We start from the raw sequence: 55,206 nt of genomic DNA, 5'->3' as shown, positions 1-55,206 counted from the left end.
GCCCCGGGCGCGCAGGGCGTGGGCGAGGCGGGTGACTCGCGTGTGCAGGGTGCGGTAGTCGGTCGGCTGCTCGCGGTGGATCAGGGCCGTGCGGTGCGGGGTCTTGCGCGCCCGGCGTGCGGGCCACGACCCCAGTCCCTCGTTGCGCATCTGGCACCCCTTACGGTTTCGTCAGCCCGAGCAGACGGGCCGCGTTCTCCTTGAGGATCTTCGGCTTGACCTCGTCCTTGATGGGCAGCTTCGCGAAGTCGGCCAGCCACCGGTCCGGGGTGAGCACCGGGAAGTCGGAGCCGAACAGCACCTTGTCCTTCAGCAGCGTGTTGGCGTACTGCACCAGCTGCGGCGGGAAGTACTTCGGTGACCATCCCGAGAGGTCGATGTGCACTCCGGGTTTGTGGGTCGCCACCGCCAGGGCCTCGTCCTGCCAGGGGAACGACGGATGCGCCAGGATGATCTTCAGATGGGGGAAGTCGGCTGCCACGTCGTCCACGTGGAGCGGGTTGGAGTACTTCAGGCGGATGCCGCCCCCGCCGGGGACGCCGGCGCCGATGCCGGTCTGGCCGGTGTGGAAGAGCGCGATGGTGCCGGTCTCCTCGATCACCTCGTACAGGCCGTACGCCACGGAGCGGTCGTTGGGGAAGAAGCCCTGGATGCTGGGGTGGAACTTGAAGCCCTGCACCCCATACTCCTCGACGAGCCGTCGGGCCTGCCGCACGCCCGCCTTCCCGCGGAAGGGGTCGATGGAGGCGAACGGGATCAGCACGTCGGGGTGTGCGGCCGCGGCCTCGGCGACCTCCTCGTTGGGGACCGGCGCGGTGCCGGTCGCGGACTCGGCGTCCACCGTGAAGACGACGGCCGCCATCCGCCGCTCGCGGTAGTAGGCCGCGGTCTCCTCCAGGGTGGGTTTCCGTTTGCCCTCGACCTTGAAGTAGGCGGAGGAGGCGTCGTGCAGGTCGTCGTCCAGGGAGGAGTGGCCCTTGGCGGACACCTCCGCGTGGGTGTGGACGTCGATCGCGACCAGTTCGTCCAGCCTCGGTGCGGATGCCATCACGCCTCCGGGATCCTCGGTGCGGGGATGCCGACGGTCTGCGGCTCGGCGCCGACCGAGGTGGGCCAGGCGTCTGCCAGGGACTCGGGCGTCCAGCCGCCCTCGGCGTAGGCGGTGCTGATCTCCTGCGGATGCGACCACAGCGCCACCTTGTCACCGCCGATGCCGATGCACTGGCCGGTGATGCCGCGGGCGGCCGCGGAGGCCAGGAAGGGGACGAGGGCCGCGCAGTCCTCGGGGGTGCCGAAGCCCTCCCCCTTGCGCAGGAACCCGGGCAGCGGTTCCCCGTGCCGCATGGCCTCGACATACGGGGCGAAGGCGGGGATGGTCTCGGTCATCGCGGTCGCGGCGACCGGCACGATCGCGTTGACGGTGATGTCGGCGCGGGCCAGTTCCATGGACCAGGTGCGGGCCATCGCGGCGATCCCGGCCTTGGCAGCGGCGTAGTTGGTCTGGCCGAAGTTGCCGCGCTGCCCGGCCGGGGAGCCGACGAGGACGAGCGTGCCGCCCTCGCCCTGCTCGCGCATGCGGACGGCGGCGGCGCGGGCGCAGGTGAAGGTGCCCCTGAGGTGGGTGGTGAGCACCGCGTCGAAGTCGTCGTCGGTCATCTTCCACAGCACCTTGTCGCGCAGGATGCCCGCGTTGGTGACCAGGATGTCGAGCCGGCCGAACTCCTCGACGGCACGGTTCACCAGCCGGTCGGCGGCCTCGGCCGTGCCGACCGGGACCACTTCGGCGACGGCGGTGCCGCCGGCCTCGGTGATGGACTTGACGGCCTGTTCGGCCACGGCTTCGTCGATGTCGTTGACGACCACGGACGCGCCGTGGGCGGCGAGGGCGTGCGCATAGGCGAGGCCGAGGCCCCGGCCGCTTCCGGTGACGACGGCGGCCTTGCCGGTCAGATCGATGGTGGGCACGAGCGGTCCCTTCGCATGGGGTGTGGTCGGGGAGATCGAAGCTAAGAGCAATAATTGTTGTCGTCAATAGTTGTTGCCGACCTTCGGGTGCGTCATGCTGGACTCCGCACGCCAGAAGCCCCCGGGGGGAGCCGAGACCGGCGCCCCCCGGGACCGAGACCAGGGAGCCCGCCATAGCCGGCCAGCACACCGACCACCCGACCCCCATCGACGCCGACGAGCCGTGGATGCGGGGGCTGCACGCGGACACGGGTTACCTGCTGTACCGCCTGGGCCTGCGCTCCGGTCAGGTGTTCAACACGTTCCTGCAGGAGTCGGGGCTACGGCTGCGGCACTACGCCGTGCTGCGCTTCCTCGCCACCTGCGAGGGCGCTCTCCAGCGCGAGCTCAGCGCCCGGCTCGGCTACGACCCGAGCGCGATCGTCGGCCTCGTGGACGACCTGGAGAAGCTGGGCTTCGCCGAGCGCCGGCCCGCCCCGGAGGACCGCCGCAGTCGCATCGTCGTCCTCACCGAGGGCGGTCGCGCATTCCTCCGCGACACGGACGATGCGGGCCGACGCGTGACCGACGAACTGCTCACCCCGCTCGGCCCCGCCGAACGGGAGACGCTGCACACCCTCCTGCTGCGCGTCGCCGGCAACGGGCTCACCTGACGCTTCGGTCGCCGCGTGCATGCAGGCGGAGGCGGCCTCGTAAGGTAGCCGCGTGACCGGTCCTGTCCCCCGCCCCCAGTCCCTCCTGCTCAGCTTCCTCGGTGACGAGGTGCTGGGCCGCGGGGTCTGCGTGTACACGGGGAGCGTCATCGAGGTGTTCCGGCGCGCCGGCGTCGGGGAGCAGGCCACCCGCTCCACCCTCACCCGTATGGTCGGCCGCGGTCTGCTGAGCCGCCGGCGCGAGGGCCGGCGGACCTATGTCGGCCTCACCGGCCGCTCGGAGGCGATCCTGCGCGACGGCGAGCGGCGCATCTGGAAGACGGGTGCGGTCAACCGGGACTGGGACGGCACCTGGACCCTGCTCGGCTTCTCGCTCCCGGAATCATGGCAGCGCCAACGGCACGATCTGCGTTCCCAGTTGACCTGGGCGGGCTTCGGTGCGCTGTTCAGCGGGCTGTGGATCGCACCCGGCGAGGTCGATGTCTCCGGGATCCTCGCCGAGTTGGGCCTGAAAGCGCATGTGAAGGTCTTCCGGGCGCATGCGGACGCCGGCATGGACATCGCCGAGATGATCGACGACACCTGGGACCTGGGCGAACTGGCCGGGCATTACCGGGACTTCGAGGCGTCCTGGCGGCCGTACGCGTCGGGTGGCCCTGACCTGGCCGCCGAGGACGCCCTCGCGCTGCGCCTCCGGCTGACCGCCGAGTGGCTCCAAGTCATCCGCGGCGACCCCCGGTTGCCCGTACGGCACCTGCCGGCGGACTGGCCGGCGGCCACGGCGGAGACGACGTTCCGCGTGGTCCACTCCCTGCTGGAAGCGCCCGCGCGGGACGCGGCGCGCCGGCTGATCGAGACGATTCCGGCGGCGTAGCCCCGTACACACCTGCCACACCTCCGCACGCTCTCCGCCCGAGCGATGTTGTGCAATCTCTTGACCGCCGCAAGAATTCGGCCCTACATTCCTCCACACCTTCGTTCAGTGCACTGAGCATCTGTCGATCTCCCAGGGCCTCCGCTCCGCAGCCGCCCACAAGGAGCCACCTCCATGCCTGCCAGCACCCGCCCCCGAACTCCCCGTACCCGTCTGCGCATCGCCCTGGCCGCCCTGGCCACGCTGGCGTCCGCGGCCCTCACCACCGTCCCGGCGCCGGCCGCCCAGGCGGACACGCCGGCCACCGGCCACCTCACCGGCACCCTCTCCGACGGCGCGACCTGGATCGCGGACGTTCCCGCCCAATGGAACGGCACCCTGCTGCTGTTCAGTCACGGCTTCGGCCCCACCGTCGCCAAGGACGCCCCCTCCGACGCCGTACGCACCGAGTTGCTCGCCGAGGGCTATGCGATGGCCGGGTCGTCGTACGACCCCCATGGCTCGATGTGGGCTCTGGACAGCGCGGAACGCGACCAGTTCACCACGCTCGACCCCGTCACCGCGAAGATCGGCACCCCGCGCCGCACCCTGGCCGTCGGCCAGTCCATGGGCGGGCTCGTCAACGCGCAGATCGCCCGCGACGGCGCCGGCCGCGTCGACGGCGCGCTCGGCCTGTGCGGCCTGGTCGCGGGCGGCACCGACCTGGACAACTACCAACTCGACGCCGAGTACACCCTCGCCCGGCTCCTCCTGCCCGGGCAGGACGTCGACCTGGTCCGCTTCGGCTCCGCCGGCGCCGCGGCCGCCACCGCCAAGAAGCTCACCGACGCCGTCACCGCCGCCCAGACCAGCCCAGCGGGCCGCGCCCGGATCGCACTCGCCGCGGCCTTCCTCAACCTGCCCGCCTGGGCGCCCGGACAGGACCGGCCGGCGCCGACCGACTGGGCGGGCCAGGAGGAGCAGCAGTACGCGTGGTTCGCGCAGGGCATCCTGTCGTTCGTGGAGGGCGGCCGGTACGCCCTCGAGCAGTCCGCCGGCGGCAACAACTCCTGGAACGCGGGCCTGGACTACGCCCGACTGCTCGCCGGATCCGAACACCCGCCGCAGGTACGCGCCCTGTACCGGGCGGCCGGCCTCGACCTGCGCGCCGACCTGGCGTCGCTGACCAGGGGCGCCGCGATCACCGCCGACCCCGCCGCGGTCCGTACCGCGCAGCGCACCTCCTCCGCCGGTCAGGGCCTCGGCGTACCGCTGCTGGACGTGCACACGATCGCCGACAACCTGGTCCCTGTCGAACAGGAGCGGCGGTTCGGCGATCGGGTACGTGCGGCCGGGGACGGAGCGCTGCTGCGGCAGGCCTACGTCGAGCGGCAGGGCCACTGCACGTTCACCACCGCCGAGACCGTGGCCGCCCTGCACGCGCTCGAACACCGCGTCTCGTCCGGCCACTGGGACGACGCGGCGACCCCGGCGGCACTCCAGCGGTCAGCCACCGCGCTCGGTCTGGACGGGGCGGCGTACGTCCCCTATCGCCCGGCACGCCTGACCGTCGGCCGGGACCGCCCGGCGCACCCCACCCACCACTGAGATCGGGACCCGCTCATGTCCGACGCATCCGCCACTCCGCGCACATCCCTCCCCCTCGGCACGCTCGTCGCCGGCTGTCTCGCCGTCTGCCTCGCCCAGATCGGCCTCGCGATACCGGCCACCCTCAACGGCCTGTTCCAGGAACACCTCCACCCCGTCGGCTCCCAACTCACCTGGATCTCCGACGCGTTCCTGCTGCCGGTCGCCGTGCTCGAACTCTCCTTCGGCGTGCTCGGCGACCTCTTCGGCCGCAAGCAGCTCCTCGTCGGCGGCGCCGCCGTGCTGTGCGCGGGAGAGGTCGTCGCCGCGAGCGCCTCCGGCATCCATCAGCTGTGGGTGGGGCAGGCCCTGGCGGGGCTCGGCGCCGCCGCGCTCTTCCCCACCTCGCTCGCCATGATCGCGGCCGGCGCGCACACCGGTCCGCAGCGCGCCCGCGCCATCGCCGTATGGGCCTCCAGCCTGTCCGCGGGCGGTTTCCTCGCCCCGCTGCTCGGCGGTGTCACCGGCACCTACGGCTCCTGGCGCTCGGCGTTCGTGGTGGTCGCCGCGGTGGCCGCGGTCAGCGCCCTGGTGAGCCTGTGGCTCGCCACCAACTCCCGGGCATCGGAGGGACGTTCACTCGACGTCGGCGGCCAGATCACCATCGGCGTCGGTCTGTTCGCCCTGCTGTACGCCGTCATCCAGGGGCCGACGGACGGCTGGGGATCGGCTCCGGTGGTCGTGGCGTTCGTGATCGCCGCGGTGTTCGTGGGCCTGTTCGTGGCCGCCGAGAGCCGGGCCCGCTCCCCGCTGCTGCGCCTGGACCTGTTCCGCAACCGTGCCTTCGCGATCGCGTCGGTCGTCGCGGTCGTGGGCATGTTCAGCTTCCTGGGCACAGCGTACGCGGCGAGCATCCGGCTCGGCCCCATCCAGCATCAGAGCCCGCTGCGCACCGCCTTCGCGTTCCTGCTGCTGAACGGCATCACCCCGGTCCTCACCCCGCTGACCTCCCGGCTGCTGCACCGGTTGCCCGCGCGGGGGCTGCTCACCGCCGGGCTGGCGCTGATCGCCGCGGGCGACTTCCTGGCCGCCGGGCTCGACGTCGGCGACCGGAACCTGGCCTCGCTGATCCTGCCGCTCGGGCTGGTCGGCATCGGCTTCGCCTTCACGGTGTCGTCCATCACCGCGACCGCCGTCAACACGGTGCCGCTGCCGCTGGCCGGCATGGCGAGCGCGGCGACCAACCTGCTGCGGGACTTCGGCTTCACCCTCGGCCCCGCGGTCATCGGCGCGGTCGCGCTGAGCCAGGCGGCTTCCAGGGTGACCGCCGCACTGGCGGGCTCGTCGTCCCTGAACACCGAATCGAAGGCCGCGGCGCACGAAGTGCTGCGGGAGGGCGGCCCCCTCGCCCTCAACTCGGTCCCCGTCACCTCCCCGCCGGGCGCGGCCCGCGCGTACGCCCTGGACTCCCTCGGCCACGGCTACGCGATCGGATTCGTGGTGTGCGGCTCGGCGGCGCTGTTCTCGGCGCTCCTGGTGGTGACGGCGCTGCGCGGCCGTACAGGGGAGGAGAGCGCGTCGCCGGCGGAGAACGGTGCGGAGCGGACCGCCCTGGCCACGGGATGACACCCGCTGGGCGCGCCCCGGGGCTCCTCGGCGCCCCGGGGCGCGCACGACGACGGGACGGGCGAGCCGGAGGTCCGTCCGCCGGCGGCGGGCAGGTTCTCCCGACTGCGCACCATGCTCCTTGCCGCCTGCGGCCGCACAGAGCAGGCGATCGAGGAAGCACGGGCTCGCCTCGACGCGGACAGCTGGTACGGGGCACAGAATCTCGCGGAACTCCTGGCCGGCGCCGGCCGCCCGCAGGAGGCCGTCGCGCGTCTGGACCCGGCCGTCCCGGCCAACCGAAGTGTGCTTGCCGCACTCCTCGTGGAACTCGGCCGCATCAAGGACGCCGTGGCCCTGCTCCGGCAGCCCGAGCGGGCGGTCCGGCCCCTCCCCTGGACCGGCGACGATCTCCCCTTCTGAGCGACGCCCCGACACCGGCCTCTAACGGCCTGTTTCGCCGACGTGCAAGGCCGGCGTGGGTCCGCTCGGGGATCGGGTCAGAAGCGGGGCGCCTGCGGTGTGTGCTGCGGCGCCCGGGCGATCGGCGGGTTCACTCCGGGACTGTGACGGCGGGACGGCTTGCAGGTGACATCGCGTGCCGGAAGCCTTCCGCTGTTCAGGTAGGCGTTGACGGCACGGTTGGCGCAGGCGCGCGGGTCGTCGGAGTAGACGCCGTGGCCCTCGCCGCCCTTGACGTACACCATGCGTGAGCCCTTCAGGGCGTGGTGCATGCCGAGTCCGCTGATCAGGGGCGTCTGGGAGTCCCACTGGTTCTGGACGGTGAGCACGCCGACGTTGTTGGCCACCGTGGTGACGGGCTCGGCCGGCTTGCCCCAGAACGCGCAGGGTGTGATGTTGGAGCCGAAGTCGCCGTAGAGGGGGTACTCGGCCTTGTCCCGGATCGCGTCACGCCGGTACTGCTCGGGGTCGCGTGGCCAGGCCGCGGTGTCGCCGCAGACCACGGCCCAGAAGACGGCGGAGCCGTTGTCGTCCGGCGGCTGTGCGGAGGGAGACCCGGGTCGGCGTGGTCCCTGCTGTTCCTCCGGTGCGAGGGAACGGCCGGAGGTCGCATGGCCGTCGGCGGCCTTCTCGAGGTTGACGACCGCCTCGGCCGCCACCTTGGGGCTGAAGAACTCGGGGCGCAGGGCGGCACGGATGTCGTCCCCGGTCAGCTTCTCGGTGCCGTCGTGGATGGGGGTGCGGTCGGCTCGGGCGATCAGGTCCCAGAACGTCTTCCTCACCCCGGCCGGGGTGGCGCCGAGCCGATAGGTGCGGTCGTGTTTCGCTGTCCACCTCGTCCAGCGGGTGAAGGCGGGCTCGGAGCCCTCCGCCCAGACCTGGATCATGCCGCGCCAGACTCGCGCGGGGTCGACCGCGCTGTCCAGCACGATGCGATCGGCGCGTTGGGGGAACATCTGCGTGAAGACGGCCCCGAGGTAGGTGCCGTAGGAGTAGCCCAGATAGGAGATCTTCCGCTCGCCCAGAGCGGCGCGGATGACGTCCATGTCGCGGGCGGTGTTGCGGGTGGTGTAGTACGTGAGTCCGTCGCCGTTCCTGGCACGGCACTTGTCGGCGACGGTCCGGGCCCACTTGACGTCACGGCTGAACGTCTCCGGCTTGTACGGGTGTTCAAAGGCCTGCTCCGTGGCCGTGAGACCACAGCTGAGCGGGCTGCTCCGGCCCACGCCGCGCGGGTCGAACCCGATGAGGTCGTACCGCTCGCGCACCTCCTTGGGCATCGTGTCCTTCATCATGACCGGCATGTCCAGGCCCTCGCCGCCCGGTCCGCCGGGGTTGAAGAGGATCGCGCCGTGCCGCTTGCCGGGGACACCGGTCTTGATCCGGGAGATGGCCAGCTTGATCGTCCTGGCGTCGGGCCGGCTGTAGTCGAGCGGGACGTCGATCGTCGCGCACTGGAACACGGCGGGCTGCGACGCGTCGCATCTGTGCCACGCGGGCTTCTGGTCCGTGAACCTCTTCAGCGGTTCCGCCGCGGATGCCTGCGCCGGGGCGAGGGCGGGGACCAGCGTTGCCGTGACCCCCACGGCGAGCAAGGGCGCCATGCGTCCTATCCGCACGATGGCCGTTCCTTTCGATCAACTTGCAGGACGGAACGACCATTTCGTGGGAGCACAGGTGCGCGAATCCCTCTACAGGCGGGTCTTGTTACGACTCCCGGCGGACACAGAAAGAGACGTGCGGAGGAGAACCCGAAGCGGCTGATGACCGTCCGCGCCGAGCGCGGGCACGGCTACGCCATGGCACGCATCCGCTGTGCGGACGTCCGGCGTGCGCGCATCCAGCAGAGCAGCACCACCGAGCACAGGGCGGCGCAAGCGCACCACGTGGAGACGAACTCCAGCCGCCACAGCACCCAGCACACCGTCGCGCCCGCGGCGACCAGCACGCCCAGCACGAGCAGCCGCCGGTCACCGGACAGCAGCAGAGACCCCACCGTGGCCAGCAAGTAGCCCATGACGAGCAGGGGTACGGGCGAAACGTGCAGGGCGTACCCGACGGTGCGGCCGCGGATCTCGGCCGTCACCGGTTCGCTGGCAAGGCTGTGGGCGAGCGATGCGGCGGTCATCGCTCCTGCGGTGAGCGGAAGGACCAGCCGAAGCCGGGCGTGGGGCGGGGCCACACACATCACTCCCGCCGGAACCCACACCGCCAGCAACGGCAGCGCCATGACGGCCCATGCGACGGTCGCGGGCCCGCCGCCCCCGCCCGAGTGCCACACCACCGACTCGACGATCTGGTGGGCGCCCAGCAGCAACGGCACTGCGGCCAGCGGGAGTTCACGGCCGCTGCGCACGAGCGTCACGCAAGCCACTCCCACCGCCGCGACAGCACTGCCTGCCACGAGATCCGCCGTCGCACTCCAGCACATCACGCCACCAAGGGTTCGCCGCCGAGCGTTCACCGCAGGCCTCCGCTGCTTCCGCCGACACGCGGCGTCCTTATGCTGCGGGGCCCGATGATGATTAGCTTGCCCCGGCCTTCGCGCCACCACCCGCCCCGGCAGTCAGGAGGACTCCGCACCATGAGCAGCGGCTACGCGTACGAGTACAAGGTCGTCACCTTCCGGGAGTCGCTGATCGGCGACGCGCTGGACAGCGACAAGCTGGAGAAGGTCCTGAACAAGCACGCCGAGGACGGCTGGGGCCTGAAGGCCATCACCTCCGCCGACGTCAAGGGCCGGATAGGGCCCGGAGCCGTGGAAGGACTGCTGCTCACCTTCGAGCGCCCGCGACAGTAACGCGCGCGGGACCGCTCGGCGGCATGATCCTCCGCGGCCCGCGCGCATGCCAGGGCGGTCGGCTCGAAGACACACCCTGGTCCGTGTGAGACTGTGGTGTCAGCACCCCCCCTCTGCGGATGCGGCCGACACGATGGATCTCAGGGATCTGGCCGACGAGCACGGGGGCGATCCGTTCGGCATCACATCTGCCGCCGTCGCCCTCGTGGACGCGCACGGCCTGATCCGCTACTGGAGCCGCAGGGCCGAAGACCTCCTCGGGTATCCGGCGCCCAGCGTGCTGGGCCGGCCCGCGACCTCCCTTCTCACCAGTGACCGCTCACCGGCCTCGCTGCTCGCCGCGGCGCAGCAGGCCGGGGAGGGCTGGGAGGGATTGATCACCGCGCATCACCGGGCGGGCCACCCGGTCGAGCTGGCCCTGCGAGTGTGCCCGCTGCACGCGGAGCAGGGTTCCGGCTGGCTCGCCGCGGCCTGTGCGGTGTCCGAATCGCGCCGCTGGGAACTCGATCAGGCCGTGGTGCGCGGCCTCCTGGAGGAGTCACCCATCGGCATCGCCGTTCTCGACAGCGAGCTGCGCTGCCAGTGGCTGAACCAGGCGCTGGCCGCCATGGAGGGCCTGCCGGCCGACCTCGCGGCCCCGCGCGCGGCTGCGCCCTCCGGACTGGATCAGGTGCCCTCGGCCGTGGACTGGCAGGCGCGCCAGGCGCTTGTCTCGGGCCGGGTCACGCCGGCGGTGGAGCATGTGGCGCCCCGGCACGGCATGTCCCGCCGGAACTCGCAGGGCCGGCTCAGGCTCCGCTCGTCGTTCCCGCTGAAGGACATCGACGGCAAGACGCTGGGGGTGTGTCACACCGCCGTCGACTTCACCGCCGAGGACCGGGCACGCGTGCGGCTCTCCCTGGTCAACGAGGCTGCTCAGCGCATAGGCACCACCCTGGACCTCGACCGCACGGTGCAGGAACTGGCCGAGGTCCTCGTGCCGCAGCTCGCCGACTTCGTGGCGATCGACCTCTTCCAGGGAGTCCTCGCGGCCAGGGACCTCAATCCCGGGCCGATCACCGGCGGCACGCTCCAGCGGGCGGTGCACCTGTCGATCCACGAGGAGGCGCCCGAGGCGATCGTCCCGATCGGGGAGTCCACCGGGTACCCGCCGAAGTCCCCGCAACGACGTTGTCTGGCCACGAGCCGGCCGATCCTCGATCCGGTGCTGGCCCCGACGACATGGTGGCTGGCCGAAGACCCGCAGCGCCTGGCCAAGATCGTCAGCCTCGGTGTGCACACCCATCTGGTGGTGCCGCTCCGGGCGCGGGGCGCGACCATGGGAGTGGTCACGCTGCTGCGCTGGGAGAACCCCAGCCCCTTCGACGAGGACGACCTGCTGCTCGTGGAGGAACTGGTGGCACGGGCCGCGGTGTGCGTGGACAACGCCCGGCGGTTCGTCCGCGAGCACAACGCGGCCCTCGCCCTCCAGACCAGTCTGCTGCCCCCGGACCTGCCCGATCACTGCGCCGTCGAGGTCGCCTACCGCTATCTGCCGGCCGACGCCGAGGCCGGCGTGGGCGGCGACTGGTTCGACGTCATCCCGCTCTCCGGCGCCCGGATCGCCCTGGTCGTGGGGGACGTGGTGGGCCACGGGATCCACGCCGCGGCCAGCATGGGCCGGCTGCGTGCTGCGGTACAGACACTGGCCGACATGGATCTGCCCCCCGAGGAGCTTCTCGCCCATGTCGACGATCTCGTCCTGCGCCTGGCCGATGAGGCGGAAGCGGCCGAGCACGGGCCGATGGTGATCGGCGCGACCTGCGTCTACGCGGTCTACGACCCGATCTCGCGCAAACTCAACGTGGCGCGCGCCGGACACCCCACCCCTGCCATCGCCCACCTCAGCGAGCCGGTCGAACTGCCCGACATCCCGGCCGGCCCCCCGCTGGGACTGGGCGGTCTGCCCTTCGAGTCGGCCGAGATCGAACTGGCGGAGGGCAGCGTCGTCGCCCTGTACACCGATGGGCTGATCGAGGCCTCTGACCGCGATGTCGACGTCGGCTTCGAGCGACTCTGCTTCGCCCTGGCCCACCCCGACCGACCGCTGGAGGAGATCTGCGACACAATGGTCCGCATTCTGCTGCCGGACCGTCCGCAGGACGACGTCGCCTTCCTCATCGCCCGCACGCGCGCCCTCCCCTCCGACCGGGTGGCCTCCTGGGAGGTTCCCGCCCATCCCCGGGCGGTGCACGAGGCGCGCGACAACACCGACCGCTGCCTGGCGGCGTGGGGGCTGGAGGACCTCGCCTTCAGCACCGAGCTGATCGTGAGCGAGCTGATCACCAACGCCATCACGCATGCCTACGGGCCGATCAACCTGCGTCTGATCCACGAACGGACCCTCGTCATCGAGGTGTCGGACGCCAGCAACACCTCCCCCCATATGCGCCGCGCCCGCACCACCGACGAGGGAGGGCGAGGCCTGTTCCTCGTCGCGCAGGTCGCCCAGCGCTGGGGCACGCGGTACACCGCCACGGGCAAGACCATCTGGGCGGAGCAGCAGCTGCCGTAGGACGTGCCCTGCTGACGGTGTTCCGGCGGCCCGTCCGAGCCGCGCGCACCCCGGGAACCATCCCGCAGGTCGGGTCGGTGCCCCGGCGCTACCGCGTCCGCTTCGCCTGCACGTAGGACAGCCGCGGCCGCAGGTCGCCCCGCCCGATCAGCTCGAAGCCCGCGTCCGTGACGAGGGTGTCCAGCAGATCCACCCGGTTGTGCGCCATGGCACGGCCGGTCCCGCCGTGCACCGGGTGCCGGCCGATCCGGCTCCTCGGCGGACGGAACTCCGCGACCAGCAGCCGCCCGCCGGGCCGCAGCACGCGGTACATCTCGCGCAGGGCCGTGGGCCGCAGCTCCTCCGGCAGATGGTGCAGCATCAAACTGGTGACGACCGTGTCGAAGCAGGCGTCCGGAAAGTCGAGAGCCTCGGCGACGCCCTCACGGTAGTCACAGGGGGCGCTGTCCGGGCGCCGGTTCCTGCCGCGGGCGTGGTCGAGGACCGGCGGCGAGGGATCCACTCCGGTGACCTCGCCGTCCGGACCGACGCGTGCGGCCATGTCGCGTCAGGTAGCCGGTGCCGCATCCCACGTGGGAGAAAGCAGGATTTGTGCGTTGCCAGGGAAGTCCCGATCGACCTGGCGCAGCGGGCAGATGACTGGAGCGCGCCACTAGCGCGCTCCAGTGATCCGTACTATGAAACGCCCCAAGGTCGTGTCAATAGGTTTGTCAGGACGTTCCAACAAAGACGCGTGGTCCCCCTCACGGCACTGACGGCACACCGGCCCACCGCAGCCATCGACGGACGCCAGGCCGCTCACGGCTTGCAAAGAGCATCAACTCACGCCGTATACCTTCGTTTCACACACACAAGGCCGTCACCTCGCGCCTATCAAAGGCCTCTGCTTTTTTCATTGACAGAGAAAAAGAACCTCTCTAAGTTTCCGGCCATGCGCTCGGCCCCCTCCCACCAGGCGGCCCCGGACATGACGCCGGCCGCTTCACTCGTGTTCACCACGCTGCTCTCCCACGGTCCGCTCACTCGGGCCGAGGTGGGGCGCCGGACCCAGCTCTCTCCGGCCGCCGTGACCAAGGCGGTGCGTCCGCTGATGGAACTCGGCTATCTGGTCGAGGGCGTGGACGAAGAGGCGCGTCCGGCGGTGGGGCGTCCGGCCAACCTGGTGTGGGTGGACGGGGGAAGGGCGCTGTTCGTCGGGATCAAGGTGACAGGCGACGAGATCATCGCCGTACTGGCCGACCTGTGTTGCCGTGTCCGGCTGTCCCGGCACGTCCGGCTCACGGGCCGCGAGCCGGAGGCGGTGCTCCCCGTCATCACCGCGCTGGTACAGGAGTTGCTCACGGAGGCCGACGGATTCGGTGTGCAGGTGCGGGGCCTGGGCATCGCGATCTCGGGAGACGTGGACCGCGCGGACGGTGTGGTCCGCTACTCGCCCTTCCTGGAGTGGCGGGACGTACCGCTCGCCGAGATCGCCGGGACCGCGACCGGGCTACCGGTCACGGTCGACAACGACGTGCGGGCGCTCACGGTCGCCGAGCACTGGTTCGGGGCCGGAGTCGGTCTCTCGGACTTCGCCCTGGTGACCGTGGGCGCGGGCATCGGATGCGGTCTGGTGGTCCATGGGCAGGTGGTGTCGGGCGCGCACGGCGTGGCCGGTGAGATCGGGCATCTGGCGCTCGATCCGACGGGCCCGCTCTGCCACTGCGGCAACCGGGGGTGCGTGGAGGCGATCGCGGCGGATCCGGCGATACTCCGCGCAGTCCACGCGGCCACGGGCGGGCAGGTGACCGATGCGGCCGAGGCGCTGGAGCTGGCCCACGGCGGGGACCCCGGTGTCAGAGCGGTCTATGCGCGAGCCGGTGAAGCGATCGGCAAGGCCATCGGCTTCCTGGTGAACATCCTCGGTCCCGAGCGGGTGGTCATCTCCGGAGAGGGTCTGGCCGCCTACGACCTGGTCGCCGAGGGCATCCGGGACGCGTTCGCCGCGTCCGCCTTCGGCACCGCTGCACAGTGCGACCTGGTGACACGGCCCCTGCCCTTCGAGGAGTGGGCGCGGGGGGCCGCTGCCGCCGCCATCCAGTCCTTCATGGGATCGGGCATGTGAGAAGGAGTAGCGATGACGCTGCAGAGCCGCAGCCGCCCGCACCATCCGACCTCTTCGCGGCAGGGGTTTTCATGACCGCGATCCCCGCGCTCCCGATGTGCTGCACCGTGCAGCGCCGGTTCATCAGCGGGCTCCCCATCGGCTCGGGCGAGGGCTGAACCGCCGGCCGGACACGTCGGCGGCCGCCCACCGCGGTCCGGCCGTCCGACCTCTTCGCTCAGGCATCGGGCCTCGTACCGCGGCCCTGCCCCCCGGAACAACGCCCGTCCCCCACCGGGTGCCACCGCACGTTCCCCCTCACCTCACCCCAGGAGGCGACCCATGCGGTCATCCCCGTACAGAGTCCTGCGCGGAGCCCTCCCCGGCCTTCCGCGCCGCACCGTCCGAGCAGCGCTGGTCCTGGCCGTCACGGCCGGACTCGCCACGGTCCCGGCCGCCGCCACCGGCGCCATGGCCTCCGACTCCACTAGCTCGGCCGTCGCCTCGGCCGCGACCACGGACGGCGCCTCCTCCGGCCTCGCGGCCAGGCCGTACATGGGCTGGTCCAGCTGGAGCATGCAGTCCTCCCAGTACCCGGGCCTGAACCCGGACGGCAACTACAGCTACCTCACCGAGGCGAACGTCCTGAAGCAGACGGACGCCCTCGCCGCCACCCTGAAGAAGTACGGCTACGACCATGTCGACATCGACGCCGGCTGGTGGATGGACAAGAACTGGACGTCCGAGTTCGACCAGTACGGCCGTCAGACACCCGACCCGGTCAGGTTCCCGAGCGGCATGAAGGCGGTCGCCGACCACATCCACTCCAAGGATCTCAAGGCCGGCATCTACCTCCCCGTGGGCCTGGAGAAGGGGGCGTACGGCGACGGCAAGGTGCCGATCCGGAACGCGCCCGGCTGCACCACGGCGGACATCGTCTACCCGGATCTGCGCACCACCAACGGCTGGGACAGCGCCTACAAGCTGGACTTCGACAACCCGTGCGCGCAGAAGTACATCGATTCGCAGGCGCAGATGCTCGCGGCCTGGGGCTACGACTTCCTCAAACTGGACGGGGTGGGCCCCGGCTCGTTCAAGTCCGGTGACAACTACAACAACGTCCCGGACGTGGCCGCCTGGCACCAGGCCATCGCCGGCACCGGGCGCCCGATCCATCTGGAGCTGTCCTGGTCGCTCGACATCGGGCACGCCGCCGACTGGAAGAAGTACTCCAACGGCTGGCGCATCGACACCGACGTGGAGTGCTACTGCAACACCCTGGTCACCTGGGAGAACTCGGTCAACGACCGGTGGAACGACGCTCCCGCGTGGAGCCACGAGGCAGGTCCGGGCGGCTGGAACGACCTTGACGCGATCGACGTCGGCAACGGCGCGATGGACGGTCTCACCAACGCCGAGCGGCAGAGCTACATGACGCTCTGGGCCATCAACAAGTCGCCCCTGTTCACCGGTGACGACCTCACCAAGCTGGACAGCTACGGCCTCTCCCTGCTGACCAACCAGGAGGTCATCGGCGTCGACCAGAGCGACTCGCCCGTCGCACGCCCCGTCACACCGCTGGGCGACCAGCAGGTCTGGGGCACCAGGAACGCCGACGGCACATACACCGTCGCCCTGTTCAACCTCGGCAGCTCGTCGGCCTCCGTCACCGCCGACTGGGCGTCCTTCGGCTTCACCGGCGCGGCCTCCGTGCGCGATCTGTGGAACCACCAGAACCTCGGCACGTACCGGAACAGGATCACCGCGACGCTGCCCGCGCACGGCTCACGGCTGTTCACCGTCAAGCCCGGCGGCACCCCGCTGGCCACCACCCGCTACGAGGCCGAGTCCGCGGACAACACCCTCACCGGCAACGCCTCCGTGGCCGGATGCGACTCCTGTTCCGGCGGCAAGAAGGTCGGCAACCTCTATCTCGACAGCAAGCTGCAGTTCAACGACATCACGGTGAAGAAGGACGGCATCTACACCGTCAACGTCGCCTATGTCAGCGGCGATCCCCGCTCGGTCACCGTCTACTCCAACAGCGGCCACGGCACCAGCCTGAGGTTCCCCTCCACGGGCGACTGGAGCACGGTCGACACCGTCAGCGTCCAGTTGGCGCTGAAGGCGGGCTCCAACACCATCACGTTCGACAGCGGCTGGGACTACTCCCCTGACATCGACAGGATCGACGTACCGAAGTCCGCCTGACCGTCCCTGCGGGGCCCGGGGCGGCACGTCCCCCGGGCCTCGCCCCGCCGCCTTCCGGCTCCGCGGCGACCGGGCACGCCCACGCCCAACTGCCCGTATCCGTCCCCCGCATGTGCCGTTTTCCCGACATGGAGTGCACCACGTGGACACCGAACACACCGAGCACACCGAATCGCGCGACAACCACCCGAGCCGCAGAGGCCTTCTCACTCTCGCCGCCACCGCCGGCGCGGCCGCCGCCCTCGGCGGTCTGCCCGCCTTCACCGCCTCGGCGGCCCCTCTCCGTCCCACCTCCTCGCCCCTGCTGTCCACGGCCGCCGCCGCGAGGAACCAGCTGTGGTGGCAGGCTCCCGGCTCCGCCAACTCGATGATCCGGCAGGGACTGCCGGTGGGAAACGGGCGGCTCGGAGCACTCGCGAGCAACGACCCCGCCACCGAACTGCTGACGATCAGCGACGCCACCTTGTGGACCGGCGGCCTCAACGACACCCTGCAGAGCGACGGCCAGTTCCCCTACGGCCGGGACGACTTCGGCTCCCTGACCCTGCTGGCCGAGCTCACCGTCGACATCCTCGGGCATGACCTGGGCTCGGTCGACAACTACCGCCGCTCCCTCGACCTGGCCCAGGGCCTCGTCAGCGCCTCCTACGACCTGTCCGGCGTCACCTACCAGCGGCAGATCTTCGCCAGCCGCCCCGACGACGTGATCGTCCTGTACTTCTCCCAGCAGGGCGGCGGCACCTACACCGGTACCGTGACCCTCACCGGCACTCACGGCGAGACGACCACCGCGCACCGCGCCGGGCACCACACCTCGTTCGGCGCTTCCTTCGCCAACGGGCTGAAGTACGGCGCCGCCGTCACGGCCCGCAGCAGCAGCGGCACGATCGCCGTCGACGGTACGTCGATCTCCTTCAGCGGCTGCAAGGACCTCACCGTCGTGGTCAGCGGCGGCACCAACTACGCGCCGGACGCGGCCGCGGGGTTCCGTGACCCTGCCCTGGTTCCGGAACTCCTGGCCCGGGGCAAGGTCCTGAACGCGGCCGGCAACTCCGCGAGCACACTGCTGCACACCCATGTCGCCGACTTCCGCCCGGTGTTCGAGCAGTTGGACATCGACCTCGGCACGTCGTCCGCCGCACAGCGCAGGCTGGACACCTGGCAACGGGTGCAGGCCCGCTACCGGGACGACGTCCCCGACCCCGAACTCGAGGCCACCTACCTGCAGTTCGCCCGCTACCTGATGATATCCGGGTCGCGCGGCACGCTGCCGATGGGCCTGCAGGGTCCGTGGCTGGACGGCAACGACCCGGACTGGATGGGCGACTACCACACCGACATAAACGTCCAGATGAACTACTGGATGGCCGACCGCGCGGGCCTGTCGGGCTGCTTCGACGCCTTCGCGGACTACTGCCTGGCGCAGCTGCCCTCCTGGACGGACTCCACACAGCGGCTGTTCAACAGCCCGACCAACAGATACCGCAACTCCAGCGGGAAGCTCGCCGGTTGGGCCGTCGCCATATCCACCAACCCGTACGGCGGTGGTGGCTGGTGGTGGCATCCGGCCGGCAACGCCTGGCTCTGCCAGAGCCTGTTCGAGCACTACGAGTACACCCAGGACCTCGCCTACCTCGAGAAGATCTACCCCCTCATCAAGGGTGCCGTGGAGTTCTGGGAGGCCCGCCTCATCACCACGACCGTCACCGACGCGTCCGGAGCCTCGCGCGAGGTCCTGATCGCCGACAGCGACTGGTCGCCCGAGCAGGGGCCGTTGGACGCCAAGGGCATAACCTACGCGCAGGAACTCGTGTGGAACCTCTTCGGCAACTACCACACCGCGACCCAGGTGCTCGGCAGGGACGCCTCCTACAGCGCGACCATCGACGGTCTGCGCGGGCGCCTGTACCTGCCCGAGGTCAGCCCCAGGACCGGCTGGCTGGAGGAGTGGATGTCGCCCGAGAACCTCGGCGAGACCACCCACCGGCACCTGTCCCCGCTCATCGGCCTCTTCCCCGGCGACCGGATCCGCCCGGACGACTCCACGCCGAAGGACATCCTCGCCGGCGCGACGGCCCTCCTGACCGCGCGCGGCATGAACAGCTACGGCTGGTCCAACGCCTGGCGCAGCCTGTGCTGGTCGCGGCTGAAGAACGCGGAGAACGCCTACCAGCTCGTCGTCAACAACCTCAAGCCGTCGGTGAACGGCAGCAACGGCACCGCGCCGAACCTCTTCGACATCATGGACATGGGACAAGGCCGCGGCATCTTCCAGATCGACGCGAACTTCGGCACCCCCTCCGCGATCATCGAGATGCTGCTCTACTCACGGCCGGGTCACGTCGAGTTGCTGCCCGCCCTGCCGTCCGCGTGGGCGGCATCGGGCTCGGCGTCCGGCGTCGGCGTCCGCGGCGGCTTCGTGGCCGACCTCAGATGGAAGAACGGCAAGGTCACGCAGGTGACGCTGAGGAGCGTCGGCGGCCGTGCCACGACCGTCTTCGCGGGCGGCACCTCGCGAAGGATCAGCCTCAGGCCCGGTGAGTCCGTCACGCTGGGCACCTTCGGCTGACGGTGCGGACCACGAGAAGAACGGAGAGAACGACCATGTCCCCGGAGAAGAGAGGCTCGGCGGTGGCTCGCCGACCACGTCGTAGAACCCTGCTGTCCGTGTTCGGAGCGCTGACCGGACTGGCCCTGACGGCAGTTCCGCTGAGCACCGCGCAGACGGCGAGCGCCGCCACGTCCGCGTCGCAGGCCAAGGGCACACGGGTCAGCGCCTGGTCGCCCAGCATGACGACCGGCGGCCCGTCCTTCACCGACCAGACCATCCGGATGGTGGTGCACAGCAGCGTCTCGGGCTCGGGCGCCCGCATCACCCTGTCCAACCGGTACAGCACCACCCCGCTCGACGTCAGCGCTGTCGACCTGGCCGTCCAGGCGAGCGGTGGTGAGGCGACGCGCGGCACCACGCGGAACATCACCTTCGGCGGATCCCGCCACCTCACGATCCCCGCCGGCGAAGAGGCGGTCAGCGACGTCGTACCGATCTCGGTCGGCGCCGGGGAGAACCTGCTCGTCAGCCTCTACGTGCCCGGTACGACGGGGATGTCGACCTGGCACTCCGACGCGTTCGACACCACCTACCTGGCCTCCGGCAACCACACCGGTGACGACAGCGCCGCCGCGTTCGGCACCACCACGACCTCCTGGTACTACCTGGCGGGGCTGGACGTCGTGGCATCGACCGCGCGGGGCACCGTCGTCGCCTTCGGTGACTCCATCACGGACGGCTACCACTCCTCGACCGGCACCTACAGCCGGTGGCCCGACTTCCTCGGGCGCCGGTTGGGCACCGGACCGGGTCCGCAGAGGCTCAGCGTCGTCGACGCCGGCATCGGCGGCAACCGGGTCCTCACGGACGTCCCGAACCTGTGGCAGGGCGTCAGCGCCCTCAAGCGGTTCGTGCATGACGCCCTGGGCCAACCCGGCGTCAAGGACGTGATCCTCTTCGAGGGCATCAACGACATCGGCAACAACGCGGGGCCCGACGGCCGGCCGCTGACCGCCCAGGACCTCATCGACGGCTATCGCACCTTGATCGACGAGGCGCATGCCGCCCACGTCGGCATCATCGGCGCGACCCTCATGCCGGACGAGGGCAACGGGTACTACACGCCCGCCGCCGAGGCGATCCGCCAGAGCGTCAACCAGTGGATCCGCACCGGCGGCGCCTTCGACGGCGTCATCGACTTCGACCGGACGATGCGTGACCCCGCGAACCCGGCCGCCCTCAACCCGGCGTACGACTCGGGCGACCACATCCACCCCGACGACGAGGGCATGAAGGCCATGGCCGACGCGATAGACCTACGACTCCTGCGCACCTGACACCCACCACCGGGCGCGCGGTCCAGGACGGTCACCGACGCCGCGGCACGCCCAGATCGATGAGGTAACGCTTGGTCACCCGGCCGCCGTACCGCTGGTCGATCAGAGCCGCGACGCAGTCCAGCAGTCCGGTTCCGCCGGCCTCCGGAAGAGCGCGGTGGCCGGAGTAGGTGCGCAGCGAGGTAGTCCTCCGTGGTGTAGCTGAGCTCGCGCTCGTGGCGGCGGAACACGGTGGGGCCGAACCGGCCGCTGCGCACCACCTCCTCCACATGGTCCGAGCCGTCGATGTCGGCGGCTTCGGGAGGCCGCAGCCCGGGCGGCGTCCCGGGGTCGAATCGCTCGTAGCAGCGCTGGACCTCCACGAAGAACTCCTCTGTTCCGCCCCGCACATGCTGGGCGCGCACCACGGCGAGCGCGCCACCGGCACGCAGCACGTCGGTGGCCTTGGCCATCCGGACCGCCGGGTCGATCCAGTGGAACGCCGTCGCCGAGACGACCGCGTCGAACGGCTGGTCGGGCAGCGGCCAGTTCTCCAACGCGACGCGGCAGTCCCCGGCGGCGCCGGTTCACCGGGCGCGGGACGTTCATCCGGCCGCCGCAGTGGCCGACCCACAGTCGTCACGGTGCATCTCCGTCCCAGTCGAAGTGGCGGGGGTCGCCGGGGCGTGGGGTGTACATCGCCCGGCCGCCGGCGCCGAACTGCCCCAGCTCGGTAGGGAGGGCCGCACGGGTGCCGAGCTCGGCCTGCGTCCAGCCGGTTATGTCGAGCAGGAGCCCGTCCAACGGGCCGCCGACCAGTTCGGCGTACCGGCGTCCCGGCCGCGGGCCCGGCTGGTCGTGGTCCTGACCGTAGACCCGGCCTCGAAGCAGTTGCTCATCGTTCCTGTCCATGTGGCCAGCCTTGCAGTCACCACTGACATCGCCATGGGCCGGACTCGGTGGGGGACGGACGCCGACGCGATGCCGGTGGCATTCCCACGGGCCGCGACCCGGGCCGGTGTCACCATCGCCATCCGCACGGGCAGTTGGCCTTCACCGTGCCGCTCGCGCCGCCCACCCCGCGCATCCCGTTCACCATCGACTCCTCCTCGACCGCCTGCTTCCACAACAGCGACGACGGACACCGCCGGCCGCCACCGCGCCCCGGCCCTGGCCGACATGGGAGACCGCCGGCGGCTGGGCGGGCCTGTACGAGGTCACGGCGGACCACAGCGCGCTGATCGGCCGCTCCGGTGAGCTGCCCGGCTTCCTGCAGGCGCCCGCGGTCGGCGAGGTCATCCGCGACGTCCCGAAGCGCAGGTGGTGTGACCAACGATGGCTCAGGTGATGTGATCGGCGATGCCTCACGTGGCACACGCATACCGACGGCTCACGTGGTGTGGACCCCGATCGAAAGGCCGAACCATGTCGACGATCAGTCAGTGGCAGCTGCGGGCGGCGTTCGCCGCGCGGCTGTCGCAGATGTACGGGCGGGAGGTGCCCGCCTACACCACGCTCGTGGACGTCTCGCGCGAGGTCAACGAGGACGTCCTGCGCGCGCGGGGAGCCGACGCCGAACGCCTCGGATCCATCGGCCGGGTGACCGCCGAGCGGCACGGCGCCATCCGGGTCGGCACACCGCGGGAACTGCAGCAGGTCGCCCGCGTCTTCGGCGCCCTCGGCATGCACCCGGTCGGCTTCTACGACCTGCGGGAGGCCGCCGCCAGCGCCGTCCCCGTCGTCTCCACCGCGTTCCGGCCCATCGACGACGAGGAGCTGGCACGTAACCCCTTCCGGGTGTTCACCTCGATGCTCACCCCCGCCGACCCCCGCTTCTTCGACGCCGACCTGCGCACCCGCCTGGAAAACTTCCTCGCAGGCCGCGAACTCTTTCCCTCCGAGCTGCTGACACTGGCCGACCGCGCCGCCGCCGAACGGGAACTGCCCGAGGACGAGGCCGAACGCTTCCTCCACCTGGCCGTGCGGGCGTTCGAGTTGTCCCCCGAGCCGGTCGACAAAGCCTGGTACGAGACCCTGGAGCGGATCTCCGCCGTCGCCGCGGACATCGGCGGCGTACGCAGCACGCACATCAACCACCTCACCCCGCGCGTCCTCGACATCGACGAGCTGTACCGGCGCATGACCGAGCGCGGCATCGAGATGATCGACACCATCCAGGGCCCGCCGGCCTGGAAGGGACCCGATGTGCTGCTGCGGCAGACCTCCTTCCGGGCCCTGGCCGAACCCCGCGCGATGCGCACCCCGGACGGCAGCATCATCCGCGGCGCCCTGCGGGTCCGCTTCGGCGAGGTCGAGGCCCGCGGCGTCGCCCTCACGCACAAAGGCCGCGCCCTGTACGACGAACTCCTCGGCTGCGTGGACGAGCAGGCGTCCGAGCACCCCTCGGAGCCCCGAGGCGACATCGCGCGCGCCGTGTGGGAGCGTTACATGCCCGGAAGCGAACGGGAACTCGCCATTGAGGGGCTGGCCTACTTCACGTACCGGCTCAGCCCCGACCACCCTCGCGACGGCAACCCGCCCGCGGACCTCGACGATCTCGTGCGGGAAGGATGGGTGCGCGCGGAGCCCATCGTCTACGAGGACTTCCTGCCCCGCTCCGCCGCGGGCATCTTCCAGTCCAACCTCAGCGGCGAGGGCACCCGCGACAACGACCGGCAGGGCACCGCCTACGACGCCGCCTGGCTCTCCGGCGCCATCGGCCGCGACGTCCTCGACCCCTTCGACCTCTACACGCGCCAGCAGGACCGCTCCCTCGCGCAGGTCGCCCACGACCTCGGCCTCACCGGCGCCCTCCACTGACAACGCCACGGTGCGCCCGGGCACGTCGGCGCCGATGTTCCGAGGGCGGCACGCGCGCGGGCGCGCAGGTGGTCCGTGGTGGGCAGTGCCGCGCCGCCGCCGAGAGCGGGGCACCCCGTGCTGTGCGCCGCAGGGCGCCCCGAGCCGGGTCCGGGCCCAGGGCGGGAAGATCCTGGCCGGCGGAAACCGGCGCCTTGCCGACGAGGGCCCGGAGGGCACCGTCCTCGCCGTCGACCTCGAAGCATGGGCCGCCGCACGATGGCCCGACGTCCCCTTTCCCCTGGGTGCCGGACGACGCGGAACGCATGGTGGAGTGGGAGGACAGCCGGTGGCGGGCACAATGGCGGCGTGGAACTGCTCACCGCGGCCGGCCGGCCCGGCCGCGTACCGCCTCGTCCGCAGCAGCCTCGTCCCGTGAAGCAACAAGCCGCCGGGCAGGGCAGTCTGCTGTGGGCCCAGGTTGTCGCGTCCACCGTGTCGTACTGGGCGAGGACCAGCCGGCGGTCGCGGAGCGGCGCGCCGTCCGCCGTGGCGGGCAGGCCCAGCCGGGAGCGGACCGTGGCCGCGAGGGCGTCCGGCAGCCGGTCGCGGTGCAGCCGGCCCCGGTCGAGCAGGTGCGTCTCGGACGGCGTGTGGGGCAGCGTCGTCGCAGGCAGCCGGTCTTCGTTCTCGTGCCGGTCCGTCCGTGGGCCCCGTGACCCGGCACCCCGTGGCCGAACACCTCTCGCTCGGGTCTCGGCCGACGGACTTGTGAACCGGCGATTCGGTGCGAGTCGTGCCAAGCTGGGACCCACCTGGCTACCGGGAGGCGTACCGCAGGATCTGGGGCAGATGAACCCGTGGTGCCGCAGAGGCCAGGGAGCCGGGAGACAATGGCCGCATGACGGACAAGCAGGCGGCGACGCTGTCACGCAAGACCTATGAGGCCGAACTGCTGCGGCTGCAGACCGAGTTGGTCAAGCTGCAGGAGTGGGTGCGAGCCGAGGGCGCCCGGCTGGTCGTCGTCTTCGAGGGGCGGGACGCGGCCGGAAAGGGCGGCGCCATCCAGCGCGTCACCCAGTATCTCAACCCCCGTGTCGCCCGGATCGTGGCGCTGCCCAAGCCGACGGAGCGCGAGCGCACCCAGTGGTACTTCCAGCGGTACGTCGAGCACCTCCCGGCCGCCGGGGAGATCGTGCTCTTCGACCGGTCCTGGTACAACCGGGCCGGTGTCGAGCGCGTGATGGGCTTCTGCACCAGGGAAGAGCACCAGCTGTTCCTGCGCCAGTGCCCGATCTTCGAGCGGATGCTGGTCGAGGACGGGATCCTGCTGCGCAAGTACTGGTTCTCGGTGAGCGACGCGGTGCAGCAGGAGCGCTTCCAGCGCCGCCTGCAGGATCCGCTGCGGCGCTGGAAACTGTCGCCGATGGACCTGGAGTCGATCACCCGTTGGGAGGCGTACTCCCGGGCGAAGGACGAGATGATGGTGCACACCGACATCGCCGAGGCGCCCTGGTACATCGTCGAGAGCGACGACAAGCGGCGCGCCCGGCTGAACATGATGGCGCACCTGCTGTCGTCCGTCCCGTACCACGAGGTGCCGCCACCGGTGCTGGAGCTGCCGGAGCGGCCGCCGTCCAGCGGCTACGAACGGCCGCCGCGTGCTCTGCAGACCTACGTCCCCGACCACGCGGCGCACCTGTGAACCCGCCCCCGCCACGGTCCGGGCGGGGGAATGCCGTGGTCCCGGCCCTGTTCAGCCGTCCCACGACCAGTCCGCCACCTCCGGCAGGTCCGTGCCGTGTTCCCGGATCCAGTCGTGGTGCCGCTGCCGGGCGTCCGCCATCCGCTGACGTACGGCGGCCGCCCGCACCGCCAGACCGGGGACGCGGTCGATGACGTCCATCACGAGGCGGTAGCGGTCGAGGTCGTTGCGGACCACCATGTCGAACGGCGTCGTGGTGGTGCCGATCTCCTTGTAGCCGCGCACGTGCAGGTGCTTGTGCCCGGTGCGCCGGTAGGCGAGGCGGTGGATCAGCCACGGATAGCCGTGATAGGCGAAGAGGACCGGCTTGTCTGCGGTGAAGAGGCCGTCGTACTCGAAGTCGCTCATCCCGTGCGGGTGTTCCTCGCTGGGCAACAGCCGGGCGATGTCGACGACGTTCACCACGCGCACCACCAGCTCGGGCAGCTCGCGGCGCAGCAACTGGGCCGCCGCCAGTACCTCCTGGGTGGGCACGTCGCCCGCGCAGCCCAGCACCACGTCCGGCTCGCGGGTACCGTCCTCGGTGCCGGCCCATTCCCAGATGCCGGCGCCGCGCGCGCAGTGGCTCTTCGCCTCTTCCATCGACAGCCAGTCGAAGCAGGGCTGCTTGCCGGCCACGACGACATTGACGTAGTCGCGGCTGCGCAGCACGTGGTCGGCCACGGACAGCAGGGTGTTGGCGTCCGGCGGGAAGTAGACCCGTACCGCCTCGGGGCTCTTGTTGAGGATGTGGTCGACGAAGCCGGGGTCCTGGTGGGAGAAGCCGTTGTGGTCCTGCCGCCACACGTGGGAGGTGAGCAGGTAGTTGAGGGAGGCGATGGGGGCACGCCAGGACAGGTGGCGCGTGGTGCGCAGCCATTTGATGTGCTGGTTGACCATCGAGTCGACGATGTGCACGAACGCCTCGTAGCAGGAGAACAGCCCGTGCCGCCCGGTGAGGAGGTAGCCCTCCAGCCAGCCCTGGCAGGTGTGTTCGGAGAGGATCTCCATGACCCGTCCGTGCCGGTCGAGGTGTTCGTCGACAGGAAGGGTCGCGGCCTGCCAGGCCTTGCCGCTGGCGCCGTAGACGGCCTGCAGCCGGTTGGAGGCGGTCTCGTCGGGGCCGAACAGGCGGAAGTCACGGCGGTCGGCGGTGGCCGCCATGACGTCCTGGAGCAGGTCGCCGAGGACACGGGTCGGTTCGTGCAGGGTGGAGCCGGGCTTGTCGACCGCCACGGCGTACCGCTCCAGCGGCGGCAGGGGCAGCTCGCGCACCAGGAGCCCGCCGTTGGCGTGCGGGGTGGACCCGAGCCTGCGGGCTCCCTCGGGGATGCACGCGAGTACGTCCGGGCGCGGGGCACCGTGCTCGTCGAAGAGTTCTTGGGGGCGGTACGACCGCAGCCATTGCTCCAGCTGCCGCAGGTGCTCGGGGTTGTCCCGGACCGCGGCGAGCGGCACCTGGTGGGCACGCCAGGTGCCCTCGACCGGCAGCCCGTCGACCACGGCCGGGCCGGTCCAGCCCTTCGGGGTGCGCAGCACGATCACCGGCCAGCGGGGCCGGTCCGTGGCCCCGCCGTCGCGGGCGGCCCGCTGCAGGGCGGTGATGCGGTCCACGGCGGTGTCCATGGCGGCGGCCATCGCGCGGTGTACGGCCGCAGGGTCGTCGCCGGTGACATGGATCGGGTCGTGGCCGTAGCCCCTGAGCAGGTCGTCGAGTTCGGTCTCGGGGAGCCGGGCCAGCACGGTCGGGTTGGCGATCTTGTAGCCGTTGAGGTGCAGGATCGGCAGCACGGCGCCGTCGTCGACCGGGTCGAGGAACTTGTTGGAGTGCCAGGCGGCGGCCAGCGGTCCGGTCTCCGCCTCGCCGTCGCCGATCACACAGGCGACCAGGAGGTCCGGATTGTCGAGGGCGGCGCCGTAGGCGTGTGCGAGGGAGTATCCCAGCTCGCCCCCTTCGTGGATCGAGCCCGGGGTCTCCGGGGCGACATGGCTGGGCACCCCGCCGGGAAAGGAGAACTGCTTGAACAGCCGGGCCATGCCCGGCGCGTCCCGGGTGATGTCCGGATAGGTCTCGGTGTACGACCCCTCCAGCCAGGAGTTGGCCAGCACGGCGGGGCCCCCGTGGCCCGGTCCCCAGATGCACAGGGCGTTCAGGCCGCGGGCCTTGATGAGGCGGTTGAGGTGGGTGTGCACGAGGTTGAGGCCCGGTGAGGTGCCCCAGTGGCCCAGCAGGCGAGGCTTGACGTGCTCCGGCCGCAGCGGTTCGGTCAGCAAGGGGTTGGCCATGAGGTAGATCTGGCCGACGGAGAGGTAGTTCGCGGCGCGCCAGTGGGCGTCCAACGTGGCGAGCTCCTCGTCCGTGAGCCCGGCGGGCGCCTGCTGCGTGTCGACGGACATCGGGATTCCTTCCGGATCGGACGGCGATCGGGGCGTGACGCATGCCCCGGCGGGCACAGCACCCACCCTCCGGCGGACCGCCGGGTGCCCGACAGGGCCGTTCGGTCCACGGCCGTCGGCAAGCCGGTCCCTTCGGACCGGCTCAGGGCTGAGGTTCCGACTGGAGGTGCACGAAGAATCTTGGGGACGGCGTCCGAAACACGGGCCGATACCTGACGGCCTCGACTTCTCAGCGCAGCGGCCGGCGCAGGGGTGCGCGGGGTGCCCGGCGGGGAGCCGGCCAGGCGGTGAGTTCGAGCAGCCGGACGACCCGGTAGCGGTGTGGCCTGAACGGCTCGTAGAACTCCTCGATCTCGTCGTCCGCCAGCGGCCGGCCGAGCAGGGCCATCCCGGTCATCCGCCCGAGGTGGTAGTCGCCCAGCGGCAGCGCATCGGCGTCGCCGAGCGCGCGGTGGCCGACCTGGGCGGCCGTCCAGGTACCGATGCCGGGCAGCCTCGCCATCAGCTCGTAGGCCCGGGCCGGGTCACCGGCGGCCTGGTCGAGCCGCACGGCGTGGCGGGCGGTCAGGATGACGGTGCGGGAGCGCTGCAGGTCGACGCCGGCCCGGCGCCATTCCCAGCTCGGCAGGGTCCGCCAGACCTCCGGCGAGGGCGGAACCCGCATGCCCACGGGTGCGGGACCGGGCGCCCGCTCCCCGTGGGCCCGGACCAGACGGCCGAAGGACGCGGCAGCGTCCGGGCCGATCACCCGCTGCTCGATGATGGCCGGGACGATCGCTTCGAAGAGCCGGCTGGTGCACGGCACACGCAGGCCCGGCATCCGCCGGCAGGCGGCCCGGAGGACCGGATGTCCGGGCCGGAACAGGTCCGGCCGGTCACCCGCGCCCAACTCGGTGCGGATGCGGTCGACGAGCTCGGCGGCCCCGGCTCCCCAGGCGTCGATCTGCAGGTCGTCCAGGCGCTGCTGCCGGATGCGGTACGTCACCGGTCCGGATGCCGTCAGCGCCGAGCGCCACAGCGTGCCGTCCGCCTCCACGCGGTGCGTGGGGTCGTCGCGTCCACGGCGCAGACTCTCCAGGGTGAGCCGCGCGTCCACGGCGAAGCGAGGCTGCCAGTGCAGGGACCGGTCGGGCGCCGGTGCGTGTCGTGCCTGCGTGCGTGAGCGTGAGCCGGTCACGAAGACCATCGTGACGCCACAGCCGCGACCGCTCGAATCGGGATCCCAGGGCAGGGACGATGCGGTGATCGCGCAACAGTGTGCAGGGTGTGAGAGCCGCGACACCGATCGGCTTCGGCGGCGGGCAGTCCGGTGTGGTGCTCGCTCAGCCGCTGGTCCCTCCGGTGGCAGGGCGGCCGTCGGGGTCGACGAGTTCGGCACAGTAGCCGTTGCCGAACCGCATGACCTCCCCGACCCGCAGGCCCCACCGGTCGGCGAAGCGTCCGGCGGCACGGTCCGCGTCGGCCGTGCCGCGGACGGGGCCCGTGCGGGAAACGGCGCCCGTCATCACCTCGGGACCCGGACGCCATGGCCCGGAACCGACGCCCATGAACCACACGAGCGAGGCGATGAGCGCGGTCACCGCCGCGACCAGCACCGCCAGGAAGAGCGATCGGCGCGTCAGCCCGGTCACCGGGGCCCCGGCTCGTGGGCGCGAGGCGTTGGCGCGCCTCGGTGTAGGTGTCCGCGTCGATCTCGCCGGTGGCGAAGCGCCGGTCGAGGATCTCCTCCGGCGTCTCTCTCGGTTGCGGAGCGCCGTGGGTGCCCTCGCCACGCGCTGTCGGGTGCTGGGCGAAGCGGATTCCCGCCCACACGGCCACAGCGATCAGCGCGATCCACAGCAACGGCATGAAGGCCATCGACGCCCGGCCGCCATCCCAGTACATCATCGCAGCTCACCTGCCCAGAGGGTCCTGCTCGCCACTCTTGCCGGGAGCAGCGGACAGCGGCAGGGATCCTTCGGCCTCATCGCAGGACCGTGGGGCACCTCTCCGCCCGGTGCGGGGGCATGACGCGGTTCACGTCGCCTCAGAAAATACCCCCCGGGGTAACCTGCTACCGTCGACATATACCCCGGGGGGTAATTTCACCGGAAGGGAGTCCCTGTGTTCTTCGTCGACACGATCGAGGTGGCCGGGCTCGGCAACCGCAGCTATCTGGCGGGTGGCGAGCGGACGGCCGTGGTGGTCGATCCGCCCCGTGACATCGACCGGGTGATCGGCGCCGCCGCACGGCGCGGGGTGCGGATATCCCACGTCGTCGAGACGCACCTGCACAACGACTACGTCACCGGCGGGCTGGAGCTGGCCCGGGTCACGGGCGCCGCCTACCTCGTCCCCGCCGCCGCCCGGGTCTCGTACGAGCGCGTACCGGTGCACGACGGCGACCACCACGAGATCGACTCCGGCGCCGCACTGGTGCTGCGCGCGATGGCGACGCCCGGCCACACCCCGCACCACACGTCGTACGCGCTGGAGGAGAACGGCACGGCCGTCGCCGTGTTCACCGGCGGCTCACTGCTGATCGGCAGCGTCGGCAGGCCCGACCTGGTCGAACCGCGGCTGACGGAAGACCTCGCCCGGGCCCAGCACGCCTCCGCGCACCGTCTGGCCACCGAACTGCCGGACAGCGCCGCCGTGCTGCCCACGCACGGCTTCGGCAGCTTCTGCTCGGCCGGCCGGGCGGAGGGGACGTCCACCACGATCGGCAAGGAGAAGGCGTCCAACACGGCCCTGACCCGGGATGTGGACAGCTTCGTCGCCGACCTGCTCGCCGGTCTGGACGACGTTCCCGCGTACTACGCCCACATGGGTCCGGCGAACGCCGTGGGGCCGGCGCCCCTCGACCTCACCACGCCCTTCCTCGCGGACGCCGACGAGATCGCCGGCCGGCTCGCCGCCGGGGAGTGGGTGATCGATCTGCGCAACCGGGTCGCCTTCGCCGAAGGGCATGTCGCCGGCTCGTTCAACTTCGAGGCCGAGGGACAGCTCGCCACCTACCTGGCCTGGCTGGTCCCCTGGGGCAAGCCGGTGACCCTGCTCGCCGAGTCCGCCGACCAACTCGCCTCCGCACAGAGGGAGTTGGCCCGCGTCGGCATCGACCGCCCGGCTGCTGCGGCCACCGGAGACCCGGCGCGCTGGGCACGGGAGGGCGAAGCTCTCGCCTCCTTCCCGCGGGCCACGTTCGCCGACCTCGCGCGGCACTCCGGGGACGGGATCGTCGTACTGGACGTCCGCCGGGACTCGGAACGGGCGTCGGGCCATGTGGCGGGATCGGTCCACATCCCCGTCCACGCCCTGCACCGCCGCCTCGACGAGGTCCCCGGCGGGCAGGTGTGGGTGCACTGCGCGGGCGGCATGCGCGCCGCCATCGCCGCCTCCCTGCTGGACGCCGTGGGCCGTGACGTCGTCGCGGTCGACGACCGCTTCGACTCGGCCGAGAAGGCCGGTCTCACCGTCCACACCCCCTGACGGCGTCCGCCGCAGAGCATCGCAGCCGAGAAGACGAACAGGAGCGAGGAACCACGATGAGCCTCTTCGGACGTGGCCGGGGCGGCCCGGCGCGGGTGACCGCGCGGAAGGCCGCCGCACGCACGGACTCCGCGCGGGCGGCCGGAAACAGCGGGGCCTCCGTGCTGCTCGACGTACGGGAAGCCGACGAGTGGCAGGCCGGCCACGCCCCCGGCGCGGTACACCTGCCCCTCACGGCGCTGGCCGCCGGTGCCCGGCTGCCCGCCGCGGCGCAGGCGCGGCCGGTCGTCGTGATCTGCCGTTCGGGCCGGCGCTCCCGGCGGGCCGTCGAACTGCTGCGGGCCAGGGGCGTCGAGGCCGTCGACGTCATCGGCGGCATGCAGGAATGGGCCGGGGCGGGACTGCCGGTCGTGGACGCGCAGGGCGGGAACGGGACCGTCGCGTGAGCGCTGTGATACTCGCGCTGACCGCCGGAGCCGTCATCGGCCTGGCGCTCGGCGCCCTGGGCGGCGGCGGCAGTGTGCTGGCCGTGCCCGCCCTGATCTACCTGCTCGGATTCACCCCGGTCGCGGCCACCACGGCCAGTCTGGTCATCGTCACCGTCACCTCCGCCACCGCCCTGTCCGCGCACGCCCGCGACGGGCGGGTCCGCTGGCGTACGGGGCTGCTGTTCGCGGCGGCCGGGATCGGCCCCGCCATGCTGGGCGGCGCGCTCGCCGGACGCCTGCCGGCGGCCGCGCTGACCGTGGCCTTCGCCGTGGTCGCGGCCGTGGCCGCGGTACGCATGCTCAGGCCCCGCTCCGACCCGGATGGCACCGTCCACGTACGGCCGGGGCGGGCGGCGGCCGCCGGCGCCGGACTGGGCGCCGTCACCGGCGTGCTCGGTGTGGGCGGCGGCTTCCTCGCGGTCCCCGCCCTGGTCAACGTCCTCGGCATGCGGATGCGGGCGGCCGTGGGCACCAGTCTGCTCGTCATCACCGTCAACTCACTGGCGGCGCTGGCGATGCGCGCCGGTACGGCCGACGGCCTGGACTGGTCGGTCATAGGACCGTTCGCCGGAGCGGCGATCCTGGGCGCCTGGGACGGCAAACGCCTGTCGGCGAAGCTGCCCGGGCACACCCTGCAGCGGGTCTTCGCTCTCGTCCTGCTGGTGGTGGCGGGCCTCATGCTGGTCGATGCGGCGGTGGGATGACCGCGCAACCGCGTTTCCCTACGCCAGCGACAGGAACAGCTTCTCCAGCCGCGCGCGCATCGCCTCGGTGTCCTCACCGTTCTTGCGGCCCGATTCGATGTCGGCCACGCACTGCTGCAGTCCGGTGGCGATGATCGCGAAACCGGCCCGGTCGAGTGCCCGCGAGGCGGCGGCCAACTGCGTGATGACGTCCTCGCAGTCCCGCCCCTCCTCGATCATCCGGATCACGCCGGAGATCTGGCCCTGCGCACGCCGCAGCCGGTTCAGCACGCCCCTCAGGGACGCGCCCTCAAGCTCCAGTTCCACGCTCACTCCTCGAAAAATACCCCTAGGGGTACTGTACGTCCCGGTTCGGGGCGACGGCGACCATGAAGGATCACATCTGCCATGACCACCACTCCCCACACCCTCGACACCGACCAGGCCCGCGCCCGGCTGGACGAACTCACCGTCATCGACGTGCGCACCCCCGGCGAGTACGCCTCCGGCCACCTCCCCGGCGCCCTCAACATCCCCCTGGACCGGATCCGGGGCGCCCTGCCCGAGATACGGCACGCCGCCGGTCGCGGCGACGTCCTCGTGGTGTGTGCCTCCGGCGCCCGCTCGCAGAGGGCGTGCGGGCTGCTGGCCGAGGAGGGCATTCCGACGGCCACCCTCACCGGCGGCACCAGCGCCTGGGCCGCCGATGGACACGACCTGCATCGGCCGGCCGTCTGCGAGACGCGGGCCGGCTGGAGCATGGAGCGTCAAGTGCGCTTCACCGCGGGCACGGTCGTACTTCTGGGCCTGCTCCTCGGCCTGCTGGTGCATCCGGCCTTCCAGCTCCTCTCGGCCGGTATAGCGGGCGGCCTCGTCTTCTCCGCGCTCACCGACACCTGCGGCATGGCCGTCGTACTGGGCAAGCTGCCGCACAACCGCCCCCACCCGGCGGACCTCGCGGCGACGCTCGCGGCACTGCGCCGCGGCTGAGCGCCGCCGCCCTCCGGGGAGTTGCGGCCCGGCCGGCTCTCTCGTCAGGCAGTACCGTTGCGCGGCCGGGCGTCGGCGGGCTGCTCGGCCGCGCCGACCCGCTGAAGAAGCAGGCGGGCCAGACCGCGTGCCTCGTCCGGGGTGAGGGCCGCCCAGACTCCCGGTTCACCACCCCGGTCCTCCCCCACGTCCAAGGCGATCCGGCTGACGGGCCGGTCCGGATGTCCGAGGAGCAGGCGGTGCACTTCGATCCTGCGTCCGCACCTGGTCACCAGAAGCGTCTCTTCGGCTCCGCTCTCGTCGTTCGAGCAGAGCCGGTCGTCCGCTGCCGTCGCCATCGGCCTCACGTCCCTCCGCCGTTCGGTTCCTCCCCCGGCGGCCTCTATACCCGCCGGGGTATCACCGACAGCGCTTCCCGAGGACGAGTTGTTCCCTCTTGCCCCTCAGCGCGGCTCTGTCAGCCGAACAGACTGCGCACCCTGATCGTCTCGACGTGCCGCCACGAGCCGCCGGGCAGCAGCAGCCAGTCGCCCTTCGTCGACGAGGCCCTGCGTACGACGGCGGTCCGCTCCGCCCTGCGCGTCGGCAGCCGGGAGCCACAGCTCTGCGCCTTGGCCCGCGGCCGGGCCCGCGCCCCCTTGCTCATGGCTCCTCCCGCGACATCGGGTGCGGTAGATCGTCCGCGTTCGTCTGCATGAGCACCCACTCCCCGAACATCATCGTCCTTTTCTCGGAGAACCGCCCTCGGACGGCACGCCGTGGTCAAGTCCCGTGACTGTCGACAACCCTCGTGATCGATACACCCGGGAACGCGTTGCCCTGGCGAGAACGCGGGACCACGTGCAGCGTGGAGACGAAGGTGGCCGATCGACGGGGCGGGAAAGCCGTAGGAGAGGTGGGACGCATGGACAGGGATACCTCCGAGCCCCGGGTGGTCGTCGGTGTCGACGGATCGCCGTCCTCGTACGAGGCCCTGCGCTGGGCCGTCCGGTACGCGGGCCTCGTCGGCGCCACCGTGGACGCGGTCGCGGTGTGGGAGCTGCCGGGGCTCCACGGCTGGTCGGCGCCCGCCGTGGACACGGATGTCGACGAGGAGGAGACACGGCAGCAGATGCGGAAGGAACTGACCGACGTGCTCGGCGCGGACGCGGCCGGCTCGGTCCGCAGTCATGTGGTGCACGGCAACGCCGCCGACGTGCTGCTGCGGGCCGCCGAGGGAGCCGAACTCCTGGTCGTCGGCAGTCGCGGCCGGGGCGGGTTCGCCGCCGCCCTGCTCGGCTCGGTCAGCCAGCATGTGTCGCAGCACGCGAGCTGCCCGGTCGTGATCGTGCGCGCTCAGGACCAGTGACCGTCTCCGGATCGGCTCATGGCAGGGCGCGCGCCAGGTCGGCGTAGCGGTGCAGGACACACGTACTTCCCATGACGGCCCTGGAACTCTGCTCGGGTGCGCGGACACCTTCGGATGCTCAAGTCCGCGTCGGTGGAACGACGAGGACCGGGCAGCGGGCGTAGTGCAGCACTCCCTGGCTGACCGAGCCCAGCAGCATCCCCGTGAAGCCACCGTGCCCTCGTGTGCCCACGACCAGGCCCAGAGCGTCGGCGGAGGCGTCGGTGAGGGCCTGTACCGGATGCCCGACGGCCAGCTCGTGCCGCAGGTCCACGTCGGGATAGCGGGCATGGCGGCCGGCCACGGTCTCCGAGAGCAGCCGCCGGGACTGCTGCTGGACCCCGTACTCGTCGAAGATCCGCAGCGGTCCGGGCTCCCAGACGTACAGTGCCCGCACCTGGGCACCGCGCAGCGAAGCCTCCTCGAACGCCAGGTCCAAGGCGGCGGTCGAGTGCTCGCTGCCGTCGACGCCGACGACGTAGAACCCGGGCTCCCCGGTGGCGTGCTCCGCTTCCGGGACGACCACCACGGGGCAGTGCGCCCGTGCCATCAGGGGCAGGGCGACCGCAGCGGAGCCGAACACCTCCTGCGCCCGGCTGAGGTGCTGCGAGCCCAGTACGACGGCCGTGGCGGTGCGGCTCTCCTCGCCCAGCACCCACACGGGGTCGCCTTCGGCGAGTACGGCGTCCACCTCGACCTCGGGATGCCGGTCCGCGACGAAGTCCACGGCCTCGGCGAGGACCTGTTTTCCGCTCCGGTGGAGCTCTTCGTTCCACCCCGCCCAGGACGGCGGGACCTCCGGCCTCCGTTGCCCCCTGGTCGGCACACCCTCGGCGCGGACCGGCCGCAGCGGCACTCGCCGGCGGGCCGCCTCGTCGGCCGCCCAGGCCAGCGCGGACTGTCGGGCGGGGTCCGTCTCCACACCGACCACGATCGGCCGGCGCTCACTCGACCTGGACATGATCGCCTCCAGGCGGGAAGTCGCTTCGCCGCGGTGGCGCGGACCTGCTGCGGTTCTCGCCTCCGCCGTCCGATCCCATGCAAGGCGCGCGCCGTACCAGGTGCCAGGGGCCGTTGGTCCCTGCTTCGGGCAGGTCGGCCCGCCCGTTCGCAGAGTCGGCAAAAGGGGCCTTGAGGACCCATGCCATGGGCTGTTCGGCCTCAGCACGGGAACGTCGGGCGCGGTGCACTGAAAGCAGGCGAAGACCGAGGAGGTACGGCCATGGGCGCACTCACCCGCAGGCAGCGGATCCCCTTCCCGGACATGCCGGAATGGTTCGAGACCATTCCGAGCAAGTTCGCGATGTCCTCCGTCCGGATCGAGGACTACACGGAGAACGACCGGTACGTCGTGCGTGCCGAGCTTCCGGGCATGTCCCCCGAGGACATCGACGTCGTCATCGGCGACGGGGTGCTCACGGTGAAGGCCGAGCGGACCGAACGGGACGTGGACAAGAACCACAGCGAGATCCGGTACGGCGCGCTGAGCCGCAGCGTGACGCTGCCGACCGGCGCTGACGAGGACGACGTGACGGCCGACTACACCGACGGCATGCTGACCGTCAGCGTGGGCCTGGGCGCCGAGAAGGCGGAGGCCAAGCACGTCGAGATCCGGCACGGCAGCTGACGCACCGTTCACTCACCGGCGGGCTCGATGCGGGCACGCCGGTGCGTCGCGCTCCGCGGGCAGCCGGGCCGGCCCGCGCGTCTCAGCGGTGCGCCTCTCAGTGGTGCGGGCGTTCCCCGTTGCCCTGGGGCTCCAGGTGGGAGGCGAGGACAGCCGCCTGGACCCGGCGCTGGACTCCCAGCTTCGCCAGCATCCGCGAAATGTGGTTCTTGACGGTCTTCTCCGACAGGTACAGCCGCTTGCCGATCTCCCGGTTGGTGAGACCTTCGCCGATCAGGGCGAGGATGTCCCGTTCGCGGGGGGACAGGCTCGCCAGCTCGGACGGCGGCGCCGGGGTCTGCGCCGGGTCGGTGCGCAGGGAGCGCATCAGGCGGGCCGTGGTCGCCGGGTCGAGCATCGACTGTCCCGAGGCGACGGTACGCACGGCGGAGACCAGGTCCGAGCCCTTGATCTGTTTCAGCACATAGCCGGAGGCTCCGGCCATGATGGCGTCCAGCAGGGCGTCCTCGTCGTCGAATGAAGTCAGCATCAGACAGGCCAGCTCCGGCATCCGGCTGCGCAGCTCCCGGCAGACGGAGATGCCGTCGCCGTCCGGGAGCCGCACGTCGAGCACGGCGACATGCGGGTGGAGCGCGGGCCCGCGAGCGAGTGCGTGCGCGGCGGTGTCCGCGTCACCGACCACGGAGATGTCCGGTTCGGCGTCGAGCAGGTCGGCCAGGCCGCGTCGTACGACCTCATGGTCGTCCAGCAGGAACACCCGGATCGGGTTCTGCTCCGTGAAGGTGCGTGTCTCGGTCATGGCGACCTCTTGTTCCCCGGGTAGGACGGGCCGCGGGCTGCCCACGTGGCCGATCGTCCGTCCGGCGGTGCCGTACGGGCTAGGGCCGATCGGTCCCTCCCTGGTCGTCGCGCGCGAGGTCGAACTGCACGTCCACCACGCCTTCCACGGCCCGCACCAGGCGTGCGGCCACCGGGACCAGGGCGGTGTCGCGGATCCGGCCCGTCAGCGTGACGACTCCGTCGTGCACGTCCACCTGGATCGCCGAGGCCGGCGGCGGGAGGAGGTACGCGACGGTCTCGCGCCGGACCTCCTCGGCGATGGCGTCGTCGTCGCGCAGGAAGACCTTGAGCAGGTCGGCGCGGCTGACGATGCCCGCCAGCAGTCCGGCCTCGTCCACCACCGGCAGCCTCTTGACCCCCTCGCGCGCCATGGTGCGCGCGGCTTCGGCGAGGGTGGCGTTCGCGCGGACCGTGACGGCGGGCGACGACATGAGGTCCGCTGCGGTGAGGGCGCCTGCCTTCGCCATGTCGACCGGCCGGCGAAGCCGGAGGTAGCCGGTCTCCGGGTTGTCCCGCAGTTCCTCGGTGGGCAGCAGGTCGGCCTCGGAGACCACGCCGACCACCCGGCCCTCGCCCTCGATCACGGGCAGGGCGCTGACCTGCCAGTCCTGCATCAGCCGGACGATCTCCTTGAAGGGGGCGTGCCGCCCCACGGCGGCGACCGTGAGGGTCATGACATCGCTGACGATGTGCGGGGTGCCGTACATGGTGACCTCCGTGAGCCGTGCCGGCCGGTCCGTTCTCAGCATGTGCCGGTGCCCGGGACCCGGCCAGGGGCCACCCGTCCCCCAGGCGGGCCGTTCGGCTCCGCGGAAGTACTCAGGCAGGAAGTACACAGGGAGGTGTGCCGGTCCTCGGGGCCGGTCGGCCCCCTGCGGGGACGTGCGGCCTCTCACCCCGCCGGCGTGGCGGCGTCACGCTGGAAACCGGATCCTCGTCCCAGGAGGTGTTATGCGATGCCGGGAACGGTCACGGTAGGTCTCGACGGGTCGCCCGAGAGCAGGGCCGCTGCCGAATGGGCGGCGCGCGAAGCAGCGCTGCGCGGTCTGCCGCTGAAGATCGTCCATGTCTGGGAGCCGGCGCCCGAACCCGTGGCCCCGGCCCCGCTGCTCGGCGGCGAGACCCAGCAGCAGTGGACCGAGGAGGTTTCCCGTGAGGCCGCCGAGGGGCTGCGGCTGCGCCATCCGGGTGTCGAGGTGATCACCGACCGGTTCACCGCGAATCCGGCCCATGCCCTCACCGAGGCGGCGGATGCCGCCGAGCTGATGGTACTGGGCTCGCGTGGCCTCGGCGGGCTCGCCGGTTTCATGGTCGGCTCGGTCAGCCTGGCCGTTCTCGCCCACGCCGAACGTCCTGTGGTGCTGGTCCGGGCCGGAGAACAGGCCGCCGACGAACACAAGCCGGACCCCGTGGGCGTACCGTCCGCCGCGACCCCCTTCCGGCCCGTCGTCCTCGGCCTCGACATCGCCACCCCCGACGAGAGGCTGCTCGGGTTCGCCTTCGACGCCGCCGCCCGCCGAGGCGCGTCCCTCCGGGTCGTGCACGGCTGGAGCGAGCCGCCCACCTCCTTCTACCGCTTCTACGGTGACGCCGAGCTCTACGACGAGCTCGCCCGGGGGCAGGCCAAGGCCCTGACCGAGGTGCTGCGGTCCTGGCGGCAGAAGTTCACGGACGTGGAAGTGATCGAGGCGAGCCGGTGCGGCGGCGCGGCGCAGGTTCTCGTCGACGCGTCCCGCGAGGCCTGCCTGGTCGTCGTGGGCCGGCGCGTCCGCACCAGCCCGCTGGGCGCCCATATCGGCCATGTCGCGCATGCCGTGCTGCATCACGTCGTGGCGCCGGTCGCCGTGGTTCCGCACGACTGATCCTCCGAGAGAGCGGTGAGCACGTTGGACCTTCCGATCGTCGTGGGCGTCGACGGTTCCGAGCCGAGCCTGCGGGCCGTCGACTGGGCGGCCGACGAGGCCGCCCTGCGCGGGGCCCCGCTCCGGCTGGTGTACGCCTCCCTGTGGGACCGCTACGAAGGCGCCCTGCTCGCGCAGGAACTCGACAAGCCGCTGGAGGAGGTGATGGCCCGGGATGTCGTCGGTGCCGCGGAGGAGCGCGCCCGACGCCGCGGGCCGCAGTTGAAGATCGCCACCGATGTGCTGCCCGAGGAGCCGGAGCACGGACTCGTACGGGAGAGCGACACCGCCCTCGCCATGATGGTGGGGTGTCGTGGCCGCAGCGGCATGGCCGAGGCGCTGCTGGGTTCCGTCAGCCTCGCGGTCGCCGCGCACGCGCGGTGCCCGGTGATCGTCCTGCGCGGCAGCCCCGACGATCGGGCTCGCGCCGGCATCCGGGGACGGATCGCGCTCGGGGTGGGCGAGAGGGCGACCGGCTCGGCCGCCGTCCGGTTCGCCGTCGAGGAGGCGTCCCTGCGCGGGGTCTCCCTGGAAGCCGTGCGGGCCTGGCGGCGCCCCGCGCACGCGAACACCGGCCCGGCGCACCTCACGGAGCAGCAGGCCGTCGAGTCGCTGAAGGAGGCCCTTCGCCACGCTCCCGCCGAGCTGCAGGTGGACCGCCGCACCGTCGAAGGCCATGCCCGCGACGCCCTGATCGCCGTCTCCCGTGAGGCCGACCTGCTCGTCGTCGGCGCCCGGCGCAGACACGGCCACTTCGGCCTCCAGCTCGGCCGCGTCGCCCACGGGGTGCTCCACCACGCGGCCTGCCCGGTGGCCGTCGTCCCGGAACCCGCCTGAGATTCCTGGGCCGTACACCGCCGCCGGTCCCGCTTTCGGCCGGTCACCGCCGCGATGGCGCAGGCGGGCCCGCAGCAGCCGTCCGACGTCCTCGCTTCCGGCCGTCGGTCCGGCTCACCCCGTCCTGTGCCCCCAGCGGGGCTCCACCAGATTCCACTCCCGGTCCCAGCGGGCCATGCGCCGCCGGTCGAGCCACGCCCGTCCGAGCGCTCCGGCCCCGTACACCGGGGCGGCGACGGCCAGGGCGGCCGCCGTGCCGAAGAGAGCGGCCTCGATCGCGCCCTCGGTGGGGTTCGCCGGCCTGGAGGGGGTGAGGCCGCCCTGGTCGTCCTCCCAGACCACCACTCCGGCACCGGCCTTCAGACCGCTGTCGACCAGCGTGTCACCGGTACGGGGAGTGCCGTCCGGGGCGGTCCAGCGCACCGGCGCCCGGACCAGGCCGCCCGCCGGCCAGGCGGCCGTGGCGCCGTACGGTGCGTCGGCGAGCAGCACGGCGCGAACGGGATGCCGGTGGGCGCGCTGTGCCGCGAACACATCCCCGGCAGCACGCGCCGTCACCACCCCGGCGACAGCCCCGCCGACCACGACCACGATCCAGACGGCCAGGACGAGCCAGGCCTCCACGACGTCCTCGCGTCGCCGCAGCGGACTGCTCCGCCAACGCCACAGCCCGGACTTCGCGTTCATCTCGCCGCTCAGCCCTGGGGCCCCGGCAGCGGCTGAGGGGGTCGTGTGTGCACCTCGAAGACGTCCCCCAGCCCGGTGACCCGCAGGATCCGGCGGAGGCTCGCGCTCTCGGTGATCAGCCGCAGTCGGCCCTGCCGGGCCAGCATCCGGTTGCGTGCGCGGCACAGAACCCCGAGTCCGGCGCAGTCGATGAACGTGACCGGTCGCAGGTCGAGCACCAGGTCGAGCTCGGGGCCGGTGGTGAGCGCGTCGAGCCGCAGCGAGAGCGCGGGGGCGGTCAGCGCATCGATCACGCCGTGCAGGGACACGACGGTTGCTCCGCCGGCCACGCGATGGGCCACGTGCACTTCATGTGCGGTGTGCTGCCCAGCGACGTGAGCCGTGTCGTTCTCGGACATGACACGAGCGAACCGGGCGGGCCGCACGGGGCGGTAGGGCCATCCGGCCCTGACTGCGGTCCGTACGGGACACTGCCGGGCCTCGTGGCGGCAGCGGACCGGTGGGCACCGTCCGACCGCGCGGCGAGGGCCGGACGGCCCAAGCGGCACCGCTCCCCCACCCGCGAAGCTGAAGGTGCGGGCGGCCGTTCCGCCGTCGTGCCGGAACCACGATCCCGCGGCGGACGGACGAAGAGGCGACGAGGAGCTGTCATGAAGGGCTTCGTGTTCCACGGTCCGGGGCAGGCGTCCTGGCAGGACGTCCCGGACCCCGCCATCAAGGAACCCACCGACGCCATCGTGCAGGTCGGCGCCGTGACCATCTGCGGGACGGACCTGCACATCCTCAAGGGCGACCTCCCCGAGGTCCGCTCCGGCACGGTGCTCGGGCACGAGGCGGTCGGCGAGATCGTCGAGGTCGGCAGCGACGTGCGCACGGTACGGCCGGGGGACCGGGTGCTGGTGTCCTGCATCACCTCGTGCGGCCGGTGCCGGTTCTGCCGGGACGGCTCCTACGGCCAGTGCCGGGGCGGCGGGGGATGGATCCTCGGCCATCTGGTCGACGGCACCCAGGCCGAGTACGTCCGCGTGCCCTGCGCCGACCTGTCCGTGCATGCGCTGCCCGCCACCGTGCCCAGCGAGGACGCCGTCCTGCTCGCGGACATCTTCCCGACCTCCTACGAGGTCGGTGTCCTCAACGGGCACGTGCGCCCGGGCGACACCGTCGCCATCGTCGGTGCCGGGCCCATCGGACTCGCGGCCGTCGCCACGGCGCGCCTGTTCTCCCCGGAACGGATCATCTCGGTCGACATGGCTCCGGCCCGGCTGGAGGCCGCCCGGCGGCTCGGTGCCGACGCCGTCGCCGACGCCCGCGAGGAACCCGGCCCACTGGTCGCCGATCTGACCGACGGGCTCGGCGCGGACGTGGTCATGGAGGCGGTGGGCGTCCCGGAGAGCTTCGAGCTGTGCACCCGCATGGTCCGTCCCGGCGGGCACGTGGCCAACATCGGGGTGCACGGCAGGCCCGCGACGCTGCACCTCGAAGACCTCTGGATCAAGAACGTGACCATCACGACCGGCCTGGTGGACACCTACTCCACACCCACTCTGCTGCGCATGGCCGCCGCGGGCCGGCTGCCGACCGGGCAACTGGTGACCCACACCTTCCCGCTGGACCACATGGAGGAGGCCTACGACGTCTTCGCCCAGGCTGCCGAGACCGGTGCGCTCAAGATCGTGCTCGGCGGGGAGCAGCACGCGGAAGTGGCCGTTCCGGCGGCATGACGGAGAAGGGACGTGACGGTCGCGTGCCGGCCCGTCCACGCGCGGCGATCGGTTGCCGGATCGCGCCTTCACCCCGGCCGAGAGGGGATACCGTGTGGAGAAACCCATCGGTTCATCGCCAGGTGCCGACGGGAACTGGAGGACCTGGTGGACGGTTCGGAGGAACCCCGCGTCAGACTGCCGCAGCTGAAGCTCGACGAGCTGCTCGAGGAGCTGCAGGCCCGGATCAACGCGGCGCGTGGCACGCAGAACCGGGTGCACAGTCTGCTGGAGGCCGTCCTCTCCGTCGGCCGGGAACTGGACGTGGAGCAGGTCCTGTACTCCATCGTGGAGGCGTCCGCGGCGCTCGTGGACGCCGAGTATGCCGCCCTCGGCGTCATCGGACCCGACGGCACCACGTTGTCCGCCTTCCACACGGTGGGCGTCACCGAGGAACAGATCGCCGCGATCGGCCCCTTTCCGGAGGGCCACGGCATCCTGGGCGAGCTGATCCGGCACCCGCATTCGCTGCGGATCCCGGAGATCTCCCGGCACCACGCCTCGTACGGCTTTCCGCCGGGCCATCCGCCGATGAAGAGCTTCCTCGGTGTCCCGATCCGGGTCCGCGACCAGGTCTTCGGAAACCTGTACCTGACCGAGAAGCGCGGCGGCGTGGAGTTCGACGAGGAGGACGAGTCGGTGCTGTCCACGCTGGCCGTGGCCGCCGGGGTGGCCATCGACAACGCGCGCCTGTACGAGGACGCCCGGCTGCGCGAGCGATGGCAGCGGGCGAACGCGGAGATCGGCCACAGCCTGATGTCCGGCACCGACCGGGCCGAGTCGCTGGGGCTGATCGCCGAGCGTGCCCGGGAGATCTCGGGCTCGGCCCTCGCGGCGGTCGCCATGCCCATGGAGGGCACGAAGTCGCTCACCGTGGAGATCGCCGTCGGAGTGGACGCGGAGGCGCACCGGGGACTGGTGCTGCCCATGGACGCGAGCCTCATGGGGCTGGCGTACACCGCGACCGCCCCGGTCACCAGCAGCGACGTCATCCACGACGCCCGGATCACCCCCGAACCGCCGCGCTTCGAGGGGCTCGGTCCCGCCGTGGCCGTCCCGATCGGCACGGGTGAGCGCGGGGTACGTGGCGTGGTCCTGGTGGCCCGCGAAGCCGGCCGGCCGGTCTTCCTGCAGAAGGAGACCGAGTTGCTGCAGGGGTTCGCCGCCCAGGCCGCGATCGCGATGGAACTGGCCGACCGCAGGCAGGACGCCCAGCAGATCGCGTTGCTGGAGGACCGCGACCGCATCGCCCGGGACCTGCACGACCTCGCCATCCAGCGGCTGTTCGCCACCGGGATGACCCTGCAGAGCGCGGGCCGTTTCATCGAACACCCCGAGGCCTCCGAACGGGTGCTGCGGGCCGTGGACGACCTCGACGAGACCATCAAGATCATCAGGTCCACGATCTTCGGGCTGCGGGCCCGCACGGGCACCGCCGGCAGCGGGCTGCGGGCGAGGGTCGTCCGCGCGGCCGGCGAGGCCGCCCCCGTCCTGGGCTTCGCCCCCAGTGTGCGCATGGAAGGCCTGGTCGACACCGATGTGCCGCCCGAGATCGCCGACCATGTCGTGGCCGTGCTGACCGAGGCCCTCACCAACATCGCCCGGCACGCCCACGCCGACCGGGCCCAGGTGGCGCTGGCGACCGACGGCCGCGAGGTGCGTCTGAGGGTCTCGGACAACGGCGTGGGCATCCCCTCCGGCGGCCGGCGCAGTGGGCTGCTGAACATGGCCGAACGGGCGGAGAACCTCGGCGGACGGCTCGACGTGACCAGCCCCGAGGAAGGCGGCACCGCACTCGACTGGCACGTCCCGCTGCCCGCCGATTAGGCCGCGACCATCCTCGGTTCCCTCGCCGCGGAGCGCGCAGGGCCGACGGGGCCTGGGATCGGGACCACTCGGCCCATGCCGCGAACGGATCCGCCGCCGCAGTCTGAAGGTGTCCGCGACGGCACCCACGCCTCTGGAGGACGCGCCATGAACGGCACTCCGGCCCTCGTGACCGACGTGATGACGCACCGGGTCGTCGCCCTGCGTGCGGGGGCGACCTTCAAGGACATCGTGAAGGTCATGCGGGAGTGGCAGGTCAGCGCACTGCCGGTGCTGGACGACGCCGGTCGTGTCGTCGGCGTCGTCTCCGAGGGCGATCTGCTGGCCAAGGAGGAGTACCGGGGCGGTGACATCGGCCGGTACGGGGAGGTGCGGTACCCCGCCGAGGTCCGTAAGGCGGACGCCGTGACCGCGGGCGAGCTGATGACCGCCCCGGCCGTCACCGTGGCCGCCGACGCGACACTCGCCCACGCCGCACGCCTCATGGCGCGCACCAGGGTCAAGCGGCTGCCGGTCGTCGGCCGCGACGGCACTCTGCGTGGCATCGTCAGCCGCTCCGACCTGCTGAAGGTGTTTCTGCGGGACGACGAGGAGATCGCCGAGGAGGTCGGGCGCGAGGTCGTCGTACGCCTCTTCGGCCCGCGCGCCGCCACCGTCCGGGTGGAGGTGCGTGACGGTGTCGTCACGCTGGCCGGGCGGGTCCGTGAAACAGCACTGGTGCCGGTCGCGGCGCGGCTCGCACGGGCGGTGGCGGGCGTGGTGGACGTGCACTGCGCACTGGCCGGACCGCCGCGCCGTCCGAACCTCGACCCCGACCTCCCCGAGGCCGACAGGGTGCGCACGCCCTGACGGACGGCGCCGGCCGCGTCACACGCGGCACGCGGACGGCCGCTCAGTCGGCGCCGGCCGCGGTGAGCCTGCAGTCCACGCCCACGACTCCCTCCACGCCGCGCGCCAGACGCGCGGCGAGCGGAATCCGCGCGCCGTCCTGCACCCGTCCGGTCAGGGTCACGACGCCTTCGGTGACCATGACGTGGACCGGCTCGACCGGGGCGGGGAAGAGCGGGTCGACGACATCGCGCCGGATCTCGTCGGCCAGGTCGTTGTCCGGCCGCAGGAACACCTTCAGCAGGTCCCCTCTGCTGACCACGCCTTCCAGCACGCCCTCCGCGTTCACGACGGGCAGCCGCTTGACGTGCCGCAGCGCCATGATGCGTGCGGCCTCGGCCAGCGTGGCGTCGGCGTGCACGGTGACGGCCGGGGTGCTCATCACCTCGTCCGCGCACACGGCCCCCGCCTTGGCGAGGTCCGACAGCCGGCGCAGCTGTGTGAACCGGTCCGGATCGCTGTTCCGGAACTCCTCCTTGAGCAGCAGATCCGCCTCGGACACCACGCCGACCACCCGGCCGTCGCCCTCCAGCACCGGCAGGGCACTGACCTGCCACTGCTCCATGCGCTCGACGATCTCCTTGAACGGAGCCCTGCGGCCCACGGCGACGACGGCTCGCGTCATCACGTCGCTCACCCGGTGCGCGCTGCTGTCCATGGCGCTCTCCTCACAGGACCGGGGTCACGTCGGATCACCGCTGCCATAGGGGGCGTAGAGGTCGAGCAGCCGGACCCGGGAGGCATGCAGCCGTTGGGCGACCACCCGCCCCACCCAGACGGCGACCGCCCGGCCGAACTCGGGCTCCGCGGCGCAGACCGCCCGCACGGTTCCGGCGTCGAACTCCCAGGCGCGCACCGGGCTCAGGGCCTCGGCGCCCAGGTGCCACAGGTACGGCCGGAAGTGCCAGGACCAGCCGACCAGTTCGCCCGGTCCGAGGGTCTCGACGAGGGCGGGTCGGCGGCCCGGTACATGCAGGTCGAGGGCGACGGTGCCGGTGCGCACGATCCAGAACCGGTCGGCGCGCCGGCCCTCCTCGAACAGGCGGGACCCGGCCTCGAAGGAGACCTCGTGCGGCAGGCGCATCAGCCGTTCGCGGTAGACGGGTTCCAGAGCCGCGCTCATGGTGGTGGTGGTCATCGCACCGGCTCCCTTCGTGGCCTCTGCTCCCAGCGTGGTCGCGTCCGGCCGAGGCCGCCACGGGCCACTCGGGCCGGGCCTGGGGCCCTTCGGCCCCGAGCCGGACGTCTGCGCCGCGCGGGTGCGCGCTGGATCAGTCGCCGGACTTCGACCCCGACGCCGTCTTCGAGTAGGCGTCGTGCCAGGCGGCCTTCGCTCCGGAGTCGCCGATCCGGTAGACGTCCACGACCGCTCCCACCGCGACGGCCAGCGAGAGCACGCCGACGACGATCCGTACCGGCAGGGCGGACCAGCGCGTGCCGCTGCCCCGTCCGGGCTCCGCGGAAGCACGCCGCCCCGCCCACCACACGGCCGCCGCCAGCACGAACAGGCCCAGGGCCCACGGCAGCAGTCCGTCGCCCAGCTCGGTGTGCCGGCGTACCAGGGCGTCGTCGTCCACGTGCCGTTCCAGCCACTCGCCGGCCTGCGTGGTCAACGGCACGCTGACCAGGGCCACGAAGGCGAGCACCGGGAGCAGGACGCCCAGCCGCCGGGCGGCGCGCGGCCAGAGCGCGGCCGTGACGAGGGCCAGCGCGGTGAGGGGTATCAGCACGACGACCACGTGCACGAAGAGGACATGGGCGGGCAGACCGTTGATCAGAGTCATCGAGGGGCTCCTGAGGGGGGTACGGGCGCGCGCCAGGCTGCCACAGCCACCTCTCAGCCAGCTCTCAGTCACCTGAGCCACTGAGTCGCTCGAGTCACCTGTGGAGGCGGTGCGCGTGCAGTGCCGCCGCGTACACCTCTGCCGTCGTCGCCGCGGCCGTGTCCCAGCCGAAGCGACGGGCATGCCGGGCCGCGCCCGCGCCCATCCGGGCGGAGAGTGCCGGGTCGTCGGCGAAGGCGCACAGCGCCCGTGCGTAGTCCACCGGATCGTGCCCGCGTACGAGAACGCCGCTCACGCCGTTTCTCACCGCCACCGGAAGACCGCCCACCTCGGCGGCGATCACCGGTGTGCCGCAGGCCTGTGCCTCGATGGCGACGAGGCCGAAGGACTCGCTGTAGGACGGCATGACCAGAACGGAGGCCGCCCGGTACCAGTCGGCGAGCTGGTCCTGGCCGACCGGCGGGCGGAACAGGACGACGTCGCAGATGCCGAGCCCGGCCGCCGGCTTCTGCAGTCCTTCCGGCTTGGCCAGACCGCTGCCGCTCGGCCCGCCCACCACGGGGACCGTGATGCGCTCGCGGAGCCACGGCCGGTCGGCGAGCAGTCCGGCCACCGAGCGCAGCAGGATGTCGGGCGCCTTCAGCGGCTGGATACGGCCGGCGAAGAGCGGGATCAGGGCGTCCTGCGGGAGGCCGAGGCGGGCGCGGGCGGCGGCCCGGCCGGCCGCGATGCCGGACGTGTCGGGCCGGAACCGCTGCAGGTCGACCCCCGGGTTGACGACGGCGACCCGGTCGGTGTCGGCGTCGTAGTGGCGCAGGAGTTCCTCCGCCTCCCTCTCGGTGTTCGCTATCAACCGGTCGGCCGCCCGCACGACTTGTGTCTCGCCGGTCACTCGGTTCGCGGGCTCGGAGGTGTCTCCAGCGGCGAGGGAGGCGTTCTTGACCTTGGCCATGGTGTGCATGGCGTGCACCAGCGGGACGCCCCAGCGTTCGGCGGCCAGGCGGCCGACGTGACCGGAGAGCCAGTAGTGCGAGTGGAGCAGGTCGTAGTGACCGGGGCGGTGGTCGGCCCAGGCCTGCGTCACGCCGTGGGTGAAGGCGCAGAGCTGGGCGGGAAGGTCCTCCTTGGCCAGACCTTCGTAGGGTCCGGCGGTCACGTGCCGTACGAGGACTCCCGGTGCCAGTTCGACGCTGGGCGGGAGTGCGGCGGAGGTGGCCCGCGTGAAGATCTCCACCTCGATGCCGATGGCGGCGAGGCGCTTGGCGAGCTCCACGATGTAGACGTTCATTCCGCCGGCGTCGCCGGTGCCCGGCTGGTGCAGCGGTGAAGTGTGCACGCTGAGCATCGCGATGCGCCGGGGTCGGCTGTGCGCGCCGGACGACCGCGGCCTCGGCGGGCGCCTGCGCGGCACGCTTCCTCGCTCGGTGACCACCTCAGCACTCGATGACGTTGACGGCGAGTCCGCCGCGGGCGGTCTCCTTGTACTTGACCTTCATGTCGGCGCCGGTCTCCTTCATGGTCTTGATGACCTTGTCGAGGGAGACGTGGTGGCGGCCGTCGCCACGCAGGGCCATCCGGGCGGCGGTCACGGCCTTGACCGCGGCCATGCCGTTGCGCTCGATGCACGGGATCTGCACCAGGCCGCCGACCGGGTCGCAGGTCAGGCCGAGGTTGTGCTCCATGCCGATCTCGGCGGCGTTCTCCACTTGTTCCGGGCTGCCGCCGAGCACCTCGGCGAGGCCGCCCGCCGCCATCGAGCAGGCGGAGCCGACCTCGCCCTGGCAGCCGACCTCGGCGCCGGAGATCGAGGCGTTCTCCTTGAAGAGCATGCCGATCGCGCCCGCGGCGAGGAGGAAGCGGACGATGCCGTCCTCGTCGGCGCCGGGGACGAAGTTGATGTAGTAGTGCAGGACCGCCGGGATGATGCCGGCCGCACCGTTCGTCGGGGCGGTCACCACCCGGCCGCCGGCGGCGTTCTCCTCGTTCACCGCCATCGCGTAGAGCGTCACCCACTCCATCGCCCGGCTCGCCGGGTCTCCCTCGCTGCGCAGCGCCCGGGCCGCGGCCGCGGCCCGTCGGCGGACCTTCAGACCGCCGGGGAGGATGCCCTCGCGGGACAGGCCGCGGGAGACGCAGCCGGCCATGACCCGCCAGATCTCCAGCAGTCCCGCGCGGATCTCGTCCTCGGTGCGCCAGGCCTTCTCGTTCTCCAGCATCAGCGCGGAGATGGACAGGCCGGTCTCGCGGGCGAGTCGCAGCAGTTCGTCGCCGGTGCGGAACGGGTGGGCCAAGTCGGTGTCGTCGGGCTTGATCCGGTCGGCCCCTACGGCGTCCTCGTCGACCACGAAGCCGCCGCCGACCGAGTAGTACGTCTTCTCCAGCAGCGGGAGACCGTCGGCGTCGTACGCGAAGAGGGTCATTCCGTTGGCGTGGTACGGCAGCGCGCGCCGGCGGTGCAGGATCAGCTGGGTCGAGGCGTCGAAGTCGATCTCGTGGGCGGTGCCGATCTCGGCACCGAGGAGGCGGATGCGCCCGGTGCCGCGGATCCGCTCCACGTCCAGCTCGGCCTGGATGACGTCGACCGTGTGCGGTTCGTTGCCCTCCAGGCCGAGCAGGACGGCCTTGGGGGTGCCGTGGCCGTGGCCGGTGGCACCGAGGGAGCCGAACAGCTCCGCTCGTACCGCGGCGGTCTGGGCCAGTACGCCGTCCTTCTTCAGCCGGGCGGCGAACATCGTGGCGGCGCGCATCGGGCCGACGGTGTGCGAGCTGGACGGGCCGATGCCGATGGAGAACAGGTCGAAGACGCTGATTGCCACGCCATACTCCGTGGGATGGGCGGAGCGTGCCGGGCATGTGCTGGCACGCCCCTGGGGCGGGGTCATGGGTTGGGAAGTCGGCCCACGGAACTCAAGAGGTGGCGGGCACGGCGGCGGGGGCGAGGGTGCGGCGGAGCCGGTTGAACAGTTTCGGCTGGTTCAGGGAGAGCACCGCGACCGGCGTGTCCTCGCGCCGGTAGACGGCGGTGAAGGAGCGGCTGTCCAGGGCGCCGTCGACGACCTGGGGCTCTGCGCCGGGAGCGACGTGTCCGGCGAGCTGGATGCGCACCTGGTACTGGTCGGACCAGAAGTACGGCGCGGTGACCGGGGCGGGGGCCGACACGCCGGAGAGCAGCGTGCGGGCGGCGGTCGTGGCCTGCTCCGTGGCGTTGCTCCAGTGCTCGATGCGGGCGTGCCGCCCGGTGAACGGGTTGGGGCAGCGGGCGACGTCTCCGACGGCGACCACGCCCGGGACGCCGGTGGCGCAGCCGGCGTCGCACACCACGCCGTCGTCGACCTGGACGCCGGAACCGGCGAGCCAGTCGGTGGCGGGCCGTACGCCCACCCCGACCACGACGACGTCGGCGGGCAGCACGCGCCCGTCCGTCAGCCGGACGCCGGTCACCCGGCCGTTGCCGGTGAGTCCCGCCACACCGGTTCCGCACAACAGGCCGACCCCGTGGTCGCTGTGGAGTGAGGAGCACACCAGCCCCATCTGGCGGCCCAGTTGGCGTTCCAGCGGCACGTTCAGCGCCTCGACGACGGTGACGTGGAGCCCGAGCTGGTGGGCGGTGGAGGCCACCTCGGCGCCGATGAAGCCGGCGCCGATGACGACGACGCGGGGCAGACCGTTCAGCAGCTCGGTGCGCAGGGCCTGGGCGTCGTCCAGGGTGCGCAGCGTGTGGACGCCGGCCAGTCCCTCCGTGCCGGGGAGCGTCCGGGGAGCGGCGCCGGTGGCGATGACGACGCCTTCGGTGCGCACATGCCGCCCTCCGGCCAGAGTGACGGTCCGGGCGGCGGGGTCGAGTCGCACGGCGCGCTCGCCGAGCAGCCACTGCACGTCGAGGTCCTCGTATTCGTCCGCGTCGCCGAGCGCGAGCGCGTCGGCGTCGAGGTCGCCCTTGAGGAAGTCCTTCGACAGCGGCGGGCGGTCGTAGGGGGCGTGCCGCTCCTCCCCGACGACGACGATCTCGCCGTCGTAGCCCTGTGCGCGCAGCGCGCGGACCGTGCTCAGGCCTGCCAGCGACGCGCCGACGACGGTGATGCTCCTCATGCGGGCTCCCCGAGGAAAGTGTAAGTGTCTCGAATGACACAACAACAATCGCTATACGCAACATGCTTTCTGCGCCTTCGGGCCACTGTCAAGGGGACGGGATGCACCAGTCGCCCATGGTGAAGAAAATTGCGCAATGCGCAACAGCGTGGCATGCCACAACGGGCGAGGGCCCGATGGACGGGCGGAACCCGGGTGGGCGGGGTCAGCGGGCGGGCCGGGCGAGCCTGTCCTGCAGCCAGGCGTGGAAGGCGCCGATGTGGTGCTCGCTGGGCACCAGGACGCCGCCCTTGGCATAGGCCCGCGAGCTCATGCCCGGCTGCGTTCGCTCACACGCGTCGAAGTCCTGCTGGTTGACGCGGTGGAACAGCTCCACCGAGCGATGCCTCTGGGTGACCAGTGTCAAGGGGTCGGCCCGGCCGACTTCGTCCGTGCGGGAGAGCGCGCGGCCGGCCGCCCCGAGGGGACGGCCGGCTGCAGGTCGGGCGGTTCGGCGCGCCTACGCCGCCAGGATCGCTCCAGGTCGCGGTCCCGGTCGGCCGTCGCAGGGCCGGGCGCTGCCGGGCACGGCGCTGGTCGCTGCACCTACAGCGCGGAGGAGCTCGAAAGGGGGCTGAACGCGGTGGCAGCGCCCGTCGTCGCGTTCGACGGGCAGCTGGTGGCCGTGCTCAGCGCGTCGAGGCCGTCCTTCCGGCTGAACGTGCGGCGACTGCGGGAGGTCGTCGCTCTGGTGCCGACCGCGGCCCAGGACATCTCCGGCCGGCTCGGCCACCTCGGCTGCCCCTGAGGCCGGTCGTTGCGCATGGCGCATCTTCATGCACCTTTGAGAACACGCCTCTTGACCGGTCGCCTTCCACACCGGACGATGTTGCGTATCACTCTCATCGTTGCGTAATGCGCACTACGGAGGATGCCATGTCCCCTCGCCCGCAGCCCGGCCGCGAGTTCGTCCTCACCCTCTCGTGCCCCGACCGGGCCGGCCTCGTCCACGCGGTGACCAGCTTTCTCGTGAGCCACTCAGGCAACATCCTGGAAAGCCAGCAGTTCGACGACCGCCTGCAGGACCGCTTCTTCATGCGGATGCACTTCGAGGTCTCGCATCCGGCCACGTCCCTGGAGCAACTGCGCACCGACTTCGGCCCGGTCGCCGAGGCGTACCGGATCACCTGGCAACTGCACGACGCCTCGACGCCGACCCGCACGCTGATCATGGTGTCGAAGTTCGGCCACTGCCTGAACGACCTGCTCTTCCGCCAGTCCACGGGCTCGCTCAACATCGAGATCCCGGCGATCGTCTCCAACCACCGCGACTTCGAGCCGCTGGCCCACAACTACGGCATCCCCTTCCACCACATCCCGGTGACCCGGGAGACCAAGGCCGAGGCCGAGGCCCGGCTGCTGGAGCTCGTCGGCGAACTCGGCATCGACCTGGTGGTGCTCGCCCGCTACATGCAGATCCTCTCCGACGACCTGTGCAAGCGGCTCGACGGCCGGGCCATCAACATCCACCACTCCTTCCTGCCGAGCTTCAAGGGCGCCCGGCCGTACGTGCAGGCGCACCAGCGCGGGGTCAAGCTCGTCGGAGCCACCGCGCACTACGTCACCCCCGACCTAGACGAGGGCCCGATCATCGAGCAGGACGTCGTCCGGGTGAACCACTCCCACACCCCGGACGAGCTGGTCACCATGGGCCGCGATGTCGAGGCCCGGGTCCTGTCGCGCGCCGTGCAGTGGCACAGCGAGAGCCGGGTGCTGACCAACGGCAACTGCACGGTCGTCTTCCGCTGACACCGCCGGTCGCACGACCCGCCGGACCCACCGACGACGACGGCTCCCCGGCCCGGGGAGCCGTCGTATACCCTCCCTCTGCGAACCACGGGACCCGGCGGCCGGCAATGCGTATAGTTGCGCTATGAGCAACTACACCGCAGATGGCGAAACGTCAGCTCCGGCGGTGAGCGGGGTGCAGTCCGTCGACCGCGCCGTCAGCGTCCTGGAGATCCTCGCCCAGCGCGGGGAGGCGGGGGTCAGCGAGGTCGCCGCCGAGATCGACGTCCACAAGTCGACCGCGTTCCGCCTGCTCGGGGCGCTGGAGGCGCGCGGTCTCGTGGAGCAGGCGGGCGAGCGCGGCAAGTACCGGCTCGGCTTCGGGATCGTGCGCCTGGCCGGCGCGGTCACGGGGCGCCTCGACATCACCCAGCAGGGCCGGGAGGTGTGCGAGCGGCTCAGCGAGGAGATCGGCGAGACCGTCAACATCGCCGTCCTGCAGGAGCACTACGCCGTCAACCTGTACCAGGTGCGCGGCCCGGGCGCCGTCGGCACCCACAACTGGGTCGGGCAGCTCACCCCGGTGCACGCCACGTCCAGCGGCAAGATCCTGCTCGCACACCTGTCGGCGAACCAGCGTGCCGAGGTACTCGCCGCCTCAGGGCTGCAGAAGCTCACCCCCCACACCCTGACCGCCAGGACGAAGCTGGAGAAGAACCTCACCGAGGCCCGGGAACGCGGGTACGCGGTGACGCTGGAGGAGCTGGAGGTCGGGCTGCACGCCATGGCGGCCCCGATCCGTTCCCACCACGGCGAGGTCGTCGCCGCCCTCAGCGCCTCCGGTCCCGCGTACCGCTTCACCGAGGAACGCATGCACGAGCTGGCACCGCTGCTGCTCAAGGGCGCGGAGGAGATCAGCCACCGGATGGGGTACGTGGGCTGAGTCGCAACGTCGACGCGCCGAGGAACCGCCCTCACGCGCCCAGGCGTTGCAAGGGCGGCGGCGCAGCGGCCGGCGCCTCGGCGCCCCAGCGGGCCGTCACCCGCACCGCGTCGAGGGTGGCGCCCACGTCGTGCACACGCAGGCACCAGACGCCCTGCGCGGCGGCGAGCACGGACACCGCGGTGGTCGCGGCGTCCCGCAACGGCGCCGGGCGCGGCCGTCCCGTCGCCGGATCGGCCAGCACCTGCCCCAGGAACGACTTGCGGGAGGCGCCCACGAGCACGGGACGGCCCAGCGCGCGGACCTCCCCCAGCCGGGCCAGTAGCGCCCAGTTGTGCCCGGGCTCCTTGGCAAAGCCCAGCCCCGGATCGACGATCAGGCGGCCGGGCGGGACTCCCGCCTCCAGCGCGGCGTCGATCCTCAGGCGCAGCTCGTCGACCACGTCGGTGACGACGTCGTCGTAGCGTGCGTTCGCCTGCATGCCGGCGGAGTGGCCGCGCCAGTGCATCAGCACGTACGGCGTGTTCGCCCGGGCCATCAGCGGCAGCATCGCCGGGTCGGCGAGTCCGCCCGAGACGTCGTTGACCATCCGCGCACCGGCGTCGAGGGCGTGTGCGGCGACCTCGGCCCGCATGGTGTCGACGCTGACGGCCGCGCCCGTCGCCGCGAGTTCCCGGACGACGGGCAGGACGCGCCGCAGCTCCTCCTCGACCGGTGGGCGAGCCGCGCCGGGGCGGGTCGACTCGCCGCCCACGTCCACGATGTCGGCTCCCTGGTCCAGCAGGGCGAGTCCGTGCGCGAGGGCAGCCTCCGGGGCGAACGAGCGCCCGCCGTCCGAGAACGAGTCCGGCGTGACGTTCACGACGCCCATGACCAGCGTACGGCCGGGCCGTGGCAACCCGTACGGATGGACGTCCGGGCTGCCAGGACGGGTTGAGATGGCACAGGCCCCGGCGGCGGTCACGGGGACCCCCTCCTGCGCGCCGCCGCCCCGGCGAGCGCGGCGCCGTGGACCGCCACGTTGCTCACGCACCGCCTCCGCTGAGCGCGACGCCTCCGAGCCGGGCGGCGACGCAGGAGGGCGGAAGGTTCGGCGGGGCGTCGGAGAGCTTGACGTAGATCATGCCGTCCTCGACGAGGACCTGGTGGGTGCGCACGGGGAGCCGGGCCGGCGGAGCGTCCACGCCGCCGGTGCGCAGGTCGAACTTCGAAGCGTGCAGCGGACATTCGACCTCGCACCCCTCCAGCCAGCCGTCTGCCAGCGAGGCGTCCTGGTGGGTGCAGGTGTCGTCGATCGCGTAGACCTCGCCGTCCTCGGTGTGGAACACGGCGACGGGCGGGTCGTTCTCGAACCGGAACGCCTCGCCTCGGGGCAGATCGGCGATGGGGCACACGGGAATCATCGGGACCACCTCGGTGCGTATTACAAAACTTAATGCGCTTAGCGCAACGTCAGTCTGGGGTCGGCCCCCATCGTTGTCAAGAAGTCGCCCGGACGTTCACGGGAGTTCGCCGTCAGGTCGCGACTGGAACGGCGGTGGCGGGGCCCCCCGCCCCGGCGGCCCCGCCCCCCCCGGGGAACTCTTGCGCCCCGCCCGGGCCCGCCCCCCGGTTAGCCCGGCCCCGCCCCCCCCCCCACCCCCCCGGCGCCCGCGGCCCC

53 protein-coding genes and 3 pseudogenes (1 of these 56 running past the window's edge) are annotated in these 55,206 nt (G+C 71.8%); 28 read left to right on the top strand and 28 right to left on the bottom strand.

All coding sequences use genetic code 11. The features are described 5' to 3' along the window. The 3 genes in view from ACFYOH_RS26405 to ACFYOH_RS26395 are tightly spaced (at most 10 nt apart) and all read right to left on the bottom strand, a layout consistent with a single transcriptional unit that may run on beyond the window. On the bottom strand, positions 1-150 hold the beginning of the coding sequence (locus ACFYOH_RS26405; RefSeq protein ID WP_388630028.1) for a long-chain fatty acid--CoA ligase. It extends 1,359 nt beyond the left edge of the window; the window shows 150 of its 1,509 coding nt (coding positions 1-150); its start codon is at positions 148-150; its stop codon lies off the left edge, out of view. Positions 151-160: 10 nt separating this feature from the next. Next, positions 161-1,048, bottom strand: coding sequence for an amidohydrolase family protein (locus ACFYOH_RS26400; protein ID WP_388630025.1), 888 nt, complete (start codon positions 1,046-1,048; stop codon positions 161-163). After that, positions 1,048-1,965, bottom strand: coding sequence for an SDR family NAD(P)-dependent oxidoreductase (locus ACFYOH_RS26395; RefSeq protein ID WP_388630023.1), 918 nt, complete (start codon positions 1,963-1,965; stop codon positions 1,048-1,050). The genes ACFYOH_RS26400 and ACFYOH_RS26395 overlap by 1 nt, the downstream gene beginning before the upstream one ends. A gap of 227 nt (positions 1,966-2,192) precedes the next feature. Here ACFYOH_RS26395 and ACFYOH_RS26390 point away from each other — a divergent pair, with 227 nt between their 5' ends. The 5 genes from ACFYOH_RS26390 to ACFYOH_RS26370 all read left to right on the top strand — a co-directional run bounded on the left by ACFYOH_RS26390 (position 2,193) and on the right by ACFYOH_RS26370 (position 7,086). Then, positions 2,193-2,618, top strand: coding sequence for a MarR family winged helix-turn-helix transcriptional regulator (locus ACFYOH_RS26390; protein ID WP_388630020.1), 426 nt, complete (start codon positions 2,193-2,195; stop codon positions 2,616-2,618). A 52-nt stretch (positions 2,619-2,670) separates the two neighbouring features. Then, positions 2,671-3,492, top strand: coding sequence for a PaaX family transcriptional regulator C-terminal domain-containing protein (locus tag ACFYOH_RS26385; protein WP_388630017.1), 822 nt, complete (start codon positions 2,671-2,673; stop codon positions 3,490-3,492). A 174-nt stretch (positions 3,493-3,666) separates the two neighbouring features. Beyond that, positions 3,667-5,079 (top strand): alpha/beta hydrolase, encoded by a 1,413-nt coding sequence (locus tag ACFYOH_RS26380; RefSeq protein ID WP_388630014.1) that lies wholly within the window; start codon positions 3,667-3,669, stop codon positions 5,077-5,079. A 15-nt stretch (positions 5,080-5,094) separates the two neighbouring features. Next, positions 5,095-6,684, top strand: a complete 1,590-nt coding sequence (locus ACFYOH_RS26375; protein ID WP_388630012.1) for an MFS transporter — start codon at positions 5,095-5,097, stop codon at positions 6,682-6,684. Positions 6,685-6,798: 114 nt separating this feature from the next. Continuing rightward, positions 6,799-7,086, top strand: a complete 288-nt coding sequence (locus tag ACFYOH_RS26370; protein ID WP_388630009.1) for a hypothetical protein — start codon at positions 6,799-6,801, stop codon at positions 7,084-7,086. Between the two features lie 77 nt (positions 7,087-7,163). Here ACFYOH_RS26370 and ACFYOH_RS26365 read toward each other — a convergent pair whose 3' ends face one another. Continuing rightward, on the bottom strand, positions 7,164-8,729 hold the full coding sequence (locus tag ACFYOH_RS26365; protein ID WP_388630006.1) for an alpha/beta hydrolase: 1,566 nt from the start codon (positions 8,727-8,729) through the stop codon (positions 7,164-7,166). Between the two features lie 188 nt (positions 8,730-8,917). Further along, the gene (locus tag ACFYOH_RS26360; RefSeq protein ID WP_388630179.1) at positions 8,918-9,556 is read right to left on the bottom strand and encodes a DUF6629 family protein; all 639 of its coding nucleotides are present in this window, start codon (positions 9,554-9,556) and stop codon (positions 8,918-8,920) included. 153 nt (positions 9,557-9,709) lie between these two features. Between ACFYOH_RS26360 and ACFYOH_RS26355 the strand changes: the two genes are divergently transcribed. Next, positions 9,710-9,925 carry a DUF4177 domain-containing protein gene (locus ACFYOH_RS26355; protein ID WP_055703870.1) on the top strand — a complete coding sequence of 72 codons (216 nt, stop codon included), beginning with the start codon at positions 9,710-9,712 and terminating at the stop codon, positions 9,923-9,925. Positions 9,926-10,058: 133 nt separating this feature from the next. Further along, positions 10,059-12,479: a SpoIIE family protein phosphatase gene (locus ACFYOH_RS26350; RefSeq protein ID WP_388630001.1), complete on the top strand. Its 2,421-nt coding sequence runs from the start codon at positions 10,059-10,061 to the stop codon at positions 12,477-12,479. 88 nt (positions 12,480-12,567) lie between these two features. Here ACFYOH_RS26350 and ACFYOH_RS26345 read toward each other — a convergent pair whose 3' ends face one another. Beyond that, complete coding sequence (locus ACFYOH_RS26345) at positions 12,568-13,020, bottom strand: class I SAM-dependent methyltransferase (RefSeq protein WP_388629993.1); 453 nt, start codon at positions 13,018-13,020, stop codon at positions 12,568-12,570. A 390-nt stretch (positions 13,021-13,410) separates the two neighbouring features. On the opposite strand from ACFYOH_RS26345, the gene ACFYOH_RS26340 reads away from it, so the two are divergent. The 4 genes from ACFYOH_RS26340 to ACFYOH_RS26325 all read left to right on the top strand — a co-directional run bounded on the left by ACFYOH_RS26340 (position 13,411) and on the right by ACFYOH_RS26325 (position 20,661). Beyond that, complete coding sequence (locus tag ACFYOH_RS26340) at positions 13,411-14,583, top strand: ROK family protein (protein ID WP_388629991.1); 1,173 nt, start codon at positions 13,411-13,413, stop codon at positions 14,581-14,583. A 321-nt stretch (positions 14,584-14,904) separates the two neighbouring features. Continuing rightward, entirely contained in the window at positions 14,905-16,773 is a 1,869-nt protein-coding gene (locus tag ACFYOH_RS26335; RefSeq protein WP_388629989.1) for an alpha-galactosidase D, read from the top strand. A gap of 142 nt (positions 16,774-16,915) precedes the next feature. Beyond that, positions 16,916-19,342 carry a glycoside hydrolase N-terminal domain-containing protein gene (locus ACFYOH_RS26330; protein WP_388629987.1) on the top strand — a complete coding sequence of 809 codons (2,427 nt, stop codon included), beginning with the start codon at positions 16,916-16,918 and terminating at the stop codon, positions 19,340-19,342. A gap of 98 nt (positions 19,343-19,440) precedes the next feature. After that, positions 19,441-20,661, top strand: coding sequence for an SGNH/GDSL hydrolase family protein (locus tag ACFYOH_RS26325; protein ID WP_388629985.1), 1,221 nt, complete (start codon positions 19,441-19,443; stop codon positions 20,659-20,661). A 31-nt stretch (positions 20,662-20,692) separates the two neighbouring features. Here ACFYOH_RS26325 and ACFYOH_RS26320 read toward each other — a convergent pair. Both ACFYOH_RS26320 and ACFYOH_RS26315 read right to left on the bottom strand, forming a co-directional pair. Further along, positions 20,693-21,197, bottom strand: a pseudogene (locus tag ACFYOH_RS26320) (methyltransferase domain-containing protein); the annotation flags it as partial. Positions 21,198-21,279: 82 nt separating this feature from the next. Then, positions 21,280-21,552, bottom strand: a complete 273-nt coding sequence (locus ACFYOH_RS26315) for a hypothetical protein (protein ID WP_388629982.1) — start codon at positions 21,550-21,552, stop codon at positions 21,280-21,282. Between the two features lie 131 nt (positions 21,553-21,683). Between ACFYOH_RS26315 and ACFYOH_RS26310 the strand changes: the two are divergent. The 3 genes and pseudogenes from ACFYOH_RS26310 to ppk2 all read left to right on the top strand — a co-directional run. Next, positions 21,684-21,949, top strand: a pseudogene (locus tag ACFYOH_RS26310) (sarcosine oxidase subunit beta); the annotation flags it as partial. 116 nt (positions 21,950-22,065) lie between these two features. Continuing rightward, a complete protein-coding gene (locus ACFYOH_RS26305) occupies positions 22,066-23,460 on the top strand; it encodes a 2-oxoadipate dioxygenase/decarboxylase family protein (RefSeq protein ID WP_388629979.1) in 1,395 nt (464 codons plus the stop codon). 880 nt (positions 23,461-24,340) lie between these two features. After that, positions 24,341-25,144, top strand: a complete 804-nt coding sequence (gene ppk2, locus ACFYOH_RS26300) for a polyphosphate kinase 2 (RefSeq protein ID WP_388629977.1) — start codon at positions 24,341-24,343, stop codon at positions 25,142-25,144. A gap of 51 nt (positions 25,145-25,195) precedes the next feature. Here ppk2 and ACFYOH_RS26295 read toward each other — a convergent pair whose 3' ends face one another. The 3 genes from ACFYOH_RS26295 to ACFYOH_RS26285 form a co-directional block, all read right to left on the bottom strand. After that, on the bottom strand, positions 25,196-27,580 hold the full coding sequence (locus ACFYOH_RS26295) for a phosphoketolase (protein WP_388629974.1): 2,385 nt from the start codon (positions 27,578-27,580) through the stop codon (positions 25,196-25,198). A gap of 229 nt (positions 27,581-27,809) precedes the next feature. Next, complete coding sequence (locus ACFYOH_RS26290; protein ID WP_388629972.1) at positions 27,810-28,757, bottom strand: DNA-3-methyladenine glycosylase family protein; 948 nt, start codon at positions 28,755-28,757, stop codon at positions 27,810-27,812. 145 nt (positions 28,758-28,902) lie between these two features. After that, positions 28,903-29,211 (bottom strand): hypothetical protein, encoded by a 309-nt coding sequence (locus ACFYOH_RS26285; protein WP_388629970.1) that lies wholly within the window; start codon positions 29,209-29,211, stop codon positions 28,903-28,905. Positions 29,212-29,683: 472 nt separating this feature from the next. Between ACFYOH_RS26285 and ACFYOH_RS26280 the strand changes: the two genes are divergently transcribed. From ACFYOH_RS26280 to ACFYOH_RS26270, 3 genes are read left to right on the top strand one after another with little or no spacing between them, the layout of a single operon-like run. Continuing rightward, positions 29,684-31,048, top strand: a complete 1,365-nt coding sequence (locus tag ACFYOH_RS26280) for a rhodanese-like domain-containing protein (protein ID WP_388629967.1) — start codon at positions 29,684-29,686, stop codon at positions 31,046-31,048. A gap of 56 nt (positions 31,049-31,104) precedes the next feature. Beyond that, the gene (locus tag ACFYOH_RS26275) at positions 31,105-31,494 is read left to right on the top strand and encodes a rhodanese-like domain-containing protein (RefSeq protein ID WP_388629964.1); all 390 of its coding nucleotides are present in this window, start codon (positions 31,105-31,107) and stop codon (positions 31,492-31,494) included. Continuing rightward, positions 31,491-32,240 carry a sulfite exporter TauE/SafE family protein gene (locus tag ACFYOH_RS26270; protein WP_388629961.1) on the top strand — a complete coding sequence of 250 codons (750 nt, stop codon included), beginning with the start codon at positions 31,491-31,493 and terminating at the stop codon, positions 32,238-32,240. Before ACFYOH_RS26275 ends, ACFYOH_RS26270 begins: the two co-directional genes overlap by 4 nt. Before the next feature lie 18 nt (positions 32,241-32,258). Here ACFYOH_RS26270 and ACFYOH_RS26265 read toward each other — a convergent pair whose 3' ends face one another. Further along, on the bottom strand, positions 32,259-32,546 hold the full coding sequence (locus tag ACFYOH_RS26265; protein ID WP_388629959.1) for a metal-sensitive transcriptional regulator: 288 nt from the start codon (positions 32,544-32,546) through the stop codon (positions 32,259-32,261). A gap of 81 nt (positions 32,547-32,627) precedes the next feature. Here ACFYOH_RS26265 and ACFYOH_RS26260 point away from each other — a divergent pair, with 81 nt between their 5' ends. Continuing rightward, a complete protein-coding gene (locus ACFYOH_RS26260) occupies positions 32,628-33,209 on the top strand; it encodes a rhodanese-like domain-containing protein (RefSeq protein WP_388629956.1) in 582 nt (193 codons plus the stop codon). Between the two features lie 44 nt (positions 33,210-33,253). On the opposite strand, the gene ACFYOH_RS26255 is transcribed toward ACFYOH_RS26260, so the two are convergent. Together ACFYOH_RS26255 and ACFYOH_RS26250 are read right to left on the bottom strand one after the other, a co-directional pair. After that, positions 33,254-33,547, bottom strand: a complete 294-nt coding sequence (locus ACFYOH_RS26255; RefSeq protein ID WP_388629953.1) for a hypothetical protein — start codon at positions 33,545-33,547, stop codon at positions 33,254-33,256. 119 nt (positions 33,548-33,666) lie between these two features. Further along, positions 33,667-33,855, bottom strand: a complete 189-nt coding sequence (locus ACFYOH_RS26250) for a hypothetical protein (RefSeq protein WP_388629951.1) — start codon at positions 33,853-33,855, stop codon at positions 33,667-33,669. 258 nt (positions 33,856-34,113) lie between these two features. Here ACFYOH_RS26250 and ACFYOH_RS26245 point away from each other — a divergent pair, with 258 nt between their 5' ends. Then, on the top strand, positions 34,114-34,557 hold the full coding sequence (locus ACFYOH_RS26245; RefSeq protein WP_388629948.1) for a universal stress protein: 444 nt from the start codon (positions 34,114-34,116) through the stop codon (positions 34,555-34,557). Between the two features lie 118 nt (positions 34,558-34,675). Here the strand turns inward: ACFYOH_RS26245 and ACFYOH_RS26240 are convergent, their stop codons facing one another. Next, entirely contained in the window at positions 34,676-35,557 is an 882-nt protein-coding gene (locus ACFYOH_RS26240) for a universal stress protein (protein WP_388629945.1), read from the bottom strand. A gap of 261 nt (positions 35,558-35,818) precedes the next feature. Between ACFYOH_RS26240 and ACFYOH_RS26235 the strand changes: the two genes are divergently transcribed. Next, positions 35,819-36,223, top strand: coding sequence for an Hsp20/alpha crystallin family protein (locus ACFYOH_RS26235; protein WP_388629942.1), 405 nt, complete (start codon positions 35,819-35,821; stop codon positions 36,221-36,223). Between the two features lie 97 nt (positions 36,224-36,320). Here the strand turns inward: ACFYOH_RS26235 and ACFYOH_RS26230 are convergent, their stop codons facing one another. Continuing rightward, complete coding sequence (locus ACFYOH_RS26230; RefSeq protein ID WP_388629939.1) at positions 36,321-37,022, bottom strand: response regulator; 702 nt, start codon at positions 37,020-37,022, stop codon at positions 36,321-36,323. Positions 37,023-37,101: 79 nt separating this feature from the next. After that, positions 37,102-37,770 carry a CBS domain-containing protein gene (locus tag ACFYOH_RS26225; protein WP_388630176.1) on the bottom strand — a complete coding sequence of 223 codons (669 nt, stop codon included), beginning with the start codon at positions 37,768-37,770 and terminating at the stop codon, positions 37,102-37,104. A 249-nt stretch (positions 37,771-38,019) separates the two neighbouring features. On the opposite strand from ACFYOH_RS26225, the gene ACFYOH_RS26220 reads away from it, so the two are divergent. Together ACFYOH_RS26220 and ACFYOH_RS26215 are read left to right on the top strand one after the other, a co-directional pair. After that, the gene (locus ACFYOH_RS26220) at positions 38,020-38,925 is read left to right on the top strand and encodes a universal stress protein (protein ID WP_388629937.1); all 906 of its coding nucleotides are present in this window, start codon (positions 38,020-38,022) and stop codon (positions 38,923-38,925) included. Between the two features lie 24 nt (positions 38,926-38,949). Then, positions 38,950-39,801 carry a universal stress protein gene (locus tag ACFYOH_RS26215; RefSeq protein WP_388630173.1) on the top strand — a complete coding sequence of 284 codons (852 nt, stop codon included), beginning with the start codon at positions 38,950-38,952 and terminating at the stop codon, positions 39,799-39,801. Positions 39,802-39,915: 114 nt separating this feature from the next. Here ACFYOH_RS26215 and ACFYOH_RS26210 read toward each other — a convergent pair whose 3' ends face one another. Further along, positions 39,916-40,488 carry a hypothetical protein gene (locus tag ACFYOH_RS26210; protein ID WP_388629935.1) on the bottom strand — a complete coding sequence of 191 codons (573 nt, stop codon included), beginning with the start codon at positions 40,486-40,488 and terminating at the stop codon, positions 39,916-39,918. 8 nt (positions 40,489-40,496) lie between these two features. After that, positions 40,497-40,886, bottom strand: a complete 390-nt coding sequence (locus tag ACFYOH_RS26205) for an STAS domain-containing protein (protein WP_388629932.1) — start codon at positions 40,884-40,886, stop codon at positions 40,497-40,499. 252 nt (positions 40,887-41,138) lie between these two features. On the opposite strand from ACFYOH_RS26205, the gene ACFYOH_RS26200 reads away from it, so the two are divergent. From ACFYOH_RS26200 to ACFYOH_RS26190, 3 genes are all read left to right on the top strand, one after another. Further along, positions 41,139-42,209 (top strand): zinc-dependent alcohol dehydrogenase family protein, encoded by a 1,071-nt coding sequence (locus ACFYOH_RS26200; protein WP_388629930.1) that lies wholly within the window; start codon positions 41,139-41,141, stop codon positions 42,207-42,209. Between the two features lie 147 nt (positions 42,210-42,356). Beyond that, entirely contained in the window at positions 42,357-44,075 is a 1,719-nt protein-coding gene (locus ACFYOH_RS26195; protein WP_388629928.1) for a GAF domain-containing protein, read from the top strand. A gap of 147 nt (positions 44,076-44,222) precedes the next feature. Next, positions 44,223-44,924 (top strand): CBS domain-containing protein, encoded by a 702-nt coding sequence (locus ACFYOH_RS26190; protein WP_388629925.1) that lies wholly within the window; start codon positions 44,223-44,225, stop codon positions 44,922-44,924. Between the two features lie 43 nt (positions 44,925-44,967). Here ACFYOH_RS26190 and ACFYOH_RS26185 read toward each other — a convergent pair whose 3' ends face one another. The 7 genes and pseudogenes from ACFYOH_RS26185 to ACFYOH_RS26155 all read right to left on the bottom strand — a co-directional run. Further along, entirely contained in the window at positions 44,968-45,621 is a 654-nt protein-coding gene (locus tag ACFYOH_RS26185) for a CBS domain-containing protein (protein WP_388629923.1), read from the bottom strand. A gap of 24 nt (positions 45,622-45,645) precedes the next feature. Next, the gene (locus ACFYOH_RS26180; RefSeq protein ID WP_388629921.1) at positions 45,646-46,101 is read right to left on the bottom strand and encodes a cyclic nucleotide-binding domain-containing protein; all 456 of its coding nucleotides are present in this window, start codon (positions 46,099-46,101) and stop codon (positions 45,646-45,648) included. Between the two features lie 133 nt (positions 46,102-46,234). After that, positions 46,235-46,747 carry a DUF2231 domain-containing protein gene (locus ACFYOH_RS26175; RefSeq protein WP_388629918.1) on the bottom strand — a complete coding sequence of 171 codons (513 nt, stop codon included), beginning with the start codon at positions 46,745-46,747 and terminating at the stop codon, positions 46,235-46,237. Between the two features lie 94 nt (positions 46,748-46,841). Then, positions 46,842-48,158 carry a D-inositol-3-phosphate glycosyltransferase gene (gene mshA, locus ACFYOH_RS26170; protein ID WP_388629916.1) on the bottom strand — a complete coding sequence of 439 codons (1,317 nt, stop codon included), beginning with the start codon at positions 48,156-48,158 and terminating at the stop codon, positions 46,842-46,844. 22 nt (positions 48,159-48,180) lie between these two features. Continuing rightward, complete coding sequence (locus tag ACFYOH_RS26165; RefSeq protein ID WP_388629913.1) at positions 48,181-49,563, bottom strand: L-serine ammonia-lyase; 1,383 nt, start codon at positions 49,561-49,563, stop codon at positions 48,181-48,183. 91 nt (positions 49,564-49,654) lie between these two features. Beyond that, positions 49,655-50,836 (bottom strand): NAD(P)/FAD-dependent oxidoreductase, encoded by a 1,182-nt coding sequence (locus ACFYOH_RS26160; protein ID WP_388629910.1) that lies wholly within the window; start codon positions 50,834-50,836, stop codon positions 49,655-49,657. Between the two features lie 205 nt (positions 50,837-51,041). Next, positions 51,042-51,218: pseudogene (locus ACFYOH_RS26155) on the bottom strand (SRPBCC family protein); the annotation flags it as partial. Between ACFYOH_RS26155 and ACFYOH_RS26150 the strand changes: the two are divergent. The 3 genes from ACFYOH_RS26150 (at position 51,219) to ACFYOH_RS26140 (ending at position 53,546) form a co-directional block, all read left to right on the top strand. Further along, positions 51,219-51,623, top strand: coding sequence for an IclR family transcriptional regulator C-terminal domain-containing protein (locus tag ACFYOH_RS26150; RefSeq protein WP_388629908.1), 405 nt, complete (start codon positions 51,219-51,221; stop codon positions 51,621-51,623). Positions 51,624-51,751: 128 nt separating this feature from the next. After that, positions 51,752-52,624: a formyltetrahydrofolate deformylase gene (purU, locus tag ACFYOH_RS26145; protein ID WP_388629905.1), complete on the top strand. Its 873-nt coding sequence runs from the start codon at positions 51,752-51,754 to the stop codon at positions 52,622-52,624. Positions 52,625-52,748: 124 nt separating this feature from the next. Beyond that, positions 52,749-53,546: an IclR family transcriptional regulator gene (locus tag ACFYOH_RS26140; protein ID WP_388629903.1), complete on the top strand. Its 798-nt coding sequence runs from the start codon at positions 52,749-52,751 to the stop codon at positions 53,544-53,546. A 31-nt stretch (positions 53,547-53,577) separates the two neighbouring features. On the opposite strand, the gene folP is transcribed toward ACFYOH_RS26140, so the two are convergent. After that, a complete protein-coding gene (folP, locus tag ACFYOH_RS26135) occupies positions 53,578-54,417 on the bottom strand; it encodes a dihydropteroate synthase (protein WP_388629900.1) in 840 nt (279 codons plus the stop codon). Positions 54,418-54,571: 154 nt separating this feature from the next. Next, positions 54,572-54,949: a bifunctional 3-phenylpropionate/cinnamic acid dioxygenase ferredoxin subunit gene (locus ACFYOH_RS26130; protein WP_388629897.1), complete on the bottom strand. Its 378-nt coding sequence runs from the start codon at positions 54,947-54,949 to the stop codon at positions 54,572-54,574. Between the last annotated feature and the right edge of the window lie 257 nt (positions 54,950-55,206).

This window comes from Streptomyces sp. NPDC007856, from assembly GCF_042868225.1.
Lineage (GTDB): Bacteria > Actinomycetota > Actinomycetes > Streptomycetales > Streptomycetaceae > Streptomyces.
Note: the sequence above shows the minus strand (reverse complement) of the source record. Positions and strands in the feature narration are given on the sequence as shown.

What these genes read in the sequence shown, in the direction of transcription:
- ACFYOH_RS26390 (WP_388630020.1), top strand. Translation starts at nt 2,193, where the DNA reads ATGCGGGGGCTGCACGCGGACACGGGTTACCTGCTGTACCGCCTGGGC.
- ACFYOH_RS26200 (WP_388629930.1), top strand. Translation starts at nt 41,139, where the DNA reads ATGAAGGGCTTCGTGTTCCACGGTCCGGGGCAGGCGTCCTGGCAGGAC.
- purU (WP_388629905.1), top strand. Translation starts at nt 51,752, where the DNA reads ATGTCCCCTCGCCCGCAGCCCGGCCGCGAGTTCGTCCTCACCCTCTCG.
- ACFYOH_RS26275 (WP_388629964.1), top strand. Translation starts at nt 31,105, where the DNA reads ATGAGCCTCTTCGGACGTGGCCGGGGCGGCCCGGCGCGGGTGACCGCG.
- ACFYOH_RS26180 (WP_388629921.1), bottom strand. Translation starts at nt 46,101, where the DNA reads ATGACCACCACCACCATGAGCGCGGCTCTGGAACCCGTCTACCGCGAA.
- ACFYOH_RS26295 (WP_388629974.1), bottom strand. Translation starts at nt 27,580, where the DNA reads ATGTCCGTCGACACGCAGCAGGCGCCCGCCGGGCTCACGGACGAGGAG.
- ACFYOH_RS26255 (WP_388629953.1), bottom strand. Translation starts at nt 33,547, where the DNA reads ATGGCGACGGCAGCGGACGACCGGCTCTGCTCGAACGACGAGAGCGGA.
- ACFYOH_RS26350 (WP_388630001.1), top strand. Translation starts at nt 10,059, where the DNA reads ATGGATCTCAGGGATCTGGCCGACGAGCACGGGGGCGATCCGTTCGGC.
- ACFYOH_RS26260 (WP_388629956.1), top strand. Translation starts at nt 32,628, where the DNA reads ATGACCACCACTCCCCACACCCTCGACACCGACCAGGCCCGCGCCCGG.
- ACFYOH_RS26305 (WP_388629979.1), top strand. Translation starts at nt 22,066, where the DNA reads ATGTCGACGATCAGTCAGTGGCAGCTGCGGGCGGCGTTCGCCGCGCGG.
- ACFYOH_RS26240 (WP_388629945.1), bottom strand. Translation starts at nt 35,557, where the DNA reads ATGTCCAGGTCGAGTGAGCGCCGGCCGATCGTGGTCGGTGTGGAGACG.
- ACFYOH_RS26205 (WP_388629932.1), bottom strand. Translation starts at nt 40,886, where the DNA reads ATGTCCGAGAACGACACGGCTCACGTCGCTGGGCAGCACACCGCACAT.
- ACFYOH_RS26250 (WP_388629951.1), bottom strand. Translation starts at nt 33,855, where the DNA reads ATGAGCAAGGGGGCGCGGGCCCGGCCGCGGGCCAAGGCGCAGAGCTGT.
- ACFYOH_RS26315 (WP_388629982.1), bottom strand. Translation starts at nt 21,552, where the DNA reads ATGGACAGGAACGATGAGCAACTGCTTCGAGGCCGGGTCTACGGTCAG.
- ACFYOH_RS26360 (WP_388630179.1), bottom strand. Translation starts at nt 9,556, where the DNA reads ATGTGCTGGAGTGCGACGGCGGATCTCGTGGCAGGCAGTGCTGTCGCG.
- ACFYOH_RS26380 (WP_388630014.1), top strand. Translation starts at nt 3,667, where the DNA reads ATGCCTGCCAGCACCCGCCCCCGAACTCCCCGTACCCGTCTGCGCATC.
- ACFYOH_RS26210 (WP_388629935.1), bottom strand. Translation starts at nt 40,488, where the DNA reads ATGAACGCGAAGTCCGGGCTGTGGCGTTGGCGGAGCAGTCCGCTGCGG.
- ACFYOH_RS26150 (WP_388629908.1), top strand. Translation starts at nt 51,219, where the DNA reads ATGCCTCTGGGTGACCAGTGTCAAGGGGTCGGCCCGGCCGACTTCGTC.
- ACFYOH_RS26365 (WP_388630006.1), bottom strand. Translation starts at nt 8,729, where the DNA reads ATGGCGCCCTTGCTCGCCGTGGGGGTCACGGCAACGCTGGTCCCCGCC.
- ACFYOH_RS26230 (WP_388629939.1), bottom strand. Translation starts at nt 37,022, where the DNA reads ATGACCGAGACACGCACCTTCACGGAGCAGAACCCGATCCGGGTGTTC.
- ACFYOH_RS26185 (WP_388629923.1), bottom strand. Translation starts at nt 45,621, where the DNA reads ATGGACAGCAGCGCGCACCGGGTGAGCGACGTGATGACGCGAGCCGTC.
- ACFYOH_RS26335 (WP_388629989.1), top strand. Translation starts at nt 14,905, where the DNA reads ATGCGGTCATCCCCGTACAGAGTCCTGCGCGGAGCCCTCCCCGGCCTT.
- ACFYOH_RS26160 (WP_388629910.1), bottom strand. Translation starts at nt 50,836, where the DNA reads ATGAGGAGCATCACCGTCGTCGGCGCGTCGCTGGCAGGCCTGAGCACG.
- ACFYOH_RS26190 (WP_388629925.1), top strand. Translation starts at nt 44,223, where the DNA reads ATGAACGGCACTCCGGCCCTCGTGACCGACGTGATGACGCACCGGGTC.
- ACFYOH_RS26340 (WP_388629991.1), top strand. Translation starts at nt 13,411, where the DNA reads ATGCGCTCGGCCCCCTCCCACCAGGCGGCCCCGGACATGACGCCGGCC.
- ACFYOH_RS26235 (WP_388629942.1), top strand. Translation starts at nt 35,819, where the DNA reads ATGGGCGCACTCACCCGCAGGCAGCGGATCCCCTTCCCGGACATGCCG.
- ACFYOH_RS26355 (WP_055703870.1), top strand. Translation starts at nt 9,710, where the DNA reads ATGAGCAGCGGCTACGCGTACGAGTACAAGGTCGTCACCTTCCGGGAG.
- ACFYOH_RS26220 (WP_388629937.1), top strand. Translation starts at nt 38,020, where the DNA reads ATGCCGGGAACGGTCACGGTAGGTCTCGACGGGTCGCCCGAGAGCAGG.
- folP (WP_388629900.1), bottom strand. Translation starts at nt 54,417, where the DNA reads ATGGGCGTCGTGAACGTCACGCCGGACTCGTTCTCGGACGGCGGGCGC.
- ACFYOH_RS26140 (WP_388629903.1), top strand. Translation starts at nt 52,749, where the DNA reads ATGAGCAACTACACCGCAGATGGCGAAACGTCAGCTCCGGCGGTGAGC.
- ACFYOH_RS26375 (WP_388630012.1), top strand. Translation starts at nt 5,095, where the DNA reads ATGTCCGACGCATCCGCCACTCCGCGCACATCCCTCCCCCTCGGCACG.
- ACFYOH_RS26225 (WP_388630176.1), bottom strand. Translation starts at nt 37,770, where the DNA reads ATGTACGGCACCCCGCACATCGTCAGCGATGTCATGACCCTCACGGTC.
- ACFYOH_RS26245 (WP_388629948.1), top strand. Translation starts at nt 34,114, where the DNA reads ATGGACAGGGATACCTCCGAGCCCCGGGTGGTCGTCGGTGTCGACGGA.
- ACFYOH_RS26175 (WP_388629918.1), bottom strand. Translation starts at nt 46,747, where the DNA reads ATGACTCTGATCAACGGTCTGCCCGCCCATGTCCTCTTCGTGCACGTG.
- ACFYOH_RS26400 (WP_388630025.1), bottom strand. Translation starts at nt 1,048, where the DNA reads ATGGCATCCGCACCGAGGCTGGACGAACTGGTCGCGATCGACGTCCAC.
- ACFYOH_RS26370 (WP_388630009.1), top strand. Translation starts at nt 6,799, where the DNA reads ATGCTCCTTGCCGCCTGCGGCCGCACAGAGCAGGCGATCGAGGAAGCA.
- ppk2 (WP_388629977.1), top strand. Translation starts at nt 24,341, where the DNA reads ATGACGGACAAGCAGGCGGCGACGCTGTCACGCAAGACCTATGAGGCC.
- ACFYOH_RS26130 (WP_388629897.1), bottom strand. Translation starts at nt 54,949, where the DNA reads ATGATTCCCGTGTGCCCCATCGCCGATCTGCCCCGAGGCGAGGCGTTC.
- ACFYOH_RS26345 (WP_388629993.1), bottom strand. Translation starts at nt 13,020, where the DNA reads ATGGCCGCACGCGTCGGTCCGGACGGCGAGGTCACCGGAGTGGATCCC.